General features: G+C 72.4%; 52 protein-coding genes (1 of these 52 only partly in view). 26 read left to right on the top strand and 26 right to left on the bottom strand.

Annotated features, from left to right (window positions below):
* Both Ade02nite_RS51080 and Ade02nite_RS22935 read left to right on the top strand, forming a co-directional pair.
* A protein-coding gene (locus Ade02nite_RS51080) for an ATP-binding protein (protein ID WP_307871225.1) crosses the window boundary here: on the top strand, positions 1-2,105 show its 3' portion. It extends 1,441 nt beyond the left edge of the window; 2,105 of the gene's 3,546 nt are visible here — the last part of the coding sequence; its start codon lies beyond the left edge, outside the window; the stop codon is at positions 2,103-2,105.
* A 25-nt stretch (positions 2,106-2,130) separates the two neighbouring features.
* Positions 2,131-4,650 carry a DNA topoisomerase IV subunit A gene (locus Ade02nite_RS22935; RefSeq protein WP_203767337.1) on the top strand — a complete coding sequence of 840 codons (2,520 nt, stop codon included), beginning with the start codon at positions 2,131-2,133 and terminating at the stop codon, positions 4,648-4,650.
* 31 nt (positions 4,651-4,681) lie between these two features.
* Here Ade02nite_RS22935 and Ade02nite_RS22930 read toward each other — a convergent pair whose 3' ends face one another.
* Positions 4,682-5,044: a DUF2203 domain-containing protein gene (locus Ade02nite_RS22930; protein WP_203767334.1), complete on the bottom strand. Its 363-nt coding sequence runs from the start codon at positions 5,042-5,044 to the stop codon at positions 4,682-4,684.
* A gap of 112 nt (positions 5,045-5,156) precedes the next feature.
* Between Ade02nite_RS22930 and Ade02nite_RS22925 the strand changes: the two genes are divergently transcribed.
* Positions 5,157-6,191, top strand: a complete 1,035-nt coding sequence (locus Ade02nite_RS22925; RefSeq protein WP_203767331.1) for a nucleoside hydrolase — start codon at positions 5,157-5,159, stop codon at positions 6,189-6,191.
* 89 nt (positions 6,192-6,280) lie between these two features.
* Here Ade02nite_RS22925 and Ade02nite_RS22920 read toward each other — a convergent pair whose 3' ends face one another.
* A complete protein-coding gene (locus tag Ade02nite_RS22920) occupies positions 6,281-7,264 on the bottom strand; it encodes a DMT family transporter (protein ID WP_203767328.1) in 984 nt (327 codons plus the stop codon).
* Between Ade02nite_RS22920 and Ade02nite_RS22915 the strand changes: the two genes are divergently transcribed.
* Positions 7,263-8,657 carry an aminotransferase-like domain-containing protein gene (locus Ade02nite_RS22915; RefSeq protein ID WP_203767325.1) on the top strand — a complete coding sequence of 465 codons (1,395 nt, stop codon included), beginning with the start codon at positions 7,263-7,265 and terminating at the stop codon, positions 8,655-8,657. The genes Ade02nite_RS22920 and Ade02nite_RS22915 overlap by 2 nt on opposite strands.
* 38 nt (positions 8,658-8,695) lie before the next feature.
* Here the strand turns inward: Ade02nite_RS22915 and Ade02nite_RS22910 are convergent, their stop codons facing one another.
* Complete coding sequence (locus tag Ade02nite_RS22910; RefSeq protein WP_239168978.1) at positions 8,696-8,974, bottom strand: VOC family protein; 279 nt, start codon at positions 8,972-8,974, stop codon at positions 8,696-8,698.
* A gap of 137 nt (positions 8,975-9,111) precedes the next feature.
* On the opposite strand from Ade02nite_RS22910, the gene Ade02nite_RS22905 reads away from it, so the two are divergent.
* On the top strand, positions 9,112-9,861 hold the full coding sequence (locus Ade02nite_RS22905; protein ID WP_203767302.1) for a twin-arginine translocation signal domain-containing protein: 750 nt from the start codon (positions 9,112-9,114) through the stop codon (positions 9,859-9,861).
* Positions 9,862-9,916: 55 nt separating this feature from the next.
* On the opposite strand, the gene Ade02nite_RS22900 is transcribed toward Ade02nite_RS22905, so the two are convergent.
* Together Ade02nite_RS22900 and Ade02nite_RS22895 are read right to left on the bottom strand one after the other, a co-directional pair.
* Complete coding sequence (locus tag Ade02nite_RS22900; RefSeq protein ID WP_097328958.1) at positions 9,917-10,126, bottom strand: hypothetical protein; 210 nt, start codon at positions 10,124-10,126, stop codon at positions 9,917-9,919.
* A gap of 55 nt (positions 10,127-10,181) precedes the next feature.
* On the bottom strand, positions 10,182-11,009 hold the full coding sequence (locus tag Ade02nite_RS22895) for a class I SAM-dependent methyltransferase (RefSeq protein ID WP_203767294.1): 828 nt from the start codon (positions 11,007-11,009) through the stop codon (positions 10,182-10,184).
* Positions 11,010-11,081: 72 nt separating this feature from the next.
* Between Ade02nite_RS22895 and Ade02nite_RS22890 the strand changes: the two genes are divergently transcribed.
* Positions 11,082-12,302, top strand: a complete 1,221-nt coding sequence (locus Ade02nite_RS22890; RefSeq protein ID WP_203767292.1) for an ROK family protein — start codon at positions 11,082-11,084, stop codon at positions 12,300-12,302.
* Here the strand turns inward: Ade02nite_RS22890 and Ade02nite_RS22885 are convergent.
* The 8 genes from Ade02nite_RS22885 to Ade02nite_RS22850 form a co-directional block, all read right to left on the bottom strand.
* A complete protein-coding gene (locus tag Ade02nite_RS22885) occupies positions 12,274-13,662 on the bottom strand; it encodes a GH1 family beta-glucosidase (protein WP_203767290.1) in 1,389 nt (462 codons plus the stop codon). The two genes, Ade02nite_RS22890 and Ade02nite_RS22885, sit on opposite strands and share 29 nt — an antisense overlap.
* On the bottom strand, positions 13,659-14,663 hold the full coding sequence (locus tag Ade02nite_RS22880) for an ABC transporter ATP-binding protein (protein ID WP_203767288.1): 1,005 nt from the start codon (positions 14,661-14,663) through the stop codon (positions 13,659-13,661). Before Ade02nite_RS22880 ends, Ade02nite_RS22885 begins: the two co-directional genes overlap by 4 nt.
* On the bottom strand, positions 14,660-15,703 hold the full coding sequence (locus Ade02nite_RS22875; RefSeq protein ID WP_203767285.1) for an ABC transporter permease: 1,044 nt from the start codon (positions 15,701-15,703) through the stop codon (positions 14,660-14,662). Before Ade02nite_RS22875 ends, Ade02nite_RS22880 begins: the two co-directional genes overlap by 4 nt.
* Positions 15,704-15,706: 3 nt before the next feature.
* Positions 15,707-16,687: an ABC transporter permease gene (locus tag Ade02nite_RS22870; RefSeq protein WP_203767282.1), complete on the bottom strand. Its 981-nt coding sequence runs from the start codon at positions 16,685-16,687 to the stop codon at positions 15,707-15,709.
* A complete protein-coding gene (locus tag Ade02nite_RS22865; protein WP_203767280.1) occupies positions 16,684-17,727 on the bottom strand; it encodes an ABC transporter ATP-binding protein in 1,044 nt (347 codons plus the stop codon). Before Ade02nite_RS22865 ends, Ade02nite_RS22870 begins: the two co-directional genes overlap by 4 nt.
* A gap of 66 nt (positions 17,728-17,793) precedes the next feature.
* Entirely contained in the window at positions 17,794-19,476 is a 1,683-nt protein-coding gene (locus Ade02nite_RS22860; protein ID WP_203767278.1) for an ABC transporter substrate-binding protein, read from the bottom strand.
* Positions 19,477-19,604: 128 nt separating this feature from the next.
* Positions 19,605-20,606 (bottom strand): LacI family DNA-binding transcriptional regulator, encoded by a 1,002-nt coding sequence (locus Ade02nite_RS22855; protein WP_203767276.1) that lies wholly within the window; start codon positions 20,604-20,606, stop codon positions 19,605-19,607.
* A gap of 181 nt (positions 20,607-20,787) precedes the next feature.
* A complete protein-coding gene (locus Ade02nite_RS22850; RefSeq protein ID WP_379036253.1) occupies positions 20,788-21,642 on the bottom strand; it encodes an NAD-dependent protein deacetylase in 855 nt (284 codons plus the stop codon).
* A gap of 84 nt (positions 21,643-21,726) precedes the next feature.
* Between Ade02nite_RS22850 and Ade02nite_RS22845 the strand changes: the two genes are divergently transcribed.
* From Ade02nite_RS22845 to Ade02nite_RS22835, 3 genes are all read left to right on the top strand, one after another.
* Complete coding sequence (locus Ade02nite_RS22845) at positions 21,727-22,038, top strand: hypothetical protein (RefSeq protein ID WP_203767469.1); 312 nt, start codon at positions 21,727-21,729, stop codon at positions 22,036-22,038.
* 77 nt (positions 22,039-22,115) lie between these two features.
* A complete protein-coding gene (locus Ade02nite_RS22840) occupies positions 22,116-22,823 on the top strand; it encodes a hypothetical protein (protein WP_203767263.1) in 708 nt (235 codons plus the stop codon).
* 127 nt (positions 22,824-22,950) lie between these two features.
* On the top strand, positions 22,951-23,952 hold the full coding sequence (locus tag Ade02nite_RS22835) for an App1 family protein phosphatidate phosphatase (RefSeq protein WP_203767452.1): 1,002 nt from the start codon (positions 22,951-22,953) through the stop codon (positions 23,950-23,952).
* Here the strand turns inward: Ade02nite_RS22835 and Ade02nite_RS22830 are convergent.
* On the bottom strand, positions 23,926-24,120 hold the full coding sequence (locus tag Ade02nite_RS22830; protein WP_203767261.1) for a hypothetical protein: 195 nt from the start codon (positions 24,118-24,120) through the stop codon (positions 23,926-23,928). The genes Ade02nite_RS22835 and Ade02nite_RS22830 overlap by 27 nt on opposite strands.
* Positions 24,121-24,137: 17 nt before the next feature.
* On the opposite strand from Ade02nite_RS22830, the gene Ade02nite_RS22825 reads away from it, so the two are divergent.
* The 3 genes from Ade02nite_RS22825 (at position 24,138) to Ade02nite_RS22815 (ending at position 28,945) form a co-directional block, all read left to right on the top strand.
* Entirely contained in the window at positions 24,138-24,800 is a 663-nt protein-coding gene (locus Ade02nite_RS22825) for a hypothetical protein (protein ID WP_203767259.1), read from the top strand.
* Positions 24,801-25,742: 942 nt separating this feature from the next.
* Positions 25,743-28,388: an AAA family ATPase gene (locus tag Ade02nite_RS22820; protein ID WP_203767257.1), complete on the top strand. Its 2,646-nt coding sequence runs from the start codon at positions 25,743-25,745 to the stop codon at positions 28,386-28,388.
* Between the two features lie 35 nt (positions 28,389-28,423).
* Entirely contained in the window at positions 28,424-28,945 is a 522-nt protein-coding gene (locus tag Ade02nite_RS22815) for a YceI family protein (protein WP_203767255.1), read from the top strand.
* On the opposite strand, the gene Ade02nite_RS22810 is transcribed toward Ade02nite_RS22815, so the two are convergent.
* Positions 28,934-30,481 carry a DEAD/DEAH box helicase gene (locus tag Ade02nite_RS22810; protein ID WP_203767253.1) on the bottom strand — a complete coding sequence of 516 codons (1,548 nt, stop codon included), beginning with the start codon at positions 30,479-30,481 and terminating at the stop codon, positions 28,934-28,936. The two genes, Ade02nite_RS22815 and Ade02nite_RS22810, sit on opposite strands and share 12 nt — an antisense overlap.
* Positions 30,482-30,757: 276 nt before the next feature.
* Here Ade02nite_RS22810 and Ade02nite_RS22805 point away from each other — a divergent pair, with 276 nt between their 5' ends.
* Complete coding sequence (locus Ade02nite_RS22805; protein WP_203767251.1) at positions 30,758-31,591, top strand: sigma-70 family RNA polymerase sigma factor; 834 nt, start codon at positions 30,758-30,760, stop codon at positions 31,589-31,591.
* Between the two features lie 37 nt (positions 31,592-31,628).
* On the opposite strand, the gene Ade02nite_RS22800 is transcribed toward Ade02nite_RS22805, so the two are convergent.
* Positions 31,629-32,144, bottom strand: a complete 516-nt coding sequence (locus tag Ade02nite_RS22800; protein WP_203767249.1) for a hypothetical protein — start codon at positions 32,142-32,144, stop codon at positions 31,629-31,631.
* Positions 32,145-32,312: 168 nt separating this feature from the next.
* Here Ade02nite_RS22800 and Ade02nite_RS22795 point away from each other — a divergent pair, with 168 nt between their 5' ends.
* Complete coding sequence (locus Ade02nite_RS22795; RefSeq protein ID WP_203767247.1) at positions 32,313-34,616, top strand: HelD family protein; 2,304 nt, start codon at positions 32,313-32,315, stop codon at positions 34,614-34,616.
* Positions 34,617-34,655: 39 nt separating this feature from the next.
* Here the strand turns inward: Ade02nite_RS22795 and Ade02nite_RS22790 are convergent, their stop codons facing one another.
* A complete protein-coding gene (locus Ade02nite_RS22790) occupies positions 34,656-35,582 on the bottom strand; it encodes a sigma-70 family RNA polymerase sigma factor (protein ID WP_203767245.1) in 927 nt (308 codons plus the stop codon).
* A gap of 169 nt (positions 35,583-35,751) precedes the next feature.
* On the opposite strand from Ade02nite_RS22790, the gene Ade02nite_RS22785 reads away from it, so the two are divergent.
* Entirely contained in the window at positions 35,752-36,249 is a 498-nt protein-coding gene (locus Ade02nite_RS22785; protein ID WP_203767242.1) for a DUF456 domain-containing protein, read from the top strand.
* Here Ade02nite_RS22785 and Ade02nite_RS22780 read toward each other — a convergent pair.
* Both Ade02nite_RS22780 and Ade02nite_RS22775 read right to left on the bottom strand, forming a co-directional pair.
* Complete coding sequence (locus Ade02nite_RS22780; protein ID WP_203767450.1) at positions 36,238-37,473, bottom strand: D-alanyl-D-alanine carboxypeptidase family protein; 1,236 nt, start codon at positions 37,471-37,473, stop codon at positions 36,238-36,240. The two genes, Ade02nite_RS22785 and Ade02nite_RS22780, sit on opposite strands and share 12 nt — an antisense overlap.
* Positions 37,473-37,901: a hypothetical protein gene (locus Ade02nite_RS22775; RefSeq protein WP_203767240.1), complete on the bottom strand. Its 429-nt coding sequence runs from the start codon at positions 37,899-37,901 to the stop codon at positions 37,473-37,475. The genes Ade02nite_RS22780 and Ade02nite_RS22775 overlap by 1 nt, the downstream gene beginning before the upstream one ends.
* Positions 37,902-38,120: 219 nt before the next feature.
* Here Ade02nite_RS22775 and Ade02nite_RS22770 point away from each other — a divergent pair, with 219 nt between their 5' ends.
* On the top strand, positions 38,121-38,471 hold the full coding sequence (locus Ade02nite_RS22770; RefSeq protein ID WP_203767230.1) for a histone-like nucleoid-structuring protein Lsr2: 351 nt from the start codon (positions 38,121-38,123) through the stop codon (positions 38,469-38,471).
* A 9-nt stretch (positions 38,472-38,480) separates the two neighbouring features.
* Here Ade02nite_RS22770 and Ade02nite_RS22765 read toward each other — a convergent pair whose 3' ends face one another.
* The 4 genes from Ade02nite_RS22765 to Ade02nite_RS22750 form a co-directional block, all read right to left on the bottom strand.
* Positions 38,481-39,395 (bottom strand): LLM class flavin-dependent oxidoreductase, encoded by a 915-nt coding sequence (locus tag Ade02nite_RS22765; protein WP_203767227.1) that lies wholly within the window; start codon positions 39,393-39,395, stop codon positions 38,481-38,483.
* A 14-nt stretch (positions 39,396-39,409) separates the two neighbouring features.
* Positions 39,410-39,883, bottom strand: a complete 474-nt coding sequence (locus Ade02nite_RS22760) for a MarR family winged helix-turn-helix transcriptional regulator (RefSeq protein WP_203767224.1) — start codon at positions 39,881-39,883, stop codon at positions 39,410-39,412.
* Between the two features lie 91 nt (positions 39,884-39,974).
* A complete protein-coding gene (locus Ade02nite_RS22755; RefSeq protein ID WP_203767447.1) occupies positions 39,975-41,150 on the bottom strand; it encodes a PP2C family protein-serine/threonine phosphatase in 1,176 nt (391 codons plus the stop codon).
* 60 nt (positions 41,151-41,210) lie between these two features.
* Positions 41,211-41,603, bottom strand: a complete 393-nt coding sequence (locus Ade02nite_RS22750) for an ATP-binding protein (RefSeq protein ID WP_203767214.1) — start codon at positions 41,601-41,603, stop codon at positions 41,211-41,213.
* 144 nt (positions 41,604-41,747) lie between these two features.
* Here Ade02nite_RS22750 and Ade02nite_RS22745 point away from each other — a divergent pair, with 144 nt between their 5' ends.
* Positions 41,748-43,589, top strand: a complete 1,842-nt coding sequence (locus Ade02nite_RS22745; protein ID WP_203767212.1) for a sigma-70 family RNA polymerase sigma factor — start codon at positions 41,748-41,750, stop codon at positions 43,587-43,589.
* Between the two features lie 10 nt (positions 43,590-43,599).
* Positions 43,600-44,601 carry a glucose-6-phosphate dehydrogenase (coenzyme-F420) gene (gene fgd, locus Ade02nite_RS22740; RefSeq protein ID WP_239168973.1) on the top strand — a complete coding sequence of 334 codons (1,002 nt, stop codon included), beginning with the start codon at positions 43,600-43,602 and terminating at the stop codon, positions 44,599-44,601.
* 3 nt (positions 44,602-44,604) lie between these two features.
* Here fgd and Ade02nite_RS22735 read toward each other — a convergent pair whose 3' ends face one another.
* Positions 44,605-45,999, bottom strand: a complete 1,395-nt coding sequence (locus Ade02nite_RS22735; protein WP_203767189.1) for a glycosyltransferase family 2 protein — start codon at positions 45,997-45,999, stop codon at positions 44,605-44,607.
* 210 nt (positions 46,000-46,209) lie between these two features.
* Between Ade02nite_RS22735 and Ade02nite_RS22730 the strand changes: the two genes are divergently transcribed.
* Both Ade02nite_RS22730 and Ade02nite_RS22725 read left to right on the top strand, forming a co-directional pair.
* A complete protein-coding gene (locus Ade02nite_RS22730) occupies positions 46,210-47,082 on the top strand; it encodes an LLM class F420-dependent oxidoreductase (RefSeq protein ID WP_203767187.1) in 873 nt (290 codons plus the stop codon).
* Positions 47,079-47,735: an HAD family hydrolase gene (locus Ade02nite_RS22725; RefSeq protein ID WP_203767185.1), complete on the top strand. Its 657-nt coding sequence runs from the start codon at positions 47,079-47,081 to the stop codon at positions 47,733-47,735. The genes Ade02nite_RS22730 and Ade02nite_RS22725 overlap by 4 nt, the downstream gene beginning before the upstream one ends.
* On the opposite strand, the gene Ade02nite_RS22720 is transcribed toward Ade02nite_RS22725, so the two are convergent.
* Positions 47,683-48,846: an FAD-dependent monooxygenase gene (locus tag Ade02nite_RS22720; protein ID WP_203767182.1), complete on the bottom strand. Its 1,164-nt coding sequence runs from the start codon at positions 48,844-48,846 to the stop codon at positions 47,683-47,685. The genes Ade02nite_RS22725 and Ade02nite_RS22720 overlap by 53 nt on opposite strands.
* A gap of 82 nt (positions 48,847-48,928) precedes the next feature.
* On the opposite strand from Ade02nite_RS22720, the gene Ade02nite_RS22715 reads away from it, so the two are divergent.
* The 4 genes from Ade02nite_RS22715 to Ade02nite_RS22700 all read left to right on the top strand — a co-directional run bounded on the left by Ade02nite_RS22715 (position 48,929) and on the right by Ade02nite_RS22700 (position 51,954).
* Positions 48,929-49,585 carry a TetR/AcrR family transcriptional regulator C-terminal domain-containing protein gene (locus Ade02nite_RS22715; RefSeq protein ID WP_203767159.1) on the top strand — a complete coding sequence of 219 codons (657 nt, stop codon included), beginning with the start codon at positions 48,929-48,931 and terminating at the stop codon, positions 49,583-49,585.
* Between the two features lie 75 nt (positions 49,586-49,660).
* On the top strand, positions 49,661-51,334 hold the full coding sequence (locus Ade02nite_RS22710; protein ID WP_203767156.1) for a sodium:solute symporter family protein: 1,674 nt from the start codon (positions 49,661-49,663) through the stop codon (positions 51,332-51,334).
* Positions 51,335-51,346: 12 nt separating this feature from the next.
* On the top strand, positions 51,347-51,613 hold the full coding sequence (locus tag Ade02nite_RS22705; protein ID WP_203767153.1) for a hypothetical protein: 267 nt from the start codon (positions 51,347-51,349) through the stop codon (positions 51,611-51,613).
* An 89-nt stretch (positions 51,614-51,702) separates the two neighbouring features.
* Positions 51,703-51,954, top strand: coding sequence for a hypothetical protein (locus tag Ade02nite_RS22700; RefSeq protein ID WP_203767151.1), 252 nt, complete (start codon positions 51,703-51,705; stop codon positions 51,952-51,954).
* 21 nt (positions 51,955-51,975) lie between these two features.
* Here the strand turns inward: Ade02nite_RS22700 and Ade02nite_RS22695 are convergent, their stop codons facing one another.
* Entirely contained in the window at positions 51,976-53,313 is a 1,338-nt protein-coding gene (locus Ade02nite_RS22695; RefSeq protein ID WP_239168972.1) for a PQQ-dependent sugar dehydrogenase, read from the bottom strand.
* Positions 53,314-53,390: 77 nt separating this feature from the next.
* Between Ade02nite_RS22695 and Ade02nite_RS22690 the strand changes: the two genes are divergently transcribed.
* Together Ade02nite_RS22690 and Ade02nite_RS22685 are read left to right on the top strand one after the other, a co-directional pair.
* A complete protein-coding gene (locus Ade02nite_RS22690) occupies positions 53,391-54,851 on the top strand; it encodes an alpha/beta hydrolase (RefSeq protein ID WP_239168971.1) in 1,461 nt (486 codons plus the stop codon).
* A 282-nt stretch (positions 54,852-55,133) separates the two neighbouring features.
* The coding region (locus tag Ade02nite_RS22685) for an MFS transporter (RefSeq protein WP_203767149.1) at positions 55,134-55,728 on the top strand (595 nt) is incomplete at its 3' end.

Here is a 55,728-nt window from a genome sequence, read left to right as displayed (position 1 = left end):
CGCTCGGCTGCTTCACCGGAGACACGCTGGTTGCGTTGGCCTCCGGCAAGGCGCGCAGCTTCGCCGATCTCGCCGCCGACTGGCAGCGCGGCGTCACCCACTTCGGTTACACAACCAACAAGGCCGGCCGCGTCGTCGTGGCGCCTCTGGCCGAACCTCGGCTGACCAAACGTGACGCTCCGCTGGTGCGAGTGACCTTGGACAACGGCGAATCGGTCCGGTGCACGCCCGACCACCAGTTCCGCCTGCGTGACGGCTCGTACCGCCGGGCGGACCACCTGGCTCCCGGCGACTCGCTGATGCCTCTCTACCGGTCGGTCTCGGCGACATCGGCCGGGGACAACTTGAACGGCTACGAGAAGGTATGGATGAACGACCGCGAGGAGTGGGTCTACACCCACTACGTCGCGGACGGCCACAACTTGCGGACCGGCGCCGACACCATCGCGAACGGCGTAGTCCGGCACCACATCGACTGCAACAAGCGCAACAACGATCCCCGCAACCTGCGTCGTATGACCCCCGAGGCTCATCTCGCGTTGCACGCGGCGATGATGGAGGACAATCGCGACCGGATAGATGAGGGTTTCCGTGCGTGGTTGGCGTCCGGCGGGAGGGCGTTCAAGTCCGCGATGCTGTCGGCCCAGTGGCAGGACCCTGACTTCCGTGCCGCGTGCCTGCAGCGTCTGGCGGATCGTAACGCCGATGGCGAATTCAGGGCTCGGCTGGAGCGCGGCTTCCGAGACTGGTTCGCCGGCCTCGATGAGCAAGAAAAAGCTGCCTACGGCGAGCGTATGCGCGCATATCAGGCGGAATATTGGAAATCTCCGGAGCGCCGGCGGATCGCGGCCGAGCGAGTTCGGGCGTTCTTCGCCGATCCCGACCGCCGGGCCGAGTGGAGCGAGCGGTCCAAGGAGCAATGGCTCGACGAAGGACTGCTGAAGTGGCGGGCCGCGCGTACTCGGGAGCAGTTCGCCGATCCGGCCGAACGCGAGCGCCAGCGCGCGGCGGTCACGGCCTGGCATGCCGAACACCCGGAGTTCGGCGAGCGGCATGCCGAACTGATGCGTCGCCGGCTGCACGATGATCCTTCGCTGATCACCAAGCTGCACGCCGGTCGTGACGAATACCTCCGGACCGTCTCGACCGAGGACCGGGTCGCCGCCCAGAATGACGGGCGGCGGCGTGCCGCGCTCAAGCGGCTGCGCCCGTTCATCACCTTGCCGGACGACAAGCTTGCCCAGGCGTACGAAGCCGACCGGCTCGCCCACGCGCGGACCGGCTTTCGATGGGAGCGCCTGGTCGAATCCTACGACGGGGATGTCACGCGCTTGCGGGAGGCCGCGACTCAGGTGAATCACACGGTCGCGACGGTGGAGGCGTTGACCGAGACCGCGGACGTGTACGACCTCACCGTCGACGGCTACCACAACTTCGCCCTCGAGGCGGGAGTGTTCGTCCACAACAGCGCCCGGATGGCACGCTCCTCGGAGTATCAGGCACTGCTGCCCATCCGTGGCAAGATTCTCAACGTCCAGAAGGCCACCCTCCAGCAGGTGCTCGACAACGCCGAATGCTCGGCCATCGTGCAAGTGCTGGGCGCGGGCTCCGGCCGCACGTTCGACCTGGCGGCACTGCGCTACGGCCGCGTCATGATCATGGCTGACGCCGACGTCGACGGATCACACATCCGGACGCTGCTCATCACGCTGTTCGCCAAGTACATGCGGCCGGTCATCGAGGCGGGCCGCCTGTTCGCGGCCATGCCTCCCCTACACAAGATCGTGACCAAGGGCCGCAATTCGGAAACGATCTTCACTTATACCCAGCAGGAGATGGAGAGCACCGTCGCGCGCCTGGAGCGGGAGGGCAAGTCTGTGGTGAAGCCGGTCCCACGGTTCAAGGGTCTTGGCGAGATGGACGCCGAGGAGCTTTGGGACACGACCATGAACCCGGCCACTCGCACGGTGCGACGGATCACGCTGGACGACGTCGAGCGGGCCGAGGGTGTGCTGGAACTGCTGATGGGTGAACGTGTCGAACCCCGGCGGAACTGGCTCATCGAGTCGTCCGGCCGGATCGACGAAGAGGCCATCGACGCCTGACCGGCGTACCGAGAGGAAATGGGACATGGCACGCCGGAAGAACGACACCAAACGGACCGACCTGTCGGCCTTCGACCAAGCCGGAGCGCGGATCCTCGACAACCCGCTGACCACCGAGGTCGAGGACTCCTACCTGGAGTACGCGTACTCGGTCATCCACTCCCGCGCCCTGCCGGACGCGAGGGACGGTCTGAAGCCCGTGCACCGGCGCATCCTCTGGTCGATGTACGAGCAGAACCACCGGCCCGACCGCCCGTACGTGAAGTCGTCCCGCGTCGTCGGTGACTGTATGGGCCGCTACCACCCGCACGGTGACACGGCCATCTACGACGCGATGGTCCGGCTCGCGCAGGACTTCTCGCTCAACGCCCCGCTGATCGACGGGCACGGCAATTTCGGATCTCTGGATGATGGTCCGGCCGCGAGCCGCTACACCGAGGCTCGCATGTCGCGCGAGGCGATGTTGCTGGTCGGCGAGTTGGGCGAGGGAACGGTCGACTTCAAGCCCAACTACGACGGTTCCGAGCTGGAACCCAAGGTGCTGCCCGCCGCCTTCCCCAATCTGCTGGTCAACGGCACCTCGGGCATCGCGGTCGGCATGGCGACGAACATGATCCCGCACAACCTGGGTGAGGTCGTGGCGGCCGCCCGCCACCTGATCACCAACCCGGAGGCCGATCTCGACGCGCTGATGCGGTTCGTGCCGGGTCCCGACCTGCCGACCGGCGGGCAGTTGCTCGGGCTCGACGAGGTGCGGCGGGCGTACGAGACGGGCCGGGGCGTGGTGCGCATGCGGGCGCGGGCGCAGACCGGGCCGCTCGAGGGCGGCCGGGGGCGGCAGGCGATCACGGTGACCGAGCTGCCGTACGGCGTGGGCACCGAGAAGATCATCGAGGCGATCACCGACGAGGTGAAGGGCAAGATGATCACGTCGGGGCCGAAGCGGGGGCAGCGTCAGGCCGCGCGGCTCCAGGGCATCGCGGACGTCAAGGACCTCACCGACCGCGAGCACGGCACCCGGCTGGTCATCGAGTGCAAGGTGGGCGTCAACCCGCAGGCGCTGCTCGCCGACCTCTACCGGCTGACGCCGCTCGAGACGTCGTTCGGCATCAACAACCTGGTGCTGGTCGACGGGCAGCCGCGCACGCTGGGGCTCAAGCCGCTGCTCGAGGTCTTCGTGCAGCACCGCTACGACGTCGTCACCCGGCGCACGACCTATCGGCGCACCAAGCGCCAGGACCGGCTGCACCTGGTCGACGGCCTGCTCATCGCGCTGATCGACATCGACCGGGTGGTGGCGATCATCCGGGGCAGCGACGACGCGGCCGCGGCCAAGGCGTCGCTGATGAGCGAGTTCTCGCTCTCCGACATCCAGGCGACCTACATCCTGGACACTCCGCTGCGGCGGCTGACCCGCTTCGACCGCATCGAGCTCGAGACCGAGCAGGAGCGGCTGCGCGCCGAGATCGCCGAGCTGTCGCGCATCCTCGACAACGAGGACGTGCTCAAGAAGGTGGTCTCCGACGAGCTGGCCGAGGTGGCGAGCGAGTTCGGCGCGCCACGGCGCACCACGCTGATCGGCGGTGACCTCAAGGAGGTGCTGGCGGCTTCGGTGCCGGCGGGCCCGCTCGAGGTGGCCGACGACCCGTGCCAGGTGATCCTGTCGGCGACCGGGCTGATCGCGCGGACCGCGGCCGAGAGCGAGGAGGCCACCGAGGGCCGCCGCCGCTCGGGCCGGGTGAAGCACGACGCGGTGCACGCGCTGGTGCACTCGACCGCGCGGGGCCGGGTCCTGCTGATCACGAGCCGGGGCCGGGCGTTCAAGACCGACGTGCTGCCGCTGCCGGTGCTGCCCGAGCAGATCGGCACGGTGTCGCTGCGCGGCGGCGTGTCCGCGTCCGAGCTGGTGCCGCTGGAGAAGGGCGAGAGGGTGGTGGGCCTGGCGCCGCTGACCGGCGAGGGCCTCGGCATCGCGATGGGCACGAGGCAGGGCGTGGTCAAGGTGGTCGCGCCGGAGTGGCCGGTGCGCTCCGACGAGTTCGAGGTGATGACCCTCAAGGAGGGCGACGAGATCCTCCAGGCCACCTGGATCACCGATCCGGCGGTGTTCCTGACGTTCGTCACGTCCGACGCGTCGCTGCTGAAGTTCCAGGCCAAGAACGTCCGGCCGCAGGGGCTCAAGGGCGGCGGCATGGCCGGCATGACGCTGGCCTCCGGGGCTTCGGTGATCTCGTTCAACGCGGTGTCGACCACCGACGCCGAGCACGGCGAGCCGATGGTCGTGACGTCGACGGGCACCCAGGTCAAGGTGACGCCGTTCGCCGCCTACCCGGCGAAGGGCAGGGCGACCGGCGGCGTGCGGGTGCAGCGCTTCCTCAAGGGCGAGTCGAGCCTGCAAGTGGCGTGGGTGGGTCCCCGCCCGGTCGGCGCGAGCAAGACGGGCGACCCGATCGAGCTGCCCGAGCCCGACTCGCGCCGCGACGGCTCCGGCGAGGCGGTCCTCATGGGGCCGCAGATCGTCGGCCACATGATCGAGCGCGGCTGACCTTCGCCGGCCCGCCGCCCGCCGCTCCCCGCTACGGCAAGGGGCGGCGGGCGGCGAAGCCCAGGTCGCCGCGGTGGTACCAGTTGATGCCGGGCTCGCCCTCGAGCCAGCACAGGTCCACCTCGGCGCCGTCGAGGTCGGAGGGGAAGTCGACCAGCAGCGGGGCCAGGCTCTTGAGCACGGCGCCGGTCTGCTGGATCTCGGTCATCAGGTCGTCGAGGCGGGCCGTGGCGGCCTTGAGCTCGGGCAGGCCGCCGAGCGGGGACGGGCGGCCGCCGGCGTGCACGACCGCGCCCAGCTCGGCGGCGTCGGCGCGCAGCGTGATGATTTCGTCGAGCACGGGCCGCAGGCGGTCGAGTTCCGCGCGTGCCTCGTCGAGCGTGAAGAGCCCCATGACGACAAGCATGTCGCATCGACCGGGGTCTGGCTGACATCCTTCCCACGTTTCCGGTCGTGTTGTGGCAGCGGGCGTGTGCGGGGCGCGGGCGGAGCCTAGGTTCGGATCCGTGCCCGTCTTTCGCTTGATCGCCGCCGCGCTGGTGCTCGCCGTGCCGGCCGGGCCGCAGCCGCCGGTCGAGCGGCCGGGCCCGGTGCCGGTCATCTACGACAGCGACATGGACTTCGACGACGCGTCGACGCTGGCCTACCTGTGCGAGGAGCACAAGCTGGGACGGGTGGACCTGCGGGCGGTGACGGTGGCGAACAACGGCTTCGGGAGGCCGGATCGCACGCTGCGTCACGCTCGGAGCGTGCTCACGCAATGCGGCCTGCCGGGGGTTCCGGTCGCGGCGGGGGCGGCCGGAGAGGGAGTGCACCCGGCGCCGCCGGAGCTGGTCGCGACCATCGAAACGGTGTTGAGCGGGGCGCTGGACGACGGTGCGCTTCCTCCGTACGAAAGCTCGGTCAGTGCCGTTGATCTGATCGAGCGGACCGTCGAGCGGTCGAAGCGGCGGGTCACGATCCTGGCGACCGGGCCGCTGACCAACGTGGCGGCGGCGCTGGCGAGGCACGGGGTGGCGGGCCGGCTCGGCGGGATCGAGATCATGGGCGGGGCGCTGGCGGTGCCGGGCAACCTGTACGGGTCGGCGCTGCCGGGCTTCGACAACTCGCAGGAGTTCAACATGTGGATGGACCCGGTCTCGGCCCGGTCCGTCCTGCGGTCGGCACGGCCCGGCAGCGTGCGGCTCGTGCCGCTGGACGCGACCGCGGCCGTTCCGATCACGCAGGACTTCGTGGCCCGGCTGGCCGCCGACCGGCAGGCACCGGGCGCTCGGCTGGTGCACGCGATCGTCACGCAGCCCGACCTGAAGGCGCTGATCGACCTCGGGATCATGTACTGGTGGGACGCGCTGGCGGCGGTCTCGATGGTGCACGAGGGGATCGCGGAGTACCGGCCCGCGCGCATCGACGTGGTGCGGGAAGGCGTTCAGTCGGGGCGCACGGTGGTGGTGGCGGACGGCTATCGGGTGGAGGCGGCTCGGGGGGCGGACGGGGCGGCCTTCGAGGAGCGGTTCCTCGACTCGCTCAACGGCCGGCGCTGAGAGCGGGGTGCCGGGTCGCTTCATCGGCCGCCGGTGAGCGGGGGAGGTCGCCTCATCGACCGCCGCGGAGTGAGGGGTGCCGGGTCGCTTCATCGGCCGCCGGTGATGGAGGGGGCCGGCTGGGGGCCGCGGTCGCGGGTTTCGAAGGCCGGCTGGTGTGCGGTGACGGGGCCGGCCGGGCGGCGGGTGCGCTGGGTCAGGGCCACGCAGGCCAGGACCACGACGGCGGCGGCGATCGACAGCGGGGTGACGGACTCGCCCAGCAGGAGGGCGGACCACGCCAGCGTGAGCACCGGCTGGGCGAGCTGGATCTGGCCCACCCGGGCGATGCCGCCGCGGGCGAGCCCGGCGTACCAGGCGAAGAAGCCCAGGAACATGGAGACGGCGGTCAGGTAGGCGAACGACGACCAGCCGGCCGGGCCCGCGTGCGGCGGGGCCGCCGCGACGGCGGCGATCGTCACGGGGACGGTGACGGGCAGCGAGAGCAGCAGCGCCCAGCAGATGGTGCGGGCACCGCCGAGGCTGCGTGCCAGGGCGCCGCCCTCGGCGTACCCGAGACCGCAGAGGACCACGGCAGCCAGCAGGAACAGATCGGCGGGGGAGAGGGCGCCGCCGACGGCGCCGGTCGTCACCAGGAAGGTGACGACGGCCAGGAGGCCGGCGGAACTGGCGGCCCAGAACGCGAGGGGCGGGCGCTCGCCGGCGCGCAGCACGGCGAAGACGGCGGTCATCGCGGGCAGCACGGTGATGACCACGGCGCCGTGCGCGGATGTCTGCGTGGTCAGGGCGAGCGAGGTGAACAGGGGGAAGCCGACGACCACGCCGAGCGCCACGATGGACAGGCGCCGCCACTCGGGGCGCGACGGGCGTGGGGCGCGGGTGACGCGCAGGTAGATCGCCGCGAGCGCGGCGGCGCCGACGGCCCGGCCGAAGGCGACGAACCAGGGGTCGAGATCCTGGACGGCGACCCGCGTCATGGGCAGCGACAGGCTGAACGCCAGCACGCCCAGCGCGCCGAGGAGGAAGCCGGCCGTTACCGTCCCGGAGGCAGTAGCGCTACTCTGCTGTTTCATGAATGACGGTAACGCAGCGGCCCGTGTTATCCAAGATCTGCGGCGCGCGGCGGCGCGGGCGGGCGCGGGCACGAGGTTGCCGTCGGTGCGCGAGCTGACCGCCCGGCATCAGGCGTCCCCGGTCACGGTCGCCGAGGCGATCCGGCGGCTGGTGGCCGAGGGCGTGGTGGAGACGCGAACCGGCAAGGGCACGTTCGTGGCGGCCCGGCCGGCGGCCGCGGGCGTGCCGGACCTGTCGTGGCAGACCGTCGCGCTGGGCCCGCGGCCGGCCGGCGAGAGTGAGATGCAGGCGTTACTGGCGTTACCGCCCGCGGGGGCGATCCCGCTGTCCGGCGGCTATCTCGACGCCGACCTGCAACCGGTCGCGGCGCTGGGTGGCGCGCTGGCCCGGGCCGCGCGGCAGCCGGCGAGCTGGCGGCGCGGCCCGGTCGAGGGCCGCGAGGACCTGCGCGACTGGTTCGCCCGCGAGGCGGGCGGCGGCCTGCGCGCGGGCGACATGGTGATCTGCCCGGGCGGCCAGGCGGCGCTGTCGACGGCGTTCCGCGCGCTGGCCGCGCCCGGCGACACGGTGCTGGTGGAGTCGCCGACGTACCTGGGGGCGATGGCCGCTGCCCGAGCCTGCGGTCTGCGGGTGGTGCCGGTCCCGGCGGACCACGAGGGGGTGCGCCCGGAGCACCTGGCCGCCGCTTTCGCCCGCACCGGGGCGCGGCTGTTCTACTGCCAGCCGCTGCACGCGAACCCGACCGGCGCGACCCTGGCCGCGAGCCGCCGGGCCGACGTGGCCGCCGCCGTCCACGACGCGGGGGCGTTCCTGATCGAGGACGACTACGCCCGCGACCTCACGATCGACGGCGAGCCACCCCGGCCGCTGGTGTCCGACGACCCGGACGGCCACGTGGTCTACGTGCGCTCGCTGACGAAGTCCGCGGCCCCGGGTCTGCGGGTGGCGGCCATCGGCGCGCGGGGGCCGGCCGGCGCACGGCTGCGCGCGGCCCGGCTGCTGGACGACTTCTTCGTGGCCGGGCCGCTGCAGCAGGCCACATTGGAGCTCGTGACCGCACCGGCGTGGGCACGGCACCGCCGTCAGTTGCGCACGGCGTTGGGGACGCGGCGCTCGGCGCTGCTGGCGGCCCTGCACCGGCACGCGCCCGGCCTGGTGCCCGATCCGGTTCCCCGCGGCGGGTTGCACGTGTGGGTGCGGCTGCCGGACGGGCTCGACGACGTGGCCGTCACGACGGCGGCCGCCGCCGAAGGGGTGGTGGTCTTTCCCGGGCGGCCGTGGTTCGCCGCCGAGCCGCCGGCTCCGCACCTGCGTCTGACGTATGCCGCCGCGCCGCCCGCACAGATGGACGAGGCGCTGCGGCGATTGGCGCGGGCGCTCGGCCGGGGGTGAGGAGGCGGCGGCTCGGGTGCCTGCCCGGCCGCCTCGGCCTATCGACCGCCCGCGATCGCCGTGCCGCGGGCGACGATCTCGTCCACCGGCATGTCGATCAGGTGGGTGAGGAAGACCCACAGGTGGCCGAACGGGTCCCTCAGCATGATGGTCCGGTCGCCGTAGAACATGTCCGTCGGCGGTTGCATGGAGGTCGCTCCGGCCGCCACGGCCCGTTCGTGCAGGGCGTCGACCTCGTCGACATAGACGTGCAGGCCCACGGTTGTGCCGCCCGCGGTGCCCGGGGAGACGAACGGCGGGTACGCGTCGCCCACCATCAGCACCGAGGCGCCGATGCGCCGGCCGAGCGTAAAAGCTGAAGCTCACTTGAGATCAAGGGCGGAGGGCCGGGCCCGTTGCTCCTGTCCGAAATGCGCGTTTACTAGGGAAAGGGTGAGCGGGCGGGAGTAGCACTGTGGAGCGCAGGAAGTTTCTGGCCGGCGCGGCGGCGGTCGCGGCCGGGGTGCTGGTGCCGGGAGGGCCGGCCGAGGCGGCGTACGGCGACGCGCCGATCGTGAGTTATGACGAGGGCGGCGGGTTCGTGCCGGCGGGCTATGAGCAGGCTCGGCCGCCGCAGCTGGTGGTCTATCGGGACGGCACGGCGATCGCGGACGCGGAGAAGCGGCTGCGGCTGCGCGGCGAGGCGGTGGACGGGCTGCTGCGGCACGCGGTGCGGGTGCTGCGCGAGCCGGGGAACGGCAAGCTGCTGCTCGGGCCGGGGGACCCGCAGATCGCGGACGCGCCGACCAGTCACTTCGAGGCGCGGTGGCGGGGGCGGACGCTGCGGCTGGACGCGTACGCGCTGACGGCGTACCGCGAGTTCGGTGGTTATGCGAAGCCCACCTATGACCTGTACGACGAGCTCATGGCGTGCCGGGCGGGGGTTCGCCGGCGCGGGGTGGCTCATCGGCCGGACGCGGTGCGGCTGGTGGCCGTGCTGGCCGGTGGCGGGGCCGTGAGCGAGACGGCTCCGTGGCCGGCGGGGGTGGTACGGCCGTCGTTCGGGGCCGATGACTGGTGGAGCAGCCGGGACCTGCGGGGGCAGCGGGCGCGGGCGGTGGTCCGTGGGCTGCCGCGCAGGGACGTGTGGGACTGGCGGTCGTACCGGCTGCCGGACGGGCGCGTGGTGAGCGTGACCTGGCGGCGGCTGCTGCCGCACGAGTGAAGCGGGCACCGGCGTCGCGCTGGACGCCGGTGCGCTCGACGATCTCGGCCGGGGGCTACTTGCTGGGTTCCGGGACGTCGCACTTGATCTTCGGGTTGACGCCCATCCAGTTGAGCGGGCCGGCGACCACGGTGACGACGATCGTGCCGAACTCGGCGCAGCTGGTGTCGCCGGTGTCCTTGAAGTAGCCGCGTTCGTAGGCGGCGACGCCGCCGAGGACGAGCCAGAGAATGACGATCAGCCCGCCTATGGTGCCAAAGCGCATCGGGGCCTCCAGGGGTCGTGGGGATGACGCCGAGGTACCCCGATCGCTTTGATCTCTAAACGGCAGGGCGGACCGCCTGGAGGGTGTACGTGTGCGGCAGCCGCTCGGGGCGGTCGCGCAGCTGGAACTCGCCGTCGCCGGTGTCGTGCATGAGCCGCTCGAGCGCGTTCCACGGCACGGTCGTGTGCTCGACCAGGCCGGTGATGGTCATGCCGGCCTCCAGCAGCGCGGTGACGATCTCGCCGAGGCCGCGGTTCCAGGTGTGGGTGACGTTGTGGGTGAACGCCGCGTCGGTCGCCACGTACGTGCCGGGCTCGTCGTAGACGGCGGGCTCGGACGTCTCGAAGTACGGGTCGACGAGCACGAGCAGGTCGTCGTCGCGTTCGTAGTCGAGCGACCAGAGCACCGGATGGCCCTCGCGGAGGAACAGGCGGCCGCCGGGCCGCAGCAGGGCGGCCACGGTGCGCGCCCAGCGGCGGATGTCCGGCAGCCAGCACAGCGCGCCCACTCCGGTGTAGACCAGGTCGTAGCCGTCGCCGACCGCCTCGACCGCGTCGTAGACCTCCGCCTGCACGTAGCGGACGTCGGCGCCGGCCAGCGCGGCGATCCGGCGGGCCTCCGCCAGCGACTTCTCGGAGAAGTCCAGGCCGGTCATCGTCGCGCCGAGCCGGGACAGCGAGATCGTGTCGGTGCCGATGTGACATTGCAGGTGGACGCCGCGCAGCCCGGACACGTCGCCGAGCCGCGGCAGGTCGAAGCGCACCACCTCGCTCAGGTACGCCTTGTCCTCGGCGAAACGGCTGACGGCGTAGTCCGGCGAGGCCGCGTGGGCGGCCGCCCGCTCGTCCCAGTTGGCCCTGTTCACGTCGCGATAGTCGGTCACTCGGGCACGATAGGCCGCCCCCGGCACCGGCGCCTTCACATTTTCCGTGCGCATGGCGTTGAATGTCAGGTCATGGAGACCAGGCGGACGACCGTGCGGGACGTGCGCCGGGCGAACAGGGCGAGCTTGCTGACCGATCTGTTCCACGGCGGTCTGCAGAGCCGCCAGCAGCTTGCCGCCAGCACGGCGCTGAGCCAGGCCAGCGTCAGCAACCTGATCGGCGAGATGATCGAGGAGGGCCTGGTCGAGGAGGCCGGCCTGATCGGGTCCGACGGCGGCCGCCCCCGCGTGCTGCTCCGGATCAAGCCCACGTTTCGGTACGTCGTGGGCGCCGACGTGGCCGAGACGCGCGTGCTGGTCGAGCTGTACGACTTGTCGATGTCCCGGCTCGCGGCGGCGACCCTGGACCACGACGACGACCCGGCACAGGTCGCCGCGCGGCTGCTCGAGGGGCTGGCGAAGGTCGTCGAGGAGGCCGGGGTCGCGCCGGGAGACGTGCTGGGCTTCGGGGTGGGCGTGCCGGGCGTGGTCGAGGTGGACGGCGGTGTGGTCGACTCGCAGTCCACCGGCTGGGACGCGGTGCCGCTGGGCCGGATGCTGCGGGCCGGCACGGACGTGCCGATCTTCGTGGAGAACGGCGCGAAGACCCACGGCCAGGCGGAGATGTGGTTCGGCGCGGGCCGCGGCGCCCGGCACGCGGTCATCATCATGATCGGTACGGGGGTGGGCGCGGCCGTGGTGATGGACGGCCGCTCGTACCGGGGCGCGAACAGCAACGCCGGCGAGTGGGGCCACACGACGCTGATCTACAACGGCGACGAATGCCGCTGCGGCGCGCGCGGCTGCCTGGAGGCGTACATCGGCGCCGACCGCATCGGGGCCCGGCTGGCGGCCGCGCTGGGCGAGCCGTACACGCCGGACCTGCTGCCCCGCACGCTGGCCCAGGACGACCCGGCCGCGGCCGAGGTGTTCCAGCAGACGGCGGGCTACCTGGGCGCCGGCATAGCCGACCTGATCAACCTGTTCAGCCCCGAGCGCATCGTGATCGGCGGCGACACGGGCACGGCCTTCGCCACCCGCTTCCTGCCGGAGATCCGCCAGGCCGCGGCCCGGCACGCGCTGCGCCGGCCGTACGCGGCGACCAGCATCGAGGTGTGCCAGCTGGGCCGCGACGCGGTGGCGATGGGCGCGGCGACGCTGCCGATAGCCCGGCTGCTCGCCGACGGCGGTCTGCCCGAGCCGCCGGCGGAGCCGGTGATCGCTTTTACGCCCCGGCAGCGCGCAAGGCGCTGATGCTGTCGCGGAGCCAGAGGGCGCTCTGCTTCGGGGTGCGCTCCTGGGTGTCGTAGTCGACGCGGACGATGCCGAAGCGCTTGGCGTAGCCCTCGGCCCACTCGAAGTTGTCGAGCAGCGACCAGGCGAAGTAGCCGCGGACGTCGGCGCCCTGGTCGCGGGCCTCGGCCACGGCGGCTATGTGGGAGGCCAGGTAGGCCGTGCGGTCGTCGTCGCGGACGAAGCCGGTGGGGTCGGGGGTGTCGTCGAAGGCGGCGCCGTTCTCGGTGATGACCATGGGCAGGCCGGGGTAGTCGCGGGACAGGCGCACGAGCAGCGACGTGAAGCGCGACGGGGTGATGGGCCAGCCCATCGCCGTGCGCGGCGTGTCCGGCAGGACGGCGCGGACGACCGGCTCGCCGGTGGGGGAGTGGGTGTTGCCCTGCTCGTCGGTGCCGGCGAAGTCCTGGCCGAAGTAGAAGTTGACGCCGAGCACGTCGAACGGGGTGGAGATGATGTCCAGGTCGCCGTCCTGCACGGGCAGTGCCGAGCCGCGGGCGGCCAGGTCGGCCAGCACGTCGGCGGGGTAGCTGCCGTGGCGCAGCGGGTCGAGGTAGAGCCGCAGGCCCATGCCGTCGGCGCGACGGGCGGCCTCGTGGTCGAGGTCCGAGGGGGACAGCGGGTCGGCCGTGCCCATGTTGAGGGTGATGCCGAAGCGGTGGTCCTCGGAGCGCATCGCCTGCAGCGCGAGGCCGTGGCCCAGCAGCAGGTGGTGGGTGGCGGCGAGGGAGGCGTCGAAGTCGCGGCGGCCGGGCGCGTGCACGCCCACGTGGTAGCCGAGCCAGGCCGAGCACCAGGGCTCGTTGAGGGTGGTGAACGTGTCGACCCGGTCGCGCAGCTTGTCGAAGACGAGGGCGGCGTAGTCGGCGAAGCGGTAGGCGGTGTCGCGGGCCGGCCAGCCGCCGGCGTCCTCCAGCTCCTGCGGCAGGTCCCAGTGGTAGAGCGTCACCCACGGCGCGATGTCGTTGGCCAGCAGCTCGTCGACGAGGCGGTCGTAGAAGGCGAGGCCCTCGGGGTTGACCGGGCCGCGGCCGCCGGGCTGCACGCGGGGCCAGGCGACCGAGAACCGGTAGCTGTCCATGCCGAGGCTCTTGATGAGGGCCACGTCCTGGGGCATCCGGTGGTAGTGGTCGCAGGCCACGTCGCCGGTGTCGCCGTTGTGCACCGCTCCGGGCGTACGGCTGAAGGTGTCCCAGATGGACGGTGTGCGGCCATCCTCGGCGACGGCGCCCTCGATCTGGTACGCGGCGGTCGCCACGCCCCACGTGAAAGAAGGCGGCAGGCCGGTGACGAGCGGGGCGAGTTGAGGTGTGGATGTCAACGGTTCTCCAAGGCGGGGTGGAGCCAGCAAGCTACGGTGCGGCCCGCGGCGTTGGCGTCGGCCGGGGGACCGAGCACGGGGACGGTGGTCGGGCACGGATCGAAGGCCTTGGGGCAGCGCGGGTGGAACGAGCAGCCGCTCGGCATGCCGGCGAGGTCCGGCGGCGATCCGGGGATGCCGGCCAGCTCACGCTTCGGCCCGCGCAGGGCGGGGAAGGACCCCAGAAGCCCTTCGCTGTACGGGTGCAGCGCGTTGCGGTAGATCGTCGACGCCGGCGCCTCCTCGACGATCCGGCCGCCGTACATGATGGCGATCCGGTTGGAGAACTCGACCAGCAGCGACAGGTCGTGCGTGATGAAGATGACCGAGAAGCCGAGCCGTTCGCGCAGTTCGATGAGCTGGCCGAGGATCTGCCGCTGCATCACCACGTCGAGCGCCGTCGTCGGCTCGTCCATGATCACGACCTGCGGCTGGAGGATCAGGGCCATGCCGATCATGACGCGCTGGCGCATGCCGCCGGAGAGCTGGTGGGGATAGGCGTCCATCCGGTCCGGCGAGATGCCGACGAGCTTGAGCATCTCGCGGGCCCGGGCGTTGCGGCTGTGCTCGCTCATCGCCGGGTCGTGGGCCCTCAGCACGTCGGTGAGCTGGGTCGAGATCTTGTGCACCGGGTTGAGCGAGTTCATCGCGCCCTGGAAGACGATCGCGGTCTCGGCCCAGCGGAACTCGCGCAGCTTGCGGTCGGAGAGGGCCAGCACGTCGTACGGCGAGTCCTTCTCGGGGTGGTAGATCACCTGGCCGCCGGTGATGACGCCGGGCGGGGGCAGGAGCCGGGTGAGGCCGTACGCCAGGGTCGACTTGCCGGAGCCGCTCTCGCCGGCGAGGCCGAGCACCTCGCCGCGGTGCAGGGTGAGGCTGACGTCGCGTACGGCATGCACGGCTCTGTCGCCGAGACCGTAGTCGACGTCGAGGTTGCGGATCTCGAGCACGGGTTCGCTCATGGCAGCTTGGCCACCTCTCGTTGCACGGGCGTCGGCGCGGCGGCGCTGGACAGCACGGGCGTGAAGCCGATGCGCATCCGTACGGTGTGGCCGGAGGCCGTCTTGAGCTTGGTCTTGCCGGCGCTGCGCAGGCGCGGGCTGACGAACTCGTCGATGCCGAAGTTGATCAGGGAGAGGGCCGTGCCGAGGAACGCGATGGCGAGGCCGGCCGGCACGAACCACCACCACGCGCTCTGCGCGAGCGCCTGCTGGCCCTGCGCCCAGAAGAGGATCGTGCCCCAGTTCCAGCCGTTGTTGGAGACGATGCCGATGAACGCGAGCGTGATCTCGGAGAGCACCGCGAAGATGACCGTGCCGACGAAGCCGGAGGCGATCACCGCGGTGAGGTTGGGCAACAGCTCGAAGCCGATGATCCGCCACGTCTTCTCGCCGGTGGCGCGGGACGCCTCGATGTAGTCGCGCCGGCGCAGCGACAGGGTCTGCGCGCGCAGCACCCGGGCGTTCCACGACCACGAGGTGAGGCCGATGACCAGCGCGATAAGGGTGTCGCTCGCGTTGTTCAGGATCGACGTGATGATGATCATGAGGGGGACGGCCGGGATCACCAGGATCACGTTGGCGAACGCGGAGAGCACGTCGTCGGTCTTGCCGCCGAGATAGCCGGAGGTCACCCCGACCAGGATCGACAGGGCCGTCGCGATGACGCCGGCCAGCAGGCCGACGTACATGACGCTGCGGGTGCCGACCAGGATCTGGCTGAACACGTCCTGGCCGAGGTGCGTGGTGCCGAGCCAGTGGCCGGCCGACGGCGGCTGCACGAGGTCGTCGCCGCGGGCGCTCGGGTCGTACGGCGCCACCCACGGCCCGATGATCGCGAAGAGCACGTAGACGCCGAAGATGACCAGGCCGATCGCGGCCTTCTTGTTGCGGACGAACGTGAACCGCTGCCGCTTGCGCTTGGTCGGGTGGGCCTCCTCCGGCTGGGCCATCGAGCCCTGCCCGGGGATCACCTGCTCGATGCTCGAGGTGGGGATCGTCATCGCTCAGCCCTCCTTGCGGGTGCGCGGGTCGAGGAGCAGGTACGCCACGTCGGCCAGCAGGTTCGCGACCAGCACCGAGATGGTGATGACCAGGAAGATGCCCTGCATCAGCGGATAGTCCTTGGCGCCCAGCGCCTGGAGGAGGGTGAAGCCCAGGCCCGGGTACGAGAAGACGATCTCGACCAGCAGCGTGCCGCCGACGATGAAGCCGAGCGAGAGCGCGAAGCCGGAGACGTTGGGCAGCAACGCGTTGCGCGCCGCGTAGCTGACCGCGACCCGCCGCTCGGACAGGCCCTTGGCGTGCGCGACGGTGATGTAGTCCTCGGACGCGACCGTCACCATCATGTTGCGCATGCTCAGGATCCAGCCGCTGACCGAGGAGATCAGGATCGTCAGCGCGGGCAGCAGGCTGTGCTGGATGGCGCTGGGGATGAAGTACTGGTCCCAGGCCGGCACGAGGCCCGAGTCGAAGCCGCCGGAGGAGGGGAAGAAGCTGCCCGGGCCGGCGAGCAGGTAGATCGCGATGATGCCGAGCCAGAAGTACGGCACCGAGGAGAAGAACGTGGTGACCGGCAGCAGGCCGTCCGCCCACGAGCCGCGCCGCCAGCCGGCGAGCACGCCGAGGCCGGTGCCGAGCAGGAAGCTGATGATCGTCGTGATGCCGACCAGCAGCACCGTCCACGGCAGCGCCTGCGAGATGACCTGCGAGACGGGCGCCGGGAAGAAGGTGAACGACAGGCCCAGGTCACCCTGGAAGATCTGCTTCCAGTAGTCGAGGTACTGCTGCCAGAGGCTTTCCTGCTTGTCGAGCCCGAAGAGCACGTACAGCGACTGGATCGCCTCGCTGCTGAGCTGGCCGCGGTATTTCGCGATCAGCGACTGGACGGGGTCGCCGGGCACCAGGCGCGGGATGAAGAAGTTGAGCGTGATCGCGGCCCACGCGGTGAACAGGTAGAACGCGATGCGCTGGAGGAAGTACCTCATGCCGCCTCCGCCTTGTCGTAGAGCCAGCAGGCGGCCCAGTGCCCGGGAGCGTCACCGATCTCGAGCGGGACCGGCCGGTCGGTGGAGCAGCGCGGCATCGCGGCCGGGCAGCGCGGGTGGAACCGGCACCCCGAGGGCGGCTTGATCAGGCTCGGCGGCTCGCCGTTGCCCCGGTCCTCCTCCAGCGCGCCGGCGTCGCCGGTGAGCCGGTCCGGGTCCGGGGCCGAGTCGATCAGGAGCCGGGTGTACGGGTGCGCGGGCGCCTGCGTGACGGTCTCGCTGTCGCCGCCCTCGACCATGCGGCCCGCGTACATCACCAGGGTCTCGTCGGCGAAGTAGCGGGCCGACGCGATGTCGTGGGTGATGTAGAGGATGGCCAGGTTGAGGCGCTCCTTGAGGTCGCGCAACAGGTTGAGCACGCCGAGCCGGATCGACACGTCCAACATGGACACCGGCTCGTCGGCGAGCAGGGCCTCGGGCCGGGCGCCGAGGGCGCGGGCGATCGCGACCCGCTGGCGCTGACCGCCGGAGAGCTCGTGCGGGAACTTGTCGAGGTAGCGCTCGGGCGGGGTGAGGCTGACCCGGGTGAGCAGGTCGTGCAGCGCGGCCTCGAGCTCGTCCGCCGTCGACCCGGCGTTGCCATGAATCTTCAGCGCCCGGGTCAGGTGGTAACGGATGGTGTGCACGGGGTTCAGCGAGGCGAACGGATCCTGGAAGATCATCTGGACGCGCGCCGCGTACTCGCGGAACGGCCTGCCGCCCTTGACCCGGGTGCTCGCGCCGTGCAGCCGGATGTCGCCGCCGGTGCGGGGATAGAGCTGGGCGAGCAGGCGGGCCACCGTGGACTTGCCCGAGCCGGACTCGCCGACCAGGGCGACCACCCGGCCGCGGCGCAGGGTGAGGTGCACATCGTCGACGGCGTGCACCGCGTCGTGTTCCTTACGGAGGATCTGGCGTAGTCGCCGGCGGACGGGGAAGTGCTTGGTCAGGCCTACCGCCTCGAGCACCACCTCGCCGGAAGGCGCCTTGGTCGACGTCATCGGCGTTCCTTTGCAGACAGGGGGCGCCGCTCCCCGCGGACGGTGCGGGGAGCGGCAGGTCGGGCGTCAGGCGCCGGCGGGCCTGAGCTTGAGGACGATCTGGAGCGCGTACGGCTGGGTGGGCTGCGCGCCGGCGTAGGGGTCGGCGTCGGTCGGCCAGCCGGTCCAGTTCTTGTCGCTGTACGCCGCGCCCACGTTGTCGGCGCCGATGGGCAGCATCGGTGCCTGCTCCACGAAGACCTTCTGGATCTTGTTCATCTGCTCGGTGCGCTCGGCGTCGCTGGTCGCGTTGGCGTAGGCCTTGAGCGCGGCGGTCGCCTCCGGGCTCTTGAAGCGGCCGAAGTTGCCCTGCTGCGAGGCGGTGCCGACGGGCTTGAGCAGGTCGCCGTCCATGACGGTCTGATAGATGTCATACGGGGTGGCGCCGCCGTTGGTCCAGCGGACCGTGGCCTCGAAGGCGCCCTTCTGCACGTTGGCGTCCCACACGTCCTGGTTCGGCTTCTCGACGGTGGCCTCGATGCCGATCTCGGCGAAGTTGCTCTTCAGGATCTCGAGCGTGGTCTGGTAATCCGACCACGGCGCCGGGTCGCTGAGCTTGATCTTCACGGGCTTGCCGCTCGGGTCGGTGAGCGTCTTGCCGTTCAACTGGTATCCCGACTTCGCCAGAAGTGTCTTGGCGCCCTCGATGTCGACCGAGAATTCCTTGCCCTTGTACTCCGGGGCGATGAACGCGTCACCGGCGCCCGGCGGCAGGCCGGTCACGCTCTTGATCTCGGGGTGGAAGTAGCCCGCCTCGGCCTGGTTGAAGATGTCCGTGCGGTTGATGACCATGTTCATGGCCTGGCGCAGCTTCGGGTCGTCGAACGGCTTGACCGTGGTGTTGATGTAGAGGCCGTGGATGCCGAGCACGCCGGGCGCCCAGAGCTTGTGGTGGGCGGGGTCCTTGGCCACGAAGGTCTGCTGCGCGTTCGGGATGAAGACGAAGCTCCACTCCGACTCGCCGTTCGCGAGCGCGGTGGCCTGGGCGCTGTTGTCGGCGTACGAGACGTACCGCAGCTCCTTGACCTTGGGCAGGTCCTGCCAGTAGCCCGAGTCGCGGACGGTGAGCGTGACACCGGCCTGGGTGAAGGACTTCAGCGTGTACGGGCCGGAGCCGACCGGGTTCTTGTTGGTGTCGGTCGCCGGGTCAGCGATCTTCTCCCAGACGTGCTTCGGGACGATCGGGGTGTTCGCCAGGATCTTGTTCTGGTTGACGAACTGCGACGACTTGAAGGTGAGCTTGACGTTGCTGCCGGAGACCGTGATCTGGTCGTACGGCACCGCGTACTGGTTGAGCGCGTCGTTGCCCTTGATCAGCGTGTACGTGTACGCGACGTCGTCGGCGGTCAGCTTCTGCCCGTCCGACCAGGTGGCGCCGTCGCGGACGGTGATGTCGACGGACTTGTAGTCGTCGGCCCACTTCACCGAGCTGGCCAGCCAGGGGGTCGCGGGGTCGGCCGGCTTGACCGGGTTCCACTGGGTCAGCGGCTCGTAGATCATCCACTTGTAACCGAGGGCGTTGGCCGAGGAGGTGCCGGCGAACGGGTTGTGGTTCTCGGTCTGCGTGCCGTTCGGCATGCCGATCTTGAGGAAGTCGACAGCCTTGTTCGCGTTGGCGTTGTTGGCGTTCGGCGAGTCGCCGCACGCCGCGAGGCTGCCCGTGGCGACGACGCTCGCCAGGGCGACCGCGAACAGTTTCCTTCTCTGCATCGCTCAATCTCCTCATTTGTGTTGAAAATTTGGGCGTGCGGCATCGCGGCGCCTCGGGGAGGCGTCGATGGGCGCAGTTGTTCTACGCCGGGCCCGGCGGCCGGCGTTTCGCTATGTGCTCGTTGTCCTCAGAGGACGGTGGAGGCGCGGGGGGTGAAGGTGGTGGGAATGACGGTGGGGCGGTTGGGCAGGGGTGTGCCCTCGAAGTGGCCGAGGAGCGCGCGTGCCGCCGCCTCGCCCATCTCGCGCAGCGGTTGGTGCACGGTGCTCAGCGGCGGCTGGGTGTGCGCCGCGGTCGGGATGTCGTCGAAGCCGACCACCGCGACGTCCTGCGGGACGCGCTTGCCGTTGTCCAGCAGCGCCCGCATGGCCCCGATGGCGGCCAGGTCGTTGTGTGCGAAGACCGCGTCGAAGTCCACTCCGGACTCCAGCGCGGCCCGGACGCCGGCGGCGCCGGCCGCGGCCGTGAAGTCGCCGGTGCGCACCCGGTCGTCGGTGATCGGGTGGCCGGCCTCGGCGTAGGCGGTGGCGAAGCCGGTGAGCCGCTGCTGGGTGCAGCCGAAGCGGTCCGGCCCGGTGATCATCAGCGGCCGGGTGCGGCCGATCTCGAGGAGGTGGCGCGCGGCCGAGCCGGCGCCGTCGTGGTTGGTCGTGCCGATGCTGGGGATCTGGCCGGACGCCTGGTGGCGGTCGTCGATAAGCACCACCGGCAGTCCCCGGGCGTGCAGCGTGGCGATGTAGTCGAGGGTGCCCTCGGGCTCGATGACCAGCAGGCCGTCGAACGACTTCGCGGAGACCTGCGCGCCGAACTGGCGCATCGACTCCTCGCCGCGGTTGCAGGTGAACAGGAGCAGGCCGTACCGCTCGGTCTCGAGCACGTCGACAGCCCCCTGGATGACCTCGCCGATCCACGGCCAGGTGAGCGACGGCACGAGCATGCCGACGACCCGGGTGCGGCCGCGAGCCAGGCCGACGGCGCGGGCGCTGGGCACGTAGCCGAGCTCCTCGATCACCGCGCGGACCCGCGCGGCGGTCGACTCGTCCAGCTCGCCCTTGCCGTTGAGCACCCGGGACACGGTCGTCTTGCTGACCTTGGCCCGAGCCGCCACGTCGGCGATGGTGATCGGCACTTGTCCTCCGTGAGTTCTCGCCGCTGGTGTCACCGGAGCGTTGCCGCTAGGTTTCGGAACCGGTTTCGGGAGCGGTTCCGGCAGTTAACGCCAGTGAGGCCGGTCACGTCAACGGGGTCAAATCAATATTTAGGTTTCAGTGCGATTACGGCCGTCGATGGGAGCGCTCCATCGACGAGAATCAGGACGAAACAGTCGCGACCGTCGATGCGAGATGGGGCAGCACGATGCCCAATGGGGCATCCACGACGAGATCCGCGTACGGCTCGCCGCGCGTCACGCCGCGATTGACGATCGCCACCCGGATGCCGTCCTTCGCGGCCCGCAACACGAACCGGCGGCCCGACATGACGGTCAGCGAGGAGCCGAGCACCAGCAGGGTCCGCGCCCCGGCGACCAGGCCGAAACTGCGCGACACCCGTTCCGGCGGCACCGTCTCGCCGAAGTAGACGACGTCCGGCTTGAGCATGCCGCCGCAGGCCGCGCAGTCGACCACGGCGAAGCCGTCCAGCTCGGCGTCGTCGAGCTCCACGTCGCCGTCCGCGTTGATCGCCGTGGCCACGCCGGCGAAGCCGGGATTGGCCTCGTCCAGCCGCGCGGCCATCGCCTCGCGCGGGGTCAGGTCGCCGCAGTCCAGGCAGACGATGCGGGCCAGGTTGCCGTGCAGCTCCACCACGTCACGGGCGCCTGCCGCCTGGTGCAGGCCGTCCACGTTCTGCGTGATGATGCCGCGCACGGCGCCGGCCTCCTGCAGGCTCGCCACCGCGCGGTGACCGTCGTTGGGGCGGGCCTCGCCGATCGTGCGCCATCCCAGGTGGCTGCGCGCCCAGTAGCGGCGGCGGGCGATCGGGTCGCGGGTGAACGTCTGGTAGGTCATCGGCGTCGAGCGCCGGGCCGAGCCGGACGGGCCCCGGTAGTCCGGGATGCCCGAGTCGGTGGAGAGGCCCGCGCCGCTGAGCACCACCACGTCGCCGTCGGAGATCCAGTCCCCGAGCTCCGCCACCTGCCGCACTACCTGTAGGTCCACGGAACCAATAGTCCCTCGTCCGGTGACGAAACCGTGAGTGGCGTAACCGTTCGAGCTCGTGCGCGTTTCCGCCCGATTCGGTAGGTTGGTCTTGTGGCCGGAGTGACGCGCGTGCTTCCCCGTCATTGGGACGGGCGCCGCCTCCTGCGCTTCCTCGCCGGGCTCGCGATGCTGGCGCTGGCCTTCACGGCCCCGTCGGCGCCGGCCGTGGCCGCGCCGCCGCCCGCCCCCGCGGCCGCCGTGTCGTCCGTGCGGGCCTCCGCGGTCTCTCCTGCGCCGGCCGCCGAGGTCGCCGCGGCGCCCGATCCGATCATGGTGCCGCTGGTCATCGCCGCCACGGTGATCGTTCTCGTGGCCGCCGCCGCGCCCCGCGTCCGCGTGGTCCGCGGGCCGCCCGCTCGCTGAGCCCTCGCCGCGCAGCTCCACAGCTCTCCACCACGTCGACATTCCGATATCCGCCCACGAAGGATCGTGAGGTTGCGATGGAAACCGCCCTGGAAAGCTTCTTCGTCTCCCTGCCCCTGGCCGTCGCGCTCTGGCTGTTCCTCCTGCTCGCCATCGCGATCGCCGTCGTCACCATGGCGGTGCCCCGCCGCGCCGCCGCCCCCTCACCCGCCGAGGCCGAGTCGATCCGCTACGCGGAGGAGGTCTCCGTGGCGGCCACCCGCGCCGCCGCCACCGCCGCCCGCACCCGCGCCGAGTGGGAGGCCGCCCAGCGCGACGTCGACGCCGCCTGGGAGGCCTTCGAGGCCGCCGACCAGGCCGCCCGGCGCGCCACCCGGGCCGCCGCCTACCCGCTGATGAGCCGCCGCCGCAAGCCCGGCGAGAACGCGGTCCGTCAGCGCTACCTGCACCACGCGGCCACCGCCGCCTGCCGCAACCGCGAGATCTCCATCGCCCAGCTCAACGACGTCCTCGCCCACCGCGGCTGGAACCCCCGCCTGCACCCGGTCGTCCAGGAGTTCCACCTGCGCCACGCGATCCGCGCCCACCGCCTGGCCGAATACCGCGCCGCCCAGGACCACGAGCGCGCCCTGTGGGAGACCGCCGAAAAGGCCGCCGACGCCCTGCGCAGCCTGCGCGCCGAGGCCACCATCGCCCTGGCCCGCGCCGCCACCCGCCCCCAGCCGGCCGACGAGCACTGGTTCGCCGACCAGTGGTCCACCGGCGAGGTTCCGGCCACCGCATAGCAATCCGCTGTGGTCTGCGTGCGGGGGAGGGCGGGCGGGTACCGTAACCGGGCAGGCCGATTGAGAGGGCAGGAGGGTCGGCGTGGCGACAACTCCGGCGGGTGGCGCGCAGCCGCCTGTGATCCGGATGCATCGGGCCGCTCGGGTGGAGGACGCCCTTCACGAGATCGTCGAGCGCCGGCTTCGTAACCGGGGCTGGCAGCCGGTGATCACCGCCTACACGGGGTACGGCGCCCCGGGGTGGGCGCGGGTGATGGCTCGCGTCGTGCTCACCCGGGGGCAGCACAAGAGCAAAAGGCTGGAGAAGGTGCGCGGCTGGCGCAGCTTCACCACCTCACCGGTCAACGGCGCGGTGGTGCGGATCCAGGTCGGCGACAGCATCACCGAGACGCGCACCGACCGCAGCGGCTACGTCGACTGCCGGGTCAAGGGTGACCTCGAGCCGGGCTGGGGCCGGGTGCGGCTGTTCACCGACGGCGCCGCGCCGGCCGAGGCGCCGATCCGCGTGGTCGACCCGGAGTGCCGCTTCGGGCTCATCTCCGACATCGACGACACGGTGATGGTGACCGCCCTGCCGCGGCCGCTGCTCGCCGCGTGGAACACGTTCGTGCTCGACGAGCACGCGCGCATGGCGGTGCCGGGCATGGCCGTGCTCTACGAGCGGCTGATCACGGCGAACGCGGGCGCCCCGGTCTTCTACCTGTCGACCGGAGCGTGGAACGTCGCGCCCACCCTGTCGCGCTTCCTCTCCCGCCACCTCTACCCGGCGGGCCCGCTGCTGCTCACCGACTGGGGGCCGACCCCCGACCGGTGGTTCCGCAGCGGCCAGGAGCACAAGCGCACCACCTTGCAGCGCCTCTCCCAGGAGTTCCCCAAGATCCGCTGGCTGCTGATCGGCGACGACGGCCAGCACGATCAGGAGATCTACTCGGAGTTCGCGCACGCACACCCGGACAACGTGGCCGCCGTCGCCATCCGCCGGCTGTCACCGACCCAGGCCGTGCTGGCCGGTGCCGTGCCCGGCCCGGCCGGCACCCCCGAAGCCGTCGGCTCCGGGGGCAAGACCTGGTTCTCCGCGCCCGACGGGGCGGGCCTGTGGTCGCTACTCCGTGACACTGATGTCGTCTGAGGCGGCCCCGGCGCCGTCCGTGGCGGCCTCGGCCACCCGCTGGTGCAGCCGCTCCCGGATCTCGTCGGGCGTGTACTGCCGCCGCCGGCGCTCGGCCCGCGCCACGACGGCGCCCGTCGCCGCGACTCCCGCCAGACCGGCCAATCCCACTACCTTCCACCAACGCATCACCCGAGGATAGACACGTGGATGCCGCCATCAGCCTCGACGAGGCCATCGACCTGACGCGTACGGGGGACATCTGGATCTTCCGGGGGCGATCCGGACCGGACAGGGCGATCCAGACCTTGACCAACAGCCCGGTGAACCACGTCGGCATGTCCATCGTCATCGAGGACATGCCACCGCTGATGTGGCACGCCGAGCTGGGCAAGTCGCTGCCCGACCTGTGGTCCGGCACGTTCCAGCGCGGGGTGCAGCTGCACGACCTGCGCGACGCCGTCACCGTCTGGGCCCACCGGTACGGCCAGCGCGGCTGGCTGCGTCAGCTGGAGCCCGGCGTCACCAAGTCGATGGAGGACAAGGCCCTCAAGACGGTGGCCCGCCTCGACGGCACCCCGTTCCCGTCGTCGGCCCAGCTCGCCTGGCGCTGGGTCCGCGGCCGCGTGCCGCAGATCCGCCCCCGCTGGCGGGTGCGCGGCGGCTCCGGCCCCGCCACCGACTCGGCCCTGGAGACCGCCTACTGCGCCGAGGTCGTCGCCGTCACGTACGAGGACATGGGCCTGCTGCCCCGCGGCCGCCAGCCCAACTGGTACGACCCGGGCCGCTTCTGGAGCGGCGACGAGCTCGACCTGTGCGCCGGCTTCACCCTCTCCGACGAGATCCAGGTGAGCGTCCCGACGGGCTAGTGCGGTGTCCGTGACCGTTCGCTGGGTAGCCTCCCGCGCATGCCCAGCCGTCGCGGCGCCAGGGCTGGCCCGGTGGCGCATCACACGCCCGGATCGGGCTGCGGCCGACACCGGCGCAGCGGCAACGCTGTTCGCGCCCGGGTCACTGCCGGCAACGGTGAACGGGTGGATGATCCTCAGATCGATCCCGGCCATCCCGAAGGCCTGCCGCCGCCCGCGCGATGTCCTCAATACGCCGGCCCGGCGGCACGAGCTGCGGCTGCGGCACTGGCGGATCAGCCGCACCCCGCCGTCGAGTATCGGCCAGATGCGTTCGGTGTTCGGCCCCGATCGCCCGCCCGGGCACCAAGCCGGTCGGCGCCTGCCCGGTGTCCGCCCGGCGCGGGACCACCCGGCCAACGCTCGTGGACACCGCACTGGATCGCGGTACCGGGCGGCGACTTGAGGTGTGCGACGGCCTCGGCCGGACAGCCGCCCCGGCCGCCGCGCAGGGCGAGGGCCGCCGGCCGGATCAGGTCAGCCGCAACAGGGCGCGATGGAGCACCAAGACGCCGAACTGGCCGGCCAGGTCGTCGCCGATCAGGGGCAGGCCGCCTCCTCGAAGCGCCGCGGGAGCGCCGGGTCGCGGGCGACGGCGTCGGCGGTCGTGTTGACGAAGGCGGCGCCGGCCGGCAGCGGAAGATCGCCTCGGGCAGGTCGGCTCCCACCTTGGCGCCGGAGAGCGCGTACGCGGCGGTGATGTCGATGTCGCCGACGCCCAGGCCGCCGATGTCCGGCCGGTGGATGCCGACCAGGCTGCCGGTGTGGCGGTGGAGGGCGATGCCCCGCACGAGCGCTGAGGCGTTGTTGCCCACGCCGACGACGGCGACTTTCACTCTCACGGCTGGAGGGTGGCCAGGCGGCGCTGTCGACATCGGGGGCGCGGCGCGGGATGGTGTGCGGGTGGGCAGCGCGCTGATCGGCCGGGTGGCGGAGGTGGTCGCGCTCGACCGGCTCCGGGCCGGGGCCGAGCGCGGCGAGGGGGCCGTGGTCCTGGTGACCGGTGACGCGGGCATGGGCAAGACGGCGCTGGTCGAGGAGGCGGTGTCGCGGGCCGGGGCGGCGGGGCCGGCGGTGCTGGTCGGGCGGGCCGACCCCGATGAGGGCGCGCCCGCGTTCTGGCCGTGGACGCGGCTGCTCGAGTCGTCCGGCGGGCTGCTGCCGCCGGGGCTGCTGGCGCTCGCGGACGAGGGCGGATCCGTTGCGGCGGCGCGGTTCCGGGCGATCCGGCGCACGGTGGAGGCGCTGCTGCGGGTGGGGCCGGCGGTGCTCGTCCTGGAGGATCTGCATTGGGCGGACGAGGCGTCGCTGGCGCTGCTGGCGGCGCTCGCGCGTGAGATCGGGCGGGCGCGGCTGCTGGTGATCGGCACCAGCCGGTCGGCGCTCGATCTGCCCGGGGCGGAGGTTCTCGCGCTGGAGCCGTGGGACGTCGACGCGGTCGGTGCGTGCCTGGCGGGGGAGGCGGGCGGCAAGGCGCACGGCACGTGGGCGGCCGAGGTGCACCGGCTCGGCGGAGGCAATCCGCTCTACACGCGCGAGCTGGCGCGGCTGCTGAGCCGGGAGGGCCGGCTGGCGCGGCCGGCCGGTGACGTCCGGCTGCCGGCGGGGCTGCGGCGGCTCGTCGCACGGCGCACCGCGCAGCTGAGCCCGGCGTGCCGCGACATGCTGGGCGTGGCCGCGGCGTGCGGGGCGGAGATCGATGTGACGGTGCTGGGGCGGGCCGCGGGACAGTCGCGGGACGCGGTGGTGGCGGAGGCCGTCGCCGCGGGGGTGCTGGTGGACGATCCGTGGGTGCCGGCGCGGGTGCGGTTCGTGCACGAGCTGGTGCGCCAGGCCCTCTACGACGGCCTCGGGCGCGACGAGCGGATCCGGGCGCACGGCGGGCTCGCGGACGCGCTGACCGAGACCAGGGGCGGCAGCCTCGCGGAGATCGCCCGGCATCGCGTCCGGGCGGCGGTGGACCCCGGGTCCCGCGAGCGGGCGGTCGAGGCGTGCGTGGCCGCGGCGCGTGAGGCGACGCGCGGGCTCGACCACCGGGAGGCCGTGCACTGGTACGGACGGGCGCTCGAGAACGCGCCCGGCGACGCGGCGCTGCGGCTGGAGCGCGCCGCGGCGGCGTACCGGGACGGGCGTCTCGACGTGGCGCTGGCCGACTGCGCGGCGGTGGTCGACGAGGTGGGTGCGCCGGCGGCGCTGGTGATCCGTGGCGTGGCGGGGCCGCTCACGCCGGCGCTGATGCGGCTGTGCGAGCGGGCCCTGGAGCACGGCCTGAGCGATCCCGACCGGGCCCAGGTGCTGGCGCAGTACGCGTTCCTGCTCGCCGAGGAGCAGGATCCGGCGGCGGCGCGGCGGATCAGCGCCGAGGCGATGGCGCTGGCGGCGGCCTCCGGGCGGCCGGACGCGCTGGTCGCCGCGATCCACGCCCGGCACGAGGTGCTCGACCCGGTGGTGGACGCCGGCGAGGTGCTCGAGCTGGCCGAGCGCAGCTGTGCGCTGGCCGGGCCGGGTGGCCGGCCGGACGCCGAGCTGTGGGGCCGGGTGTGGCTGCTGGACGCGCGGCTGATGCGCGGCGAGCTCGCCGAGTACGACGCGGAGACGGCACGCCTCGCGGGGCTGGCCGACCGCCTGGGGTGGCCGGTCGCGCGCTGGCATCTGCTGCGCGCCCGGGCCGCCCGCGAGCTGGTGGCGGGCCGGTTGGCGACCGCGAGGGAGTGCGCGGAGCAAGCGCGCGACCTGGGCGCCCGCTCGCAGGACGAGACCGCGTACTACCTGTACCTGGCGTTCCTCTGTGGACTGTCGGCGCACACCGGCGACTACGCGTGGGCCGATCCGCTCGCGTTCGACCGCGAGGAGATCCCGATCGCGGTGGCCCAGTGCGGCCTGATCGCCAAGGGCTTGGGCGACGGGGACACCGTGGCCGTCTGCCTGCGCCGCCTCCGCACCGCCCTGCCGCGGCTGCCGGCGGACGCGCGGCGGCTCTTCGTCGTGGTGACCACGGGCGAGCTGGCGGCGTGGACGGGCGACCTCGACCTGGTGCGCGAGTGCTACGCGCGGGCGCTGCCGCACGCCGGCATCTACCTCAACTCGATGTCCAGCTGCGAGGGCGCCCTCGATCGCATCCTCGGCGTGATGGCGGGCGCGCTGGGCGACGCGGGCGCGGCCGAGCGCCACCTCGCCGGGGCGGTCGCGATGGAGGAACGGATCGGCGCGCCGTCGTTCGCCGTGCTCGCGCGCGTGGCGTACGCCCGGCAGGTCCGTGACACGGACCCGCGACTGAGCCGGAAGCTGGCCTCGGAGGCCCTGACCGGCGCCCGCGCCCTGGGCATGCCGGCGATCGCCGCGGAGGCGGCGGAGCTGGCCCGCGACGACCTCACCGCGCGGGAGCGCGAGGTCGCGGCCCTGGTCGCGGAGGGACTGTCCAACCGGGCCGTCGCGCAACGGCTTTTCCTGTCGGAGCGCACGGTCGAGACGCACGTCCGCAACGCCCTGGCGAAGCTCGGCCTGTCCCGGCGCACCGACCTCCGTGGCGCATCTCAGTACCGGCACTGAGGTTTCCGCCGCCGCGAGGCCCGAGGCTCGTGGGCATGACAACTGACGTGCACACGCGACTCGTTCCCGGCACCTACACCATCGACCCCGCGCGCTCGGCCTGCCGGCTGACCGCCACCCACGTCTTCGGCCTCAAACCGGTGGCGGCGACGATGGACCTGCGCGGCGGCACCATCACGGTCGCCACCGACCCCGAGGCGTCCACCGCCTCGGCGACGCTGGAGGCGGGCAGCTTCCGCTCCGACGACCCCCGGCGCAACCGGGACATCACCGGCAAGCGCTTCCTGGACACGGAGAACCACCCGGTGATCGGCTTCCGCAGCACGGGGCTGCTGCGCGGCGCCGACGGCTGGCGGCTCACCGGGGTCCTGCGGGTCCGGGGCCACGACAGCGAGGTGACGCTCGACCTGGAGGTGGCCGAGCCGGCCGCCGGGGGCGTCCACTTCGTCGCCACGGGCACGGTGGACCGGGTCGCCGCGGGGGTGGCGACCGGACGGGCGATCATCGCCCGCCCGGTGCGGATAACTCTCGACCTGTACGCCGGGTCAGCGGCCTGAGCGCCGCCCGCCCACCCGGGTGCCGGCCGAGAACGCGGCCGCGCCCCCGCCCTGCGACTGGCTGGTGTGCACCGGCGTGGAGCCCGCGCTACCCCGGCGGGAGCGCCCGCCGCCCTGGCCGCCCTGACGGCCGCCGACGGTGCCGCCGCCCTGGGCCTGCTCGCCGCGGGTGCGCTGCGGGCGCCCCTGCTCCGTCGGGGGCCGCTGGGCGCGGCCCTCGCCGTGGCGGGTCGTGCTCGCCGTCTGGGCGGGACGAGGCTCGCGCGGCTCCGCTGTGCGGCCCGCGCCCCGTCCCCGGCCGCGGCGGCCACGGCCGCCCGCCGACGGGGTGGCCGCGGCGGGGACCGGGTCGGACGGCGGGCGCGGCGCCACGAAGACGCGCTCGCCCGGGGCCAGCTCGGCCAGCAGCGGGTCGCCGGGGCGGGTGCGGCTTGTGGTCGGGCGGACGCCCGCCTTGCGGGTGAGGTCGCGCACCTCGGACTGCTGGTCGTCGGTCATCAGGGTGATCACCGTGCCTTCCGCGCCGGCGCGGGCCGTGCGGCCGGAGCGGTGCAGGTAGGCCTTGTGCTCGACCGGCGGGTCGGCGTGGATCACCAGGCCGACGTCGTCGACGTGGATGCCGCGGGCGGCGATGTCGGTGGCCACCAGCGTCTCGGCCGTGCCGTCGGAGAACGCGGCCAGGTTGCGGTTGCGGGCGTTCTGGGCAAGGTTGCCGTGCAGCTCGACGGCGGGCACGCCGGCGGCGTTGAGCTGGCGGGTCAGGACCTTGGCGCGGCGCTTGGTGCGGGTGAAGACGACCGTGCGGCCGGGCGCGGCGAGCAGGTCGACGAGCACCGGGAAACGGTCGTCACCCCGCACGTGCAGGACGTGGTGGCGCATCTGCACCGGCGCCTCGGCGGCGGCGTCGACAGCGTGCGTGACCGGCTTGTGCAGGAAGCGCTTGACCAGCACGTCCACCCCGTTGTCGAGGGTGGCCGAGAAGAGCATGCGCTGGCCGTCGCGCGGCGTCTGGTCCATGAGCCGGCGCACCACCGGCAGGAAGCCCAGGTCGGCCATGTGGTCGGCCTCGTCGAGCACGGTGATCTCGACGGCGTCGAGCGAGGCGTGCCCGTTGCGCAGGTGGTCGTCGAGGCGGCCGGGGCAGGCCACCAGCACGTCGACGCCGTCGCGCAGGCCCTTGATCTGCGGGTTGGCGCCCACGCCGCCGAAGACCACGAGGGTGCGCAGGCCGGCCGCGGCGGCCAGCGGGGCCATGGTCGCCTCGATCTGGGTGGCGAGCTCGCGGGTCGGCGCCAGGATCAGCGCGCGGGGGCGGCCCGCGCGGCGCGGCGTCTTCGAGGCGGAGAGGCGGGCCAGGACGGGCAGGACGAAGGCGTACGTCTTGCCGGATCCGGTGCGGCCGCGGCCGAGCACGTCGCGGCCGGCGAGCGAGTCGGGCAGCGTGGCGGCCTGGATCGGGAACGGGGTGGTGATGCCGAGGTCGGCGAGGGCCGTGGTCAGCACGGTGGGCAGGCCGAATTCGGTGAAGGCGGTCATGTAGCGGGTGCTCCAGATGGCTCGAGAGGTCGTCCTGCCCGGCGCAGACTTTGTGCTCAGTCGCGGCGCGTGGTGGCCGATCCGATCGGACGGTGTGGTCACCGGTCCGGTGGCGGCCCGAGGCAAGACTGTGCGGGCCGCGTGATCAAGTGTACCCGCTCGGGTGAAGCAACCGGGCTGCACCCGTTCGGGACCCGAACAGCACTCAACGCCGATCACCTTTCTCCTCAGTGCCGGGACTTCCCCCGCCCGGCCGGTACGCGAGGAGAACCCCCCATGAGCGGAGACGATCGCCGTCGTGCCGACATCGTCCAGGAGCACATGCCTCTCGTCGGCCATCTGGTGCGCGAGATGCTGGCGCGGGTTCCGGCACACGTCAACCGGGACGACCTGATGTCCGCCGGCTACGCGGCGCTGGTGCACGCGGCGCGCGGCTTCGACGACTCGCGCGGCGTGCCGTTCGCCCGGTTCGCCGCCGCCCGGGTGCGCGGGGCCCTGCTGGACGAGCTGCGGGGCCTCGACTGGGCCAGCCGCTCGGTGCGCCAGCGCGCCCGGCGCACCGACTCGGCCCGCCAGGAGCTCACCGCCGAGCTGGGCCGCAACCCCACCGCGCAGGAGGTCGCCGACCACCTCGGCTGCTCGGTCGAGGACATCGAGTCGGCCGACGACGACGTGCACCGCGCCGTGGTCTTCAGCCTCCAGGGCTTCACCACGGCGGGGGCCGACGACATGGTGACCGAGCCGAGCGCCGGCCCGGAGGAGATGCTGATCCGCCGCGAGCGGCTCGGCTACCTGCGCCACGCGATCGAGGCGCTCCCGGACCGGCTGCGCGCGGTGGTGCAGGGCTACTTCTTCGAGGAGCGGCCGATGGCCCGGATCGCCGAGGAGCTGGGCGTCACCGAGTCGCGCGTGTCACAGCTGCGCGCCGAGGCGCTGACGCTGCTGCGCGACGGGCTCAACATCCACCTCGACCCGGCCCTGGCCGCCCCGGTCCGGGAGGGCTGCGTGGCGCGGCGGCGGGCGGCGTACTACGAGCAGATCGCCAGCCGCGGGACGCTGAAGTCGCGCCTGGCCGTGACCGGCCCGGACGGGCTGCCCGTGGCGGCATGAACGGGCCCGCCGCGCAACGCGGCGGGCCCGGGAACACTTACTGGTTGGCGCAGGTGCCGGCCTTCTTCTGGGCCGCGATCGCCTTGGCCGCGCCCTGCTTGTAGAGGGCGAGACCCTCCTTGGCGGGCTCCAGCTTCCACGCGTCGCCCTCGTAGACCATCGTGTACGACTGCGCGGCCACCAGCTGCTTCGCGATGACGATCGCGCGGTCGGTGCCCTCCATGCGCGCGCTGGTCAGCTGGATCGCCAGCCCCTTGCGGGAGCAGGCCTGGTTGAGCTTGACGTAGTCGTCCTTGCTGATCGCCTGCTTGCCGGCCGTGGTGTACATCTCCCAGGCGCCGGCGAAGTCGCCACCGGAGAAGCGGTCGAAGACGGTCTGCGCGGCGGCGCGGGCGCCGTCGATGGTCTTGGGCTCGGGCCCGCCGGTGGCCGCCTGGGCGGCGGTGCCGGCGGGGGACTCGTCGTCGCCGGTGCACGCCGTGGTGAGGGTCAGGGAGGCGGCTGCGATGAGGGTCAGCGCGCCGAGACGTCGGAACGGGTGGATGCGGTTCATGACCGGGTTAATCCATCTCGGCCGTTCCGCGTAACGGCTCGCCGGGAACAGTGACCGATAGCTGACACTTTTCGGGGCGGCCGTAACCTGCGCTATCCTGACCGTTTGCTGGAAACGAAAAAAGACGCCGTCCAAGGCGTCTGAGCGGGAATCATAACACCAAGGGGAGTGGCATTGTCAAGCTCCGCATCGGACGACCTCCGTTCCGAGCAGGCGTACCTCACTACCCTCTACGACCGGCTCGACGGCCTGCGCGCCCAGGCCGACGACCGGCTGCGCCGCATCGTGCTCGAGTCCGGTGGCACGCCGCAGGGCCGCACCCAGCGTGAGGCCCAGCGCGCCCACTACACCGAGCAGCTGGCCCAGATGAACGCGGTGGAGAACGGCCTGTGCTTCGGCCGGCTCGACTTCGCCGACGGCGCGCCCCTCTACATCGGCCGGCTCGGCCTCTCCGCCGAGCAGCACGACCGCGACCCGCTGCTGATCGACTGGCGCGCGCCCGCGTCCCGGCCGTTCTACCTCGCCACCGCGGTGTCGCCGGACGGGGTGACCCGCCGCCGGCACCTGCGCACCAAGGGCCGGGTGCTGACCGGCATCGACGACGAGGTGCTCGACCTGACGGCCGGCGCCGCGGCCGGCGGCCGCGAGGACGTGACCGGCGAGGCGGCGCTGCTGGCCGCCCTCACCGCGAACCGCACCGGCCGCATGCGCGACATCGTCGAGACCATCCAGTCCGAGCAGGACGAGGTGATCCGGGCCGGGCTCTCGGGCGTCATGGTCGTGCAGGGCGGGCCGGGCACGGGCAAGACGGCGGTCGCGCTGCACCGCGCGGCCTACCTGCTCTACACGTACCGGCAGCAGCTCACCAAGCAGGGCGTGCTGATCCTCGGCCCGAACCCGACGTTCCTGCGCTACATCTCGCAGGTGCTGCCGTCGCTCGCCGAGACCGGTGTGCTGCTCGCCACTCTCGGCGACATGTTCCCGGGCGTGCGAGCGCGAGCGGTCGAGCCGTCCGCGGCGGCCGCGGTCAAGGGCCGGCTCGCCATGCTCGACGTGCTGGCGGCCGCCGTCGCCGACCGGCAGACCGTGCCGCACGACTTCGCCGAGGTCGACCACGACGGCTACCCGCTGCGCATCGAGCGGTCGGTGCTGGAGGACGCGCGTGCCGCCGCCCGCCGGTCCGGGCGCCCGCACAACGTGGCCCGCGCGATGTTCGTGACCGAGGCGATCCACGCGCTGTCGCTCCAGATCGCCGAGCGCATCGGCACCGACCCGCTCGGCGGGGACAATCTGCTCTCCGAGGCCGACCTCGCCGAGACCCGCCGCGAGCTGCGCGAGGACGTCGACGTGCAGCGGGCGCTGTTCGAGTTCTGGCCGGTGCTGACCCCGCGCCAGGTGCTGCGCGACCTGCTCTGCGACGCCGACCGGCTCGAGTCGGCCGCCGCCGGGCTCACCGCCGCGGAGCGGGCGCTGCTGCTGCGCGACCGCGACGCCGGGTGGACCCCGGCCGACGTGCCGCTGCTCGACGAGCTGGCCGAGCTGCTCGGCGTCGACGACACGCTGCGGGCCCGGGAGGCGGCCCGCCAGCGCCGCGAGGCCGTCGACTACGCCGAGGGCGTGCTCGAGATCCTGGCCGGCTCCCGCTCGCTCGACTTCGAGGACCAGGAGGAGGAGATCCTCTCGGCCCTGGACGTGGTCGAGGCGGGCGCCTTCGTCGAACGGCACGAGGTGCTCGACACCCGCACCGCCGCCGAGCGGGCCGCGGCCGACCGCACGTGGGTCTTCGGCCATGTGATCGTCGACGAGGCGCAGGAGCTGTCGCCGATGGCGTGGCGGCTGCTGATGCGCCGCTGCCCGAGCCGGTCGATGACCGTGGTCGGCGACGTCGCGCAGACGTCGGAGCTGGCCGGCACGACCACCTGGGAGCAGGTCTTCGAGCCGTACGTGGGCCAGCGCTGGAACCTGGTCGAGCTGACCGTCAACTACCGCACGCCGGCCGAGGTGATGGCGGTCGCCGCGGACGTCCTCGCCGCCGTCGACCCGGCTCTGGAGCCGCCGCGGTCGGTGCGTTCGGCCGGCGTCGCGCCGTGGGCCCTGCGAGTGCCGCCCGTCGCGCTTCCCGCCGAGGTCATAGCGGCGGTACGGGTGGAGGCCGCCGAAGCGGGGGAGGGCCGTGTCGGGGTGCTCGTGCCGGAGGCGCGCGAGGCGGATCTCGGCCGTGCCCTGCTCGGCGCGGTGCCGGGCGCGGCGGTCGGCGAGCAGCCCGACCTGCTCAACCAGGTGGTGCTGATGACCGTGCGGCAGGCCAAGGGGCTGGAGTTCGACTCGGTGATCGTGGTCGAGCCCGACGAGATCATCGCGGAGAGCCCGCGCGGCCTGTCGGATCTCTACGTCGCGGTCACCCGGGCGACGCGCCGGCTCGGCGTGCTGCACACGGCCGACCTGCCGAAGGTTCTCCACTCGCTGGCATGACGAGAAGCCCGGCGTCTCCGGGACGCCGGGCTTTCGTCATCAGGCGGCGGAAGGCGTGCGGAGCAGGCCGTTGCCGTACTTGGTGTGGCCGTGCGCGTTGGTCAGCTCCAGGCGGGAGCGCACCGACGTGCTGTTGGCGATGTTGGCGTAGTAGTTGGCGCGGCGGCGCGCGACGATGCTCTCCGGGTTGTCCGGCACGGGCGCCAGCTCCGGGTCGAGGTGGGTGTTGAGGCCGTCCTTGAGCAGCGACAGCGCCTCGGCGCGCAGCTGCGAGACCCGCGACTCGGTGACGCCCAGGTCGGCGGCGATGTCGGCCATCGGGCGCTCGTGCAGGAAGTACTCGGTGATGACGACCTGGAGCCGCTCCGGCAGCGAGCCGATGGCGTGGTGCAGGTAGCCGATCTGCTCGCGGCGCAGCAGCATGTCCTCCGGGCCCGGCGTCTTCTCGGTGACCAGGTCGTCGGCGCTGCTGGTGGTGAAGCCCTGCAGCGACAGCACGGTGGCGCGCTGCACGTCGGTGTCGGTCTGCTGGAGCTCGCTGGTGGTGGTGCCGAGCGCCTGGGCCAGCTCGTCCGAGGTCGGGGTGCGGCCCAGCGCGGTGGTGAGCTGCTGGCGGGTGGTGTCGGTGGCGCGGGCCTTGGTGCGCACCGAGCGGGTCGCCCAGTCGAGCGAGCGCAGCTCGTCGAGGATGGCGCCGCGGATGCGGGTGCTGGCGAAGCGGTGGAACGGGATGCCGCGGTCCGGGTCCCAACCCCGGGCGGCGGTGACCAGGGCGTGCAGGCCGGCGCTGGTCAGGTCGTCGCGGTGGATGTGGTTGGGGATGCGGCTGAGCATGTCACGCACGAGGTGGCCGACGAGCGGCATGTGCGCGCGGATCAGCTCCTCCTGCTCGGCGGCGGACAGCACCGTCGTGGCGGGCGCGTTGTCGGCGGTGAGGTCGGCAGCGTTCGTCGCGATGCTGGTCATGTGTGTTTCCCCCATGGTGTCGGTGGCCCGGTCCGTCGGGCTCTCCCGGCTGACATGAGGAAGTTCGACCGCGTGCGGTATCCGGTGCAGTCGTAAAGGGGTGCAGGGCAGTTGCTCTGCCGGAAACTCTCAAGAGCGCGGACTTGAGGGTTTCTGGCACCGTTGAGGCATGGATCTGACCGACACCCATGGGGTGATCACGCTCGTCGCGGGCATCGCGATCGCGGTGGGCGTCGTCGGCGTGGTGATCCCGGTGCTGCCCGGGCTGCTGCTGAGCTGGGCCGGGGTGCTGCTCTGGGCACTGCTCGGGTCGGACAGCGCGGGCCGCTGGGTGGTGCTGGCCGTGGCGACCCTGGTGGCGCTGCTCGGCGCGGCGGTCAAATACCTGCTGCCGGGCAAGCGGCTCAAGCGGGTCGGCGTGCCCAATTCGGCGCTGCTCGCCGGCGGCGTTCTCGGCGTGATCGGCTTCTTCGTGATCCCGGTCGTCGGGCTGGTGATCGGTTTCGTGCTCGGCATCTATCTGGTCGAGCTCAGCCGCCTCGGCCACGAGCGCGCCTGGCCGTCGACCAAGCACGCCCTCGCCGCCGCGGGCATGGCCATGCTGATCGAGTTCACGACCGCCCTCGCGGTCGCTGTGACGTGGGTGTTCGGGTTGCTACTGACGTGACTTGCGGGGCCGGCGGATACGGCGGCGCTGGGTGAGCAGGAGCAGCAGCGGAGTGGCGGCCAGCAGCAGCGCGACCGACGCGGCGGCGGCGACGGACAGCAGCTGGGGCGAGGTGGGCCGGGTCGTGGAGGCGGCGGCCTGCGCCGTCGCGCTGGGCTGGGGGGCCTTCTGCGGTGTCGCGTTCTTCGCCGCGGTCTCCTCGGGGGTGACCAGCTTGCCGACCGAGGCGTCCTCCGGCAGCGAGAAGCCCCAGTCGAGCAGGGACGCGCCCTGCTCGTAGCCGCGCTGCGGCCGGGCCTCGGCGCCGAGCAGGGTGACCACCAGCCGGCGGCCGTTGCGCTCGGCCGCGCCGACGTAGCTGTGCCGGGCCAGCTTGGTGAAGCCGGTCTTGCCGCCCATCGCTCCCGGGTAGTTGTAGATCAGCTTGTTCTCGTTCTGGAACTGGAAGCCGCCCTTCTTGAGCTTGGGCTGGGCCGGCATCTGCGCCGTCCGGGTCAGCGCGTACTTGCGGAAGTCGGCGTTGGCGAAGCAGACCCGGGCGATCAGAGCCAGGTCGTACGCGCTGGTGAACTGCCCCTTGCCGTCCAGGCCCGAGGGTGTCACCGCGTGGGTCTGGTAGGCGCCGAGCCGCTTCGCGGTGTCGTTCATCGCCGCGACCGTCTTGGCGACGCCGTCCTTGCCGCCGCCACCGGCCAGGCGGGCGAGCGCGTTCGCCGCGTCGTTGCCCGAGTTGAGCAGCAGGCCGAGCCAGAGCGTCGAGATCGGGTACGTGCCACCGGCGACCAGGCCCACCGCGGAGCTGCCCGGCTCGATGTCCAGGTCCGAGGGGACCACGGTGATCTTCTGGGCCGGGTCCAGCTTGTCGATCGCGGTGGCCGCCAGCAGCGTCTTCTGCACGCTGGCCGGGGTCTGGTAGACGTGCGGGCCGCAGCCGCCGAGCACCTCTCCGGTGTCGAGGTCGGCGACCATCCAGGTGGTCGCCGTGACCGCGGGCGGCTGCCGCACGCCGGCGGGAACGATCAGGCCGTGTGTGGCGAGGGCGTCGCCGCCGATGGCGAAGCCGACCGGGTCGTCGGGCGGCGGCACGGGCCGGGCCGGGACGCCGGCGGGCGGGGCGACCTTGGGCTTGGGGCAGGGGATGACCGGTGCGGCTGCCGCGGCGGGGGTGGCCACGGCGGGGACGAGCAGGGCCGCCGCCGAGGCCGCGGCCAGGATGGAGCGGATCAAGGCCAGCTAACTCCGGAGTCGAGGCGCTTCTGCAGCAACTGGGCGAGGGGGATGGTCTCGCCGTCGCCGCCACCCGCGCCGACGATCAATCGGGGGACGCTCGGCGACAGGTCGGCGCCGGCGAACCGGGCCCGCCACGAGGCCGGCACGGTGAGCACGTAGTACTCACCGTCCTCGCCGACGGCCACGGAACGATTGGACTTCAGGTACCAGCCACGCACATGGGTTCGATACGTGGATCGGCCGTCGAAGGTTCGAGCCATCAACGTTTGTGGATGGATTTCACGCTCGCCGGCACGCCGGACGAAGTCGGCGATCAGGGCCGCCGCCTCCCGGGCCTCGGCCGCCCGGCTCTCCTCCAGCGCGGCGGCGTGACCGGCGACGGCCTGCCGGCGCTTCTCCTGCCAGTCGTCGTCCGGGGTCATGCCAGTGACCCTAGGTGATGGGCCGCCGGGAGGCCAGCCGAGCTATCCGCACCGATTACCGTGAATGACGACGCGCCATTTGAATACCGGCCGGGCCGGCGCCGCCGAAATAATAGCGAATCCTTCAGCGGAACAGTTGCGCGCGAACCCGCAAGCGAGCAACACTTGTGCCGCGGTTGGTCCCCTATTACTTCTTCGGTCCCACTTGAGGGAGTCGTCATGGCGCGGCAGGTAATCACCACTCTGATCGACGATCTAGACGGAAAGAAGGCCGATCGCACGGTCGAGTTCAGTCTGGACGGCATTAACTACACGATCGACCTTTCCGAGGCCAATGCGGGTAAGCTCCGCAAGGCCCTCGACCCGTACATCACCGCGGGCACCCGGATCGGCCGCGCGTCGACCGGCCGCATCCCGGCTCGTCGCGGCGCGGGCGGCCGCACCGCCAGCTCCCGCGACGAAAACCGCTCGATCCGCGAGTGGGCCGTCGCCAACGGTCACCAGATTTCCGAGCGCGGCCGCATTCCGCAGAGCGTCACCGACGCCTACCGCGCCGCGAACGGCCGCTGAAACAGACGCTCAGATCGTGCCGGAGCGCAGCCGCGGCAGCCGCGAAGCCACCGATTCCAGGACCTTTTCGTCGCCCGCGTACCAACTCCGCTCGCGCGGCCAATGCGTGATGACGTCGGTGAAGCCGAGGGCCGCCGCCCGGCCGACCGCGTCGGTGAAGGCCTCGACGCTGCTCAGCGAATAGACCGGGGACGTGTCGAGGTTGAGATAGCGGGCCACCTCGTCGCGGGGGCGGCCCGTCTCGTCGAGCGCCTCGTCGAAGCTCGCGGCGAGCCGGGCCACCGACTCCCACCACTGCTCGGCGGTGTCGGGCACGCTGAAGCTGGGTCCGCTCGCCACGCCGGCCACGCCGGTGGTGACCCAGCCGTCGCCGTGCCGGGCGGCGAGCCGCAGCGCGCGCCTGCCGTTGGCCGCCACGATGAATGGCGGCCGCGGCCGCTGCACCGTTCCCGGATTGCTGCGTGCATTGACAGCCGTGTAGAAGTCGCCGTGCCGGGTGACCGGCTCGTCGCCGAGGACGTCGGTGAAGAGGCCGAGAAACTCGGCGAATCGATCCACCCGGCGGCCCGCCGTCAATTCGGCCTGGCCGAGCACCGCCGAGTCGAAGCCGACGCCGCCCGCGCCCAGCCCGATCATGAGCCGGCCCTGCGAGATGTCGTCGATCGTGGTGACCTCGCGCGCGAAGTGCACGGGGTGCCGGAAGTTGGGCGTGGCGACGTACGTGCCCAGACGGATACGCCGGGTGACCATCGCGGCGGCGGTCAGCGTCGGCACGGCGTCGAACCACGGGCCGTCGATCAGGTCGCGCCACCCGAGGTGGTCGTAGGTCCAGGCGTGGTCGAAGCCGTACTCCTCGGCGCGCTGCCACCGCCGCCCGGCGACGGACCAGCGCTGGTCGGGAAGGATCACGATGCCGATGCGCATCGGACGACGCTATCTCACGCCGTGCGCAGGCCGGCGCCTGCCGCCCCCGCCGGGCCCTCGTCGTCCCGCGCGGCCTCGGCGAAGGCCTCCAGCGCCCGCACCAGCTCCTGCCGGGCCGTCGGGGTCATCCGGTCGAGCACGTCGCCGAGCACCTGCCGCCGGCGCTCGCGCAGCTGGTCGAGGAGCCGGCGGGCGGCCGGGGTGAGCATGAGCCGCACCTCGCGGCGGTCGCGCGGGTCGGGCACCCGGCGCAGCAGGCCGGTCGCCTCGAGGCGGTCGCAGAGGCGGCTCGCCGAGGAGGGCACCACGTCGAGCGTCTCGGCCAGGCGGCTCATGTTGGTCTGCCGGTTGGCGGCGACGATGGCGAGCACGCGCAGCTGGGCCGGCGGCACCGCCGGGGTCTGCGCCAGGCGGGCCGTGTCGAGGACGGACACCAGGGAGTCGACCGTCGACTCGACAGCCGCGGCGATGTCGGTGTCCCGATCCATCGGTCTATCCTCGTTTATGTCTCACTGCTCGGCCAGGCGCGCGCCTTCGCAACTACCCGCGCGCGGCCGAGTCATGCCGGTCCGGCGACGGTCATCGCAGCCAATCGAGGCAGACGATGACCGCGTCGTCGTCCTGCTCGACGCCCGCGTGGTAGTCGCGCAGCGCTCTCATGACGGTACCCACCGCCTCGGCGGGCGGCTGCAGTCGCGTCCCGCGCAATGCGCTCAACAGGGCGGAAGCACCGTACGGCGGGCGGCCACCGGGCGTGGCGGCGTGCACGCCGTCGCTCACCACGAGCAGCCGGTCGGCGGGCTGGAGCTGAAACTTCTGCGTCTCGTACCGGCCGTCGCCGAACATGCCCAGGGGCAGCTGCTGCTCGAGGCTGACCGCGCGCACGTCGCCCTCGTGCGCGATCAGGGCCCGCGGGGAGCCGGCGTCGACCGCCTCGACCGAGCCGTCGCTCAGGTCGATCTCGAGCAGCAGGGTGGCCACGTGGGAGGCGCCGCCGTAGCGGGAGTAGACGGCGTCGGAGGCGAGCTCGGCCTGCTCGACGATGTTCGCCCCGGAGCGGCGGGCGTTGCGCATGGCGTTGACCGCGACGGTGGTCAGCAGCGCGGCCTCGATGCCGTCGCCCTGGCCGTTGAGCACGGTCAGGGTCAGCCGGTCGCCGGTGACGGCCCAGTCGTAGTGGTCGCCGTACATCGCGTACGCGGGCTCGAGCTGCCCGGCGAGCTTGAAGCGCTCCCCGTCCAGCGAGCGGCCGGGCAGCAGCGCCCACTGGAGCTCGGCGGCCATGGTGAGGCGCTGCCGCCGGGAGATCCGGTAGTAGCGGTCGGTGTCGTTGTGCGCGGCGCGCAGCGCGAGCGCGAGCTCGTCGGCGAGCGAGCGCAGCTCGGTCACGCGGTCGGGCCCGGCCGGCTCGCGCAGGTCGACCCGGAGCACGCCGAGGCGGTCGCCCCACACGGTCAGCGGCAGCATCACCCGATCGGTGCCGGCGGAGCCGCCGTCGACGAGCGGTTCCTGACTGCCGAAGACCCGCATCTCGAGCCGCCCGGCGGCGGGCCCCTCGGGGTCGAGGACCGGCCAGAGCGAGGTCATGGTCAGGTCGCTGAGGTAGACCTCGGCGCCGGCGAGCGGGAATCGGGTGCGCAGGTGCTCGGCGGCCACCTCGGGAAGTCGATCGGGCGGGGCCGCACGCAGGAGCGAGCCGACGGGCGCCGGTCGGGTGGTCACGCGATCGTCCTTCCTGCGAGTGCCGGAGATCATGGCAATAGTTGCCACAGAGCAAGCATGATAGGGGCTTGCCCGCGGCCGGGTGACAAGAGGTCAGGCGAACGACTTCTCGAAGTGGATGAGGCTGCCGCGACGCGGGACGGAGTGCATCCGCACGTTCTCCCCCAGCGCCTTGATCAGCATCAGGCCGCGGCCGTGCTCGCTCGACGAGGACGGCGCGTCCGAGGCGTCCGGATCGAAACCGGGGCCGTCGTCGCGGACGTCGATCGAGCACCGATCGTCGGCCACGTCGAGGCAGACCTCGAAGGTGTCCGCGCCGCTGGCGTGCCGCACCACGTTCGAGCAGGCCTCGGTGATCGCGATCTCCAGATCGTCGGAGTCGTGCCGGTCGACGTGCAGGATGGCGAGGGCGGAGCGCAGCAGCCGGCGGACGGCGGGCACACTGCCCGCCTCACGGGGCAGGGCCAGCCGGACTGTCATACGCATGTGCTTTGGTTTCCCGGTGCGCGCGGTCGTTAATCGTCCGCGCCGCGACAACGGCTCATCCGATGGGCTGCCAAAAACGTGTTATCCCAGGAAGGCCCGGGCGTCTCCCCTTCCGTAGCGACGCTCGACGAGAGGCAAGGGACCATGGCGGACCAACCCGACATCGCGACCGTGATCGCCGCGCGCGCCGGCGACCCGGCGGCGGTCGACCGGCTCGTGGCCGGCTACCTGCCGCTGGTCTACACGATCGTCGGGCGGGCGCTGGAGGGTCACGCCGACGTCGACGACGTCGTGCAGGACGTGATGCTGCGGGTGCTGCGCAACCTCGGCGACCTGCGCGAGCCCGAGGCGTTCCGGTCCTGGCTCGTCGCGATCACCGTGCGCCAGGTGCGCGAGCGGTTCCGGGCGCGCCGCGGGGCGCCCGAGCCGCTGCTGCACGAGGACCTGCGCGACCCGGGCGCCGACTTCACCGACCTGGCGATCACCCGCCTCGAGCTCTCCGGCCAGCGCCGCGAGACCGCCGAGGCGACCCGCTGGCTCGACGAGGACAACCGCGAGCTGCTCTCGCTCTGGTGGCTCGAGGCCTCCGGCGAGCTGACCCGCGACGAGATCGTCGCCGCCACCGACGTCACCCGCCAGCACGCCGCGGTGCGCATCCAGCGGATGAAGGGCCAGCTCGAGACCGCCCGGGTGGTGGTGCGCGCGCTCGCCGCCACGCCGCCCTGCCCCGACCTCCGGGCGGTCACGGCCGAGTGGGACGGCCGCCCGAGCGCGCTGTGGCGCAAGCGGATCGCCCGGCACACCCGCGAGTGCCGGCACTGCTCACCCTCGTGGAACGGGCTGGTCGCGGCCGAGCGGCTGCTGGCCGGCATGGCCCTCGTGCCGCTGCCGGCGACCCTGGTCGGCAAGGGCGTGAGCCTTGGCGGGGCGGCGGGCGCCGGAGCCGTCAAGATCGGCGCGGGGTCGCACGCCGCGGCCAAGGTCGGCCTCGGCCTGTCCCACAAGGTGCTGACCGCGGCCCTGGCCACCACGGCGGTCGTCGGTGGCGGCGTCGCCGTCGTGGTCACCCAGCAGCCCGACCCGCCCACTGTCGCCACCGCGGCGGTGGCCGCCCCCGCGCCGGCGCCCACGACGACGCGGCCGGCGCCACCGAGCCCGTCCAAGACGTCCGCCAAGCCGTCGCCCACCCCGTCCAGGACGACGCCGCCGGCCACGCCGGCCAGCGCCGCGCCGATCGTGGTCCCGGCCAAGGAGAGCAACAAGAAGGGCGTCGGCGTCTGGAAGTTCACCGGGTCCAAGGCGGCGCTCGCCGACGTCGGCGCGGGCTGGTACTACGACTGGGGCCCGGACAACAACGACATCCCCGGCCCGGCCGGCGTCGAGTTCGTCCCGATGGTCTGGGGCAAGGCCAACGTCACCGACGCCACCCTGACCCAGGTCCAGAAGGAGGGCGACGTCCTGCTGGCCTTCAACGAGCCCGACATGGGCGGCCAGGCCAACATGACCGTCGAGGACGCGCTGGCCGCGTGGCCGCGCCTCGAGGCGACCGGCATGCGCCTGGGCAGCCCCTCGGTGGCGTACGGCGGTGACACACCGGGCGGATGGCTCGACCGCTTCATGACGGGCGCTAAGGACAAGGGCTACCGCGTCGACTTCATCACCCTGCACTGGTACGGCTCCGACTTCAGCTCCGCCGCGGTCGGCCAGTTCCTGGGCTACGTCGACGCCGTGCACAAGCGCTACGGCAAGCCGATCTGGGTCACCGAGTTCGGCCTGATGAACTTCTCCGGCACCCCGAAATACCCGACCCAGGCCCAGCTGGTCACCTTCATCGAGGGCGCCACCAAGGGCCTGGAGAACCGCTCGTGGCTGGAGCGGTACGCGTGGTTCGGCCTGCCCGCGGTCGGCGACAGCGCCGACTTCGGGCTCTACGCCGACGGCGACAGTCCCACGGAGGCCGGTGAGGCGTACAAGGCGGCGGGCTAAGGTCGTGAGCATGATTCGGTTCGGGTACAAGGCTTCGGCGGAGCAGTTCCCGCCGGCGGAACTGCTCCGGTACGGCGTGCTGGCCGAGGAGCTCGGCTTCGACTCCGTCTTCGTCAGCGACCATCTCCAGCCCTGGCGGCACGACGGCGGCCACGCCCCGGCGGCGCTGCCCTGGCTGGGCGCGCTCGCCGCCCGGACCGAGCGGGTGCTGATCGGCACCAGCGTGCTGACGCCGTCGTTCCGCTACCACCCCGCCGTGGTGGCGCAGGCCTTCGCCACGCTGGGTTGCCTCGCGCCCGAGCGGGTGGTGCTCGGTGTGGGCTCGGGTGAGTCGCTCAACGAGGTGCCGCTGGGCATCCCGTGGCCCGACGGCAAGGAGCGCTTCGCCCGCCTCAAGGAGGCCGTGCAGCTCATCCAGCGGCTGTGGCGCGAGGACCGGGTGACGTTCGAGGGCCAGTACTACCGGACCGAGAACGCGACCATCTACGACAAGCCCGAGATCCCGGTGCCGGTCTACATCGGCGCCTCGGGCCCGTCCGCCACCCGCCTGGCCGGCCGCATCGCCGACGGCTTCATCACCACCAGCGGCAAGGGGCGCGAGCTCTACACCGACACGCTGCTGCCGGCCGTGCGCGAGGGCGCCGAGAAGGCGAGCCGCAAGATCGACGACCTGGACCTGCTGATCGAGGTCAAGGTCTCGTTCGACGACGACCACGAGAAGGCGCGCCAGGACACCCGCCACTGGGGCGCGCTGGCGCTCACGCCCGACGAGAAGACCGGCGTCGAGGACCCGATCGAGATGCAGCGCCGGGCCGACGCGCTGCCGGTCGAGCGCACGGCCACCCGCTGGATCGTCTCGTCCGACCACGACGAGCACGCGGAAAAGATCGCCGGATACCTCGACATGGGCTTCAAGCACCTGGTCTTCCACGCCCCGGGCCCCGACCAGGAGCGCTTCCTGCGCCTCTACAGCGAGAGGATCCTCCCGCAGCTGCGCTCCCGGGTCTCCTAGGCACTACGGCTTCTTGACCGAGCGGAGCCGGCCGCGGCGGCCGCCGGTCGTGTCGTTGCCCTCGCCGTTGATGACGCGCAGGTCGGGCTGCGACTGGCGGCCGCCGGTGATCCGCCGGCGGCGCGCTCCCACCTCGCCCGGCTGCCTGGGGGCGCGGGGGAGCGGCAGCCAGGCGTCCTCGGCGGTGCGGGGCTGCACGTCCGGGCCGAAGAGCGGCTCCGGGTGGGCGGCCGGCAGCGGCGCGGGGGGCTGGTTGGGGCTGCGGTGGGCCCGGGTGCGGCGCTCGCGCCACAGGTCGCGCGTGGGGGCCGCGGTGCGGTGCGGCGGGCCCCAGATCGGCTCGCCGGGCTGCCGGCGGTCCGCCTGGCGCCAGACGTCGGCGGTGGTGCGCTCGCTCGCCGCCCGCGGCCCGAAACGCCCGGCCGCCGCCGCGCCGGTCCCGCGAGTCCCCGCTGCTGACGGGCCGGTCCCGCGGCTCCCGGCCGCCGACGGGCCGACTCCATGACGCCCGGATGCCGCCGGGTCCGCCGCGTGGCGGCCGCGTGTGGGCTCGGGCGTGATGCGGTAGCCGGGGCCGGTCTGTTCCAGGCGGTAGCCGGGGCCGTTGCCCGCGTCGATGTGCCGCACGCGCGGGGCCGGCGCGACGATCGGCGGCGGTGTGTACGAGCGGCGGTCGCCGCGCTCACGCAGCGCGGCCCGCAGCCAGTGCCGCAGGCGGGGACGATCCTCGCGCCGCGCCCGGCGGATCGGCGGGAACGCCACGCACGGGATCTCGGCCACCCGCAGGCCGCGCAGCACCGGCCGGATCGCCAGCAGCGGGCCGATCTCGGGGCCCTCGCCCCAGGAGGCGCCGGCCCGCACGGCCGGGTCGGGCAGGTCCAGGTGCGCCAGCGTGTCCCGCCAGAACGCGGTATAGCCGAAGCCGGGGTCGGTGCGGCGCGTGCCGAGCAGCACGTTCACGACCCAGATGAGGATCAGGTCGGCCCAGCGGCGCCACCGGCTGCCGGTGAGGTCGCGGCCGCCCGGTGTGTAACGCGAGCCCAGCGCCAGGTCGGCGCCGGCGACCAGCGTGTCCACGAAGCGGGGGATCTCGGCCGGGTCGGTGGAGCCGTCGCCGTTGAGCACGACGACCACGTCGCCGCGGGCCGCCGCGAGACCCGTGGCGAGCGCGTTGCCGGGGCCGGGCCGCGTCGGCGCGATCACGACGGCGCCGGGGCGGGCGGACCGGGCCGCGGCGGCGGCGCGTCCCTCGGCCACGATGACGACCTCGTCGACCGGTGGCAGCCTGCGCAGCGTCAGCGGAAGGCCCGCGGGATCCCGGACGGGCAGCACGACGCTCACCGAGGGTGACGACGTGCGGACGCTGTTCGTCGCTGCGGAGGGCGGCGAAGGAAGCATGGCGGTGCTCCTCAAACTTGTTTCTGATCATCGAAGCTACCGGCCGGCAACCGGTCAGCAACTCGTCGGAACGGTCGATGAAGATCGTTCCTGCGGCTGGAACCCGCCGCCGTGCGCGCCGGCGAGATCGGGCCGCGGCCACCCTCCGTACAAGGAAGGTGGTTAGGGTTTGAATGTCCGCCGAAGCGCTGCTTGCGAAGGGGAACCGCCGTGAGACTTGGCCTGCACATCTCGAACTTCACGTGGCCGGAGGGCCCGGCGCGGCTGGCGCCCGTGCTCGCCGACATCGCCTCCGCGGCCGACGAGGCGGGCTTCGAGCGGATCAGTGTGATGGACCACCTGTGGCAGATCCAGGCGATCGGCCCCGCCGAGTGGGACATGCTCGAGGCCTACACCACCCTGGGCTTCCTCGCCGCCCACACCAAGCGGGCCAAGCTGCTGACCCTGGTGACCGGCGTCGTCTATCGCGAGCCGGGCCTGCTGGCCAAGGCCGTGACCACGCTCGACGTGCTCTCCGGCGGCCGGGCGATCCTGGGCCTCGGCGCCGCCTGGAACGAGGAGGAGTCGCGCGGCCTCGGCCTGCTCTTCCCGCCCACGAAGGAGCGGTTCGAGCGGCTCGAGGAGGCGCTCAAGATCTGCCGGCAGATGTTCCACGGCGACGAGACGCCGTTCGAGGGCACCCACTACCGGCTCGGCCGGCCGCTCAACGCGCCGCGGCCGCTGAGCCGGCCGCACCCGCCGATCCTGATCGGTGGCGGCGGCGAGAAGAAGACGCTGCGCCTGGTCGCCCAGTACGCGGACGCCTGCAACCTCTTCGGCGGGCCGCAGCTGCAGCACAAGCTCGACGTGCTCAAGCAGCACTGCGAGGACGTGGGCCGCGACTACGACGAGATCCAGAAGACCGTGGTGGTCAACTTCGACCTCGGCGAGAAGGGCGAGAACGTCGGCGACATCATCGCGACGCTGCGCCGGCTCGCCGCGATGGGCTTCGAGGTGGGCCACGGCAGCCTGCGCAACGCGTGGGACACCAAGCAGTTCGAGATCTTCGCCAACGAGATCGTGCCCGCCGCGGAGGCGCTGTGACCATCGAAGCCGTGATCTTCGACCTCGATGGCGTCATCATCGACACCGAGGAGGTCTGGGAGGACGTCCGCCGGCAGTACGTGGCCTCGTACGGCCGCTCCTTCCTGCCCGACACCCAGGACCGGATGATGGGCATGAGCACGGGGGAGTGGTCGGCCCACCTCGCCGACGAGGTCGGCGTTCCCCGTACGGCCGCGGAGGTCGCCGCCGACGTGCTCGGGCAGATGGCCGAGCGCTACAAGTCCGATCTGCCGCTCATCCCCGGGGCGGTGGAGACGGTCCGCCGCCTGGGGGAGCGCTTCACGCTCGGGCTGGCCAGCTCGTCGGCCCGCGTGCTGATCGACCAGGTGCTGGCCACGGCGGGGCTCACCGGCGCGTTCCAGGTCACGCTCTCGACCGAGGAGGTGCCGCGCGGCAAGCCGGCCCCCGACGTCTACCTCGCCGTCGCCGACAAGCTGGGCGTCGCCCCGGCGGTCTGCGCGGCGATCGAGGACTCCAGCAACGGCCTGCGCTCGGCGGCCGCCGCCGGCCTCGCGGTGATCGCCGTCCCGCACGGCGTCTATCCGCCGGCCGAGGACGCGCTGGCCGCGGCGTCGCTGGTCATCGACCGGATCGCCGACCTGACCCCGGAAGAGGTCGCGGCTCTGCGGTGAGCTCGAGGTTCGTCGCGCGCTCCTTCGCGATCGCGAAGGTGAGGTCGAGGAACCACTTGCGGTTGTTCAGGTAGTTGCGCAGCCGAATGCCCCGCGCCGTCCGCGGCGCCAGGAACCGGCCGGTCGTGTCGCCGCCCTTCTGGGTGCCGCGCGCGAACCGGCCGATTCTCTTCTCGTACGCGGGGAAGGCGGCGCGATGGTCGCCGCCCGCTGTCGCCAGCTCGGCGGCGAGCACGTAGGCGCAGACGAGCGCGGTGCCGTTGCCCTGCCCGCCGATGGTGGCGCCGCTCGCCGCGTCCCCGACCAGCGCGACCCGGCCCCGGGTCCACTCCGGCGCGTCCACCCGGCAGATCTGGTCGAAGTAGAGGTCGTCGCCCATCTCGGCGAGCAACTCGGCGGCCCGCCAGCCCATGCCCTCGTACGTGTCGCGGAGGACCCCGCGCTGCTCGGCGAGATCGTGGCGGTCGTAGTCGATCCGCGGCGAGGCGAACGCCGCGAAGGCGCCGTCCCCGCCCACGCTGATCATGCGGCCGGGCTCGTTGTAGAGCCGCAGGTCCGGCTCCGTGGCCGGGACGGTCCAGCCGGCCACGTAGTAGCCGAGGTGCCTCACGAAGCGCTCCTCGGGCCCGAAGACCAGCCGCCGCACCCGCGAGTGCACGCCGTCCGCCCCGACGACCAGGTCGAACGTGCGCTCGAGGCCGCTCGCGAAGGTGACGTCCACGCCGCCGGGGTGCTCCGCCAGCGCGGCGATGCTGTCGCCGAAGAGATAGTCGGTGTGATCGGCGCCGGCCGCGCAGAGGATCCGGGCCAGATCGCCCCGGTGCACCTCCAGATCGCCGCCGGCCAGGCCCGCCGGCCACTCCATCAGCGTCGCGCCGGTCGCGTCGACGAAGCGCATCGCCGTGCCGCCGGTCTGCACCGCGCGCAGCTCGCCGAGCACTCCCATGCGCTCCAGCAGCCCCATGTGCAACGGGCCGCGGAAGTCGACCGCGTTGCCGCCCGTGCGCAGCGCCGGGGCGATCTCGACGATGGTGGGCCGCATGCCGAAGCGGCCGAGCCAGTAGGCGAGCGCGGGGCCGGCGATGCTCGCGCCGGAGATCAGGACGTCCATGTCGGTGCCTCTCGTCAGTAACTGTGTCCACCGGACTCAATTCTTTCTGTGTACGGTAGACGCGGTTTCGAGGGAGGGCAAGATGTTCTTCTGGGAGGAGCGGCCGCGGGCGACCCGTGGGCCCAAGGCGGCGCTGACGCTCGACCAGATCGCCGACGCCGCGATCGCCGTCGCCGACGCCGAGGGGCTGGCCGCGGTCTCGATGCAGCGCGTCGCGGCCGAGCTGGGCTTCACCAAGATGTCGCTCTACCGCTATCTGCCCGGCAAGACCGAGCTGGTGGCGCTCATGCTGGAGCGGGCGATCGGCGTGCCGCCCGCGCTCGATGCCGCCGGCTGGCGGGAGGCGCTCACCGCGTGGGCCGAGGCGCTCCTCCGGCGGTACGAGGCGCACCGGTGGGCGCTGGAGGCCACCACCGGCGGCCGGCCGATCGGGCCCCACGAGCTGGCGTGGATGGAGAGCGCGCTGGCCGTGCTGCCGCCGGGGCTGAGCGGGGCCGAGCGGATGGACGCCGTGGCGGTCCTCGCCGGTCAGGTGCGGATGATCGCGGGCCAGGCGGGCACCGCGGAGAGCGAGCTCGCCGCCACCATCGAGCTGGTGCTGCGCGAGCACGCCGAGCGCTTTCCCGCGCTGGCGGCCGCGGTGGCCGACGCCGCCGAGCGGGGCGGCCGTGATCAGGCGTTCGGCTTCGGGGTGGGCCGGATCCTCGACGGCATCGAGGTGCTGCTGAGAGCCCGGTAACACGGAAGACACATTCAGGTGTGAAAGATCTTCGTCTCGGGTAGGCCATGGCGACTTTCGCCATGGAGGTGGCCTGTGGAGGTACTTGCGGCGAGCGGCCTACGGCTCGACCTCGACATCTTCGACTATCTGATTCTGGTGCTCTACTTCGGCACGGTGCTCGGTGTGGGCTTCGCGGCACGCAGAGCCATCAGAACGAGCGCGGACTTCTTCCTGTCCGGGCGCGCGATGCCCGCCTGGGTGACCGGTCTCGCCTTCGTCTCGGCCAACCTGGGAGCGCTCGAGATCCTGGGCATGGCCGCCAACGGCGCGCAGTACGGCCTGATGACGCTGCACTACTACTGGGTCGGCGCCGTCCCCGCCATGGTGTTCCTCGGCATCGTGATGATGCCGTTCTACTACGGCTCCAAGGTGCACAGCGTTCCCGAGTTCCTGCGCCGCCGGTTCAACAACTCGGCGCACCTGTTCAACGCGATCAGCTTCGCCGTCGCGCAGGTGCTGATCGCCGGCGTGAACCTCTTCGCCCTCGCCCTGATCCTGCAGGCCCTGCTCGGCTGGCCGCTGTGGGTCTCGATCGGCCTCGGCGCCGCCATCGTCCTGATCTACATCGGCGTCGGCGGCCTCTCCTCGGCGATCTACAACGAGGTGCTCCAGTTCTTCGTGATCCTGGCCGGCCTCATCCCGATCACCATCGTCGGCCTCGTCAAGGTGGGCGGCGTCGACGGGCTGATGGACAAGGTCCGGCAGAGTCCGCTCGGCGACGCGGCCCTGCACACCTGGTCCAACACGGGCAGCAGCGACGCGAACCCGCTCGGCGCCAACTGGATCGGCATCATCTTCGGCCTCGGCTTCGTGCTCTCATTCGGCTACTGGACGACGAACTTCGCCGAGGTGCAGCGGGCGCTGTCGGCCAAGGACATGAACGCGGCACGGCGTACCCCCATCATCGGTGCCTTCCCGAAGCTGCTGATCCCGGTCGTCACCGTGGTGCCCGGCCTGATCGCCCTCGTCACGGTCAAGGGCCTCGGCGCCGAGTCGGGCGACCTCACGTACAACAACGCGATCCCCCTGCTCATGCGGGACCTGCTGCCGAACGGCGTGCTCGGTGTGGCGGTGACCGGTCTGCTGGCCTCGTTCATGGCGGGCATGGCGGCCAACGTGAGCGGCTTCAACACCGTCTTCACGTACGACATCTGGCAGCCCTACATCCGCAAGGGCCGCAGCGACGAGTACTACCTGCGGGTCGGGCGCTGGGCGACCTTCGGCGGCGTGGTGATCGGCATCGGCACCGCGTTCATCGCGGCCGGCTACGACAACATCATGAACTACATCCAGGCGCTGTTCTCGCTGTTCAACGCCCCGCTGTTCGCCACGTTCATCGTCGGCATGTTCTGGAAGCGGATGTCCGCCTGGGCCGGCTTCTGGTCGCTGCTGCTGGGCTTCCTCGCCTCGCTCGCGCTCTACCTGGCCCACCTCGGCGACGTGATCAAGTTCAACTCCGACCTGGAGGAGAGCTTCTGGGGCGCCGGCGCGGCGTTCGTGGTCGCGGTCATCGTGGCGATCATCGTCACCATGTTCACCCCGTCGAAGCCGGAGAGCGAGCTGCGCGGCCTGGTCTACGGCCTGGGCGGCCCGAGCACCGGCGCCGACGTGATCATCTCGGGCGAGAAGGTGTGGTGGCGCAACCCGGTGCTGCTCGGCACCGTCGCGGTGGTGCTGGCCGTCGTCCTCTACATCCCGGTCTGGTAAGGAGACAGCGTCATGGCTGAAGACGATCAGAAAAGGGTCTCCGCGGCGGCTCGCCTCTTCGACGTGCGCCGGGTGATCGGCGGCCTCTTCGTCGTGTACGGCGTGATCGTCACGCTGCTCGGGATCTTCGACTCCCCCGAGGAGATCGACAAGGCCGAGGGCGTGCGGATCAACCTGTGGATGGGGCTCGCGATGCTCGCGCTGGGCCTGTTCTTCCTGCTCTGGCTGCGGCTCAACCCGCCGAAGCCGCCCCAGATCGACGAGTCCGAGGAGCAATGATTGTCGAGGCGGTGTGACCCGGTTGCGGTCGGGGTGCACCGCCCACCCAATTCTTCGACTCGGGGCACCCGGCGTCCGATAGACAGGGCATGGAACGCGTCGCCCCCATCAGCTACGCCACCAGCGGCGGCTACCGCTCCGCGGGATGGCAGCAACAAGTCAGAGTCGACTATGTGGTCAACAAGGTCATGCAGACCCACCGAGGCCAAGCCGAGGATTCGGTCGCGCAGGCCATTCACGACCAGCTCCGCGCCGTCGGCGTGGTGCCGAACGGGCGTCAGATCGCGGTGTACGCCGCCGCGATCTCGGCCCTACCGCAATTGCCCCCTACCACTCGATAAGTTCTGATCAGCAGTGCCGCTTCACGAGGCCGCGGGGAACCGCAGGATCCGGTCGTCACCGTCCTGCGGATCGCCGCGGCCGTCGCGGTTCGAGGTGGTCAGCCAGAGCGCGCCGTCGGGCGCGGTCACCACGGTCCGCAACCGCCCGTACTGCCCGTCGAACTCCGACCGGGGCTCGCCGCCGCCGAGCGGCACGATCCAGAGGCGCTCGCCGCGCAGGCCCGCGACGTAGAGATCGTCGCCGGCGACCGCGGCGCCCGAGGGGGAGGCCTCGTCGGTCGGCCACTGCACGATCGGGTCGACGTACCGGCCGTTGCCGGCCCTGCCCTCGACCTCGGGCCAGCCGTAGTTCTTGCCGGGCTCGATGACGTTGACCTCGTCCCAGGTGTTCTGGCCGAACTCGATGCCGTACATCTTCTTGTCGGGGCCCCAGGCGAGGCCCTGCACGTTGCGGTGGCCCATCGACCAGACCGGCGAGCCCGGGGTGGGATTGCCGGGCGCCGGCGCGCCGTCGCGGGTGATGCGCAGGATCTTGCCGTTCAGGTCGTCGCCGTCCTGCGAGGCGCTGCCGTCGCCGGCGTCGCCCGTCCCCACGTACAGCAAGCCGTCGGGCCCGAACGCGATCCGCCCGCCGTTGTGAATGCCCGCCTTGTCGATCCCGTCGAGAATCACCGTCGGCGCCGCTGCCGCTCGCCCTGCCGCGCCCGCCAACACAGGGCCTCCCGCTCCAGCGCCTACCGCCCCGCCTCCCGTTCCCGCGGATCCCGCCCCGCCTCCCGTTCCCGCGGATCCCGCCCCGCCTCCCGTTCCCGCGGATCCCGCCCCGCCTCCCGCTCCAGCGGAACCCGCCCCGCCTCCCGCTCCCGCGGAACCCGCCCCGCCTCCCGCTCCCGCGGATCCCTCCAGGGCAAATCGGATAATTCGGTTATCGGAGGCGGCGGTGAAATAGGCGTAGACGAAATTGTTGTCGGCATAGTCCGGGTCGACCGCTATGCCGAGGAGGCCGCCCTCGCCGGACGCCGAGACGCCGTCGACGTGGAACACCCGGGTGGGGTCGCCCCCGCCCGCGGGGATGCGCAGGATGTCGCCGGACTCGCGCTCGCTCACCAGGGCGCTGCCGTCCGGGAGGAAGGCCAGGCCCCACGGCACCTCGATGCCGGTGGCGATGGTCTGCGGCCGGCTCAGATCGGGATCGCCCGCCGCGGTGGGCGAGGGCGCCTGCGACGCCGCGGACGATTGCGGTGCTGCCGGCGAATAGGTGGCTTCGCCCCTCGGCGTGGTCTCCCCGTCGGAGCAGGCCACCAGCAGGGCCGTGCCGGCGGCGGCGAAGGCGAGACGCGTTCGTGAGGCGGCGGTCATCGCTCTACGGTGCCACGCCCCGGCGAACTTCACCCATTCGCCAGACTCGCGATCGGCCTTCGTCCGACGATGGCGCGGTGCGATTAACGGCGGCGGTCCTCACGGTCGGCATCCTGCTGACGTACGTGGTGACGCCGTCGCCCTCATCTGCCTCCGCCTCCACCGTCACGTGGGCCGCGTGCCCCGAGGACGCCGCGGTCCAGTGCGGAACGATGCGGGTGCCCGCCGACTGGGCGAACCCGTCCGGCCCCACCGCGCGGCTCACCATCGCCCGGCGCAAGGCCACCGACCCCGCGCGCAGGATCGGCGCCCTGCTGGTCAACCCCGGCGGCCCGGGCGGCTCGGCGGTCGACTTCACCTTCAACGCCCCCGCGTTCTTCGGCGCGGAGGTCCGTGCCCGCTTCGACATCGTCGGCATGGACCCGCGCGGCGTCGGCCGTTCCACACCCGTTCTCTGCTCGCGCGAACTGGTCGACGCCGCGCCCTCGCCGCTCATCGAGAGTCAGCGCGCGTACGACGAGACGATCGCCTACAACCGCAAGCTCGCCGCCGACTGCGCCGCCCGCACCGGCCCGGTCTTCCACCACGTCGACACGGCCAGCGTGGTCCGCGACATGGAGGCCCTGCGCGCCGCCCTCGGCGAACAGAAGATCAGCTTCTACGGCGCCTCGTACGGCACCCTGATCGGCCAGGAGTACGCCGAGCGCCACCCCGCCCGGCTGCGCGCGCTCGCCCTCGACAGCGTCATGGACCACAGCGCCGACCTGACCGGCTTCCTGACCCACGAGACCGACGCCGCCGAGAACGCCTTCCACCAGTTCATCGCCTGGTGCACCCGCGACCCGCAGTGCGTGCTGCGCGGCCAGGACGTCAAAAGGGTGTGGGCCACCGCCGTCGGCCGGGCCCGCGCCGGCACGCTGCAGAATCCGTACGACCCGCCCAGCAAGCTCTCCGTGGCCGACCTGATCGGCGCCGCGTTCGCCGCGTTCTACGAGCCGCAGTGGTATTCGTTCGCCTACTACCTGCGCGACGCCCTGGCCGCCAAGCCCGCCGCCCGCCGCGCCCCGCCGCCTCCCGTGGACCTGGTCGACCACAGCTTCCCCGCGGTGATCTGCGAGGACTGGCACCTCCCGGTGAGCGGCTTCCCCGACCTGCGCCGCCGCCTGCGGGAGATGGCCGCCCGGGCGCCGCACATGCTCGTCTCACCGCTGGCACTCTCGGCGCTGACCGGCTGCCTCGGCTGGCCGTCCCCACCGGACAATCCGCAGCGCCCCCTGCGCCCGCTGCGCGGCACGCCACCCGTCCTGCTGGTGAACGCCCGCCACGACCCGGCCACCGCCTACTCCTGGGCGGCGCGCGTCGCCTCGGCCCTGGGCCCGCGCGCGACCCTGCTGACCTATCAGGGCTGGGGCCACGTCATCCACAGCCGAAGCCCGTGCGTGGCCGGCGCCGTCGACAAATACCTGCTGACCGTCGTGCCCCCGCGCCCCGGCACGACGTGCCCCGCGGTGGCCCCACAGCCTTTCGGCGTCGGCTGACCGCGGCCCACCCACTCGCCGGAGCCGGGCGTTCCACCCACTCGCCGGAGCCGGGCGTTCCACCCACTCGCCGGAGCCGGGCGTTCCACCTAGTTGCGGGGGCCGGGCGTTCCACCTAGTTGCGGGGGCCGGGCGTTCCACCCAGTCGCCGGGGCCGGCGGCCCACCCGCTCGCCGGGGCCTGGGGGGCCGGGCGGTGCAGCCGCCGTCGTCGATTCGGTCGTTCGGCCGCGGCGCTTCGGGGGTACAGCATTCGCGGACCGAGCGCACGGGGGCCGCCGCCATGACTTTGACCCGCTACGTGGGCGCCGCCGTGTGCGCCCGGCTCGCCGACGAGGGCGCCCGGGTGGCGATCCTGCTGCTGGCCCTCGACCGCACCGGCGACGAGGCCCTCGGCGGCCTGCTGATCGCCGCGCTGATGGTCCCGCACGTCGTGGCCGCCCCGATCACCGGCGCGCTCGCCGACGCCGCCCGCCGTCGCCGCCTGCTCTACTTCCTGGCCTTCCTCGGCTACGCGGCCGCCCTGCTCGGCGGCGCCGCGTCGATCGGCCACGCGACACCGCTCGCGGCGGCCCTCCTGATCGTCGCCGGCTGCTGCGCCCCCCTGCTGATCGGCGGCCTGTCCAGCCTGCTCGGCGACCTGGCCCCGACCAGGCTGGAGCGCGCCTTCGGCCTCGACGTGATGTCCTACAGCCTCGCCGGAATAGCCGGCCCGGCCCTCGCCGCCGTCCTCGCCGACCTCGCGGGCGCCTCCTGGTCGGTCGCCGCCCTGGCCGCCCTGGTCGTGGCCGGCGCCGTCCTGGTGGCCTCACTCCCACTGCCCGCCGCATCAGAGTCCGCGCCTCCCGCGCCCTCGGTCACCTCCCGGCCCACTTCCT

This window comes from Paractinoplanes deccanensis (genome assembly GCF_016862115.1).
Lineage (GTDB): Bacteria > Actinomycetota > Actinomycetes > Mycobacteriales > Micromonosporaceae > Actinoplanes > Actinoplanes deccanensis.
The sequence above is the reverse complement of the archived record's forward strand: the minus strand, read 5'-3'. Positions and strand labels throughout refer to the sequence as shown.

Bases quoted from the DNA above. Each gene is read 5' to 3' on its own strand.
- Ade02nite_RS22745 (WP_203767212.1), top strand. From the start codon at position 41,748: ATGGCGGACCAACCCGACATCGCGACCGTGATCGCCGCGCGCGCCGGC.
- Ade02nite_RS22835 (WP_203767452.1), top strand. From the start codon at position 22,951: ATGCATCGGGCCGCTCGGGTGGAGGACGCCCTTCACGAGATCGTCGAG.
- Ade02nite_RS22705 (WP_203767153.1), top strand. From the start codon at position 51,347: ATGGCTGAAGACGATCAGAAAAGGGTCTCCGCGGCGGCTCGCCTCTTC.
- Ade02nite_RS22750 (WP_203767214.1), bottom strand. From the start codon at position 41,603: ATGCGTATGACAGTCCGGCTGGCCCTGCCCCGTGAGGCGGGCAGTGTG.
- Ade02nite_RS22735 (WP_203767189.1), bottom strand. From the start codon at position 45,999: ATGCTTCCTTCGCCGCCCTCCGCAGCGACGAACAGCGTCCGCACGTCG.
- Ade02nite_RS22810 (WP_203767253.1), bottom strand. From the start codon at position 30,481: ATGACCGCCTTCACCGAATTCGGCCTGCCCACCGTGCTGACCACGGCC.
- Ade02nite_RS22865 (WP_203767280.1), bottom strand. From the start codon at position 17,727: ATGACGTCGACCAAGGCGCCTTCCGGCGAGGTGGTGCTCGAGGCGGTA.
- Ade02nite_RS22870 (WP_203767282.1), bottom strand. From the start codon at position 16,687: ATGAGGTACTTCCTCCAGCGCATCGCGTTCTACCTGTTCACCGCGTGG.
- Ade02nite_RS22800 (WP_203767249.1), bottom strand. From the start codon at position 32,144: ATGAACCGCATCCACCCGTTCCGACGTCTCGGCGCGCTGACCCTCATC.
- Ade02nite_RS22765 (WP_203767227.1), bottom strand. From the start codon at position 39,395: ATGCGCATCGGCATCGTGATCCTTCCCGACCAGCGCTGGTCCGTCGCC.
- Ade02nite_RS22720 (WP_203767182.1), bottom strand. From the start codon at position 48,846: ATGGACGTCCTGATCTCCGGCGCGAGCATCGCCGGCCCCGCGCTCGCC.
- Ade02nite_RS22880 (WP_203767288.1), bottom strand. From the start codon at position 14,663: ATGAGCGAACCCGTGCTCGAGATCCGCAACCTCGACGTCGACTACGGT.
- Ade02nite_RS22700 (WP_203767151.1), top strand. From the start codon at position 51,703: ATGGAACGCGTCGCCCCCATCAGCTACGCCACCAGCGGCGGCTACCGC.
- Ade02nite_RS22915 (WP_203767325.1), top strand. From the start codon at position 7,263: ATGAATGACGGTAACGCAGCGGCCCGTGTTATCCAAGATCTGCGGCGC.
- Ade02nite_RS22775 (WP_203767240.1), bottom strand. From the start codon at position 37,901: ATGACCCCGGACGACGACTGGCAGGAGAAGCGCCGGCAGGCCGTCGCC.
- Ade02nite_RS22830 (WP_203767261.1), bottom strand. From the start codon at position 24,120: ATGCGTTGGTGGAAGGTAGTGGGATTGGCCGGTCTGGCGGGAGTCGCG.
- Ade02nite_RS22900 (WP_097328958.1), bottom strand. From the start codon at position 10,126: ATGCGCTTTGGCACCATAGGCGGGCTGATCGTCATTCTCTGGCTCGTC.
- fgd (WP_239168973.1), top strand. From the start codon at position 43,600: ATGATTCGGTTCGGGTACAAGGCTTCGGCGGAGCAGTTCCCGCCGGCG.
- Ade02nite_RS22770 (WP_203767230.1), top strand. From the start codon at position 38,121: ATGGCGCGGCAGGTAATCACCACTCTGATCGACGATCTAGACGGAAAG.
- Ade02nite_RS22860 (WP_203767278.1), bottom strand. From the start codon at position 19,476: ATGCAGAGAAGGAAACTGTTCGCGGTCGCCCTGGCGAGCGTCGTCGCC.
- Ade02nite_RS22790 (WP_203767245.1), bottom strand. From the start codon at position 35,582: ATGACCAGCATCGCGACGAACGCTGCCGACCTCACCGCCGACAACGCG.
- Ade02nite_RS22930 (WP_203767334.1), bottom strand. From the start codon at position 5,044: ATGGGGCTCTTCACGCTCGACGAGGCACGCGCGGAACTCGACCGCCTG.
- Ade02nite_RS22805 (WP_203767251.1), top strand. From the start codon at position 30,758: ATGAGCGGAGACGATCGCCGTCGTGCCGACATCGTCCAGGAGCACATG.
- Ade02nite_RS22715 (WP_203767159.1), top strand. From the start codon at position 48,929: ATGTTCTTCTGGGAGGAGCGGCCGCGGGCGACCCGTGGGCCCAAGGCG.
- Ade02nite_RS22815 (WP_203767255.1), top strand. From the start codon at position 28,424: ATGACAACTGACGTGCACACGCGACTCGTTCCCGGCACCTACACCATC.
- Ade02nite_RS22760 (WP_203767224.1), bottom strand. From the start codon at position 39,883: ATGGATCGGGACACCGACATCGCCGCGGCTGTCGAGTCGACGGTCGAC.
- Ade02nite_RS22910 (WP_239168978.1), bottom strand. From the start codon at position 8,974: ATGGTGGGCGACGCGTACCCGCCGTTCGTCTCCCCGGGCACCGCGGGC.
- Ade02nite_RS22695 (WP_239168972.1), bottom strand. From the start codon at position 53,313: ATGACCGCCGCCTCACGAACGCGTCTCGCCTTCGCCGCCGCCGGCACG.
- Ade02nite_RS22920 (WP_203767328.1), bottom strand. From the start codon at position 7,264: ATGAAACAGCAGAGTAGCGCTACTGCCTCCGGGACGGTAACGGCCGGC.
- Ade02nite_RS22875 (WP_203767285.1), bottom strand. From the start codon at position 15,703: ATGACGATCCCCACCTCGAGCATCGAGCAGGTGATCCCCGGGCAGGGC.
- Ade02nite_RS22840 (WP_203767263.1), top strand. From the start codon at position 22,116: ATGGAAACCGCCCTGGAAAGCTTCTTCGTCTCCCTGCCCCTGGCCGTC.
- Ade02nite_RS22785 (WP_203767242.1), top strand. From the start codon at position 35,752: ATGGATCTGACCGACACCCATGGGGTGATCACGCTCGTCGCGGGCATC.
- Ade02nite_RS22935 (WP_203767337.1), top strand. From the start codon at position 2,131: ATGGCACGCCGGAAGAACGACACCAAACGGACCGACCTGTCGGCCTTC.
- Ade02nite_RS22890 (WP_203767292.1), top strand. From the start codon at position 11,082: ATGGAGACCAGGCGGACGACCGTGCGGGACGTGCGCCGGGCGAACAGG.
- Ade02nite_RS22755 (WP_203767447.1), bottom strand. From the start codon at position 41,150: ATGATCTCCGGCACTCGCAGGAAGGACGATCGCGTGACCACCCGACCG.